The 48783-nt window shown below is 69.5% G+C and carries 46 protein-coding genes; 19 read left to right on the top strand and 27 right to left on the bottom strand.

The window, feature by feature from the left end:
• Positions 1-119: 119 nt before the first annotated feature.
• Both FXF65_RS43235 and FXF65_RS43230 read left to right on the top strand, forming a co-directional pair.
• Positions 120-1004, top strand: a complete 885-nt coding sequence (locus tag FXF65_RS43235; RefSeq protein WP_148356302.1) for a branched-chain amino acid ABC transporter permease — start codon at positions 120-122, stop codon at positions 1002-1004.
• The gene (locus FXF65_RS43230; protein WP_148356301.1) at positions 1004-2146 is read left to right on the top strand and encodes a branched-chain amino acid ABC transporter permease; all 1143 of its coding nucleotides are present in this window, start codon (positions 1004-1006) and stop codon (positions 2144-2146) included. The genes FXF65_RS43235 and FXF65_RS43230 overlap by 1 nt, the downstream gene beginning before the upstream one ends.
• 70 nt (positions 2147-2216) lie before the next feature.
• Here the strand turns inward: FXF65_RS43230 and FXF65_RS43225 are convergent, their stop codons facing one another.
• Together FXF65_RS43225 and FXF65_RS43220 are read right to left on the bottom strand one after the other, a co-directional pair.
• Complete coding sequence (locus FXF65_RS43225) at positions 2217-3158, bottom strand: PDR/VanB family oxidoreductase (protein ID WP_222869068.1); 942 nt, start codon at positions 3156-3158, stop codon at positions 2217-2219.
• A 1-nt stretch (position 3159) separates the two neighbouring features.
• On the bottom strand, positions 3160-3870 hold the full coding sequence (locus FXF65_RS43220) for an MSMEG_1061 family FMN-dependent PPOX-type flavoprotein (protein ID WP_222869067.1): 711 nt from the start codon (positions 3868-3870) through the stop codon (positions 3160-3162).
• A 192-nt stretch (positions 3871-4062) separates the two neighbouring features.
• On the opposite strand from FXF65_RS43220, the gene FXF65_RS43215 reads away from it, so the two are divergent.
• Positions 4063-4887 (top strand): IclR family transcriptional regulator, encoded by an 825-nt coding sequence (locus tag FXF65_RS43215; RefSeq protein ID WP_148356300.1) that lies wholly within the window; start codon positions 4063-4065, stop codon positions 4885-4887.
• Here the strand turns inward: FXF65_RS43215 and FXF65_RS43210 are convergent.
• A complete protein-coding gene (locus FXF65_RS43210) occupies positions 4853-5764 on the bottom strand; it encodes a LysR family transcriptional regulator (RefSeq protein WP_148356299.1) in 912 nt (303 codons plus the stop codon). The genes FXF65_RS43215 and FXF65_RS43210 overlap by 35 nt on opposite strands.
• Before the next feature lie 72 nt (positions 5765-5836).
• Here FXF65_RS43210 and FXF65_RS43205 point away from each other — a divergent pair, with 72 nt between their 5' ends.
• From FXF65_RS43205 to FXF65_RS43195, 3 genes are read left to right on the top strand one after another with little or no spacing between them, the layout of a single operon-like run.
• Positions 5837-7033 carry a thiolase family protein gene (locus tag FXF65_RS43205; RefSeq protein ID WP_148356298.1) on the top strand — a complete coding sequence of 399 codons (1197 nt, stop codon included), beginning with the start codon at positions 5837-5839 and terminating at the stop codon, positions 7031-7033.
• Positions 7030-7725 (top strand): 3-oxoacid CoA-transferase subunit A, encoded by a 696-nt coding sequence (locus FXF65_RS43200; RefSeq protein ID WP_148356297.1) that lies wholly within the window; start codon positions 7030-7032, stop codon positions 7723-7725. Before FXF65_RS43205 ends, FXF65_RS43200 begins: the two co-directional genes overlap by 4 nt.
• 2 nt (positions 7726-7727) lie before the next feature.
• Positions 7728-8360, top strand: coding sequence for a 3-oxoacid CoA-transferase subunit B (locus FXF65_RS43195; RefSeq protein ID WP_148356296.1), 633 nt, complete (start codon positions 7728-7730; stop codon positions 8358-8360).
• 90 nt (positions 8361-8450) lie between these two features.
• Here FXF65_RS43195 and FXF65_RS43190 read toward each other — a convergent pair whose 3' ends face one another.
• From FXF65_RS43190 to FXF65_RS43175, 4 genes are all read right to left on the bottom strand, one after another.
• Positions 8451-9743 carry a cryptochrome/photolyase family protein gene (locus FXF65_RS43190; RefSeq protein WP_148356295.1) on the bottom strand — a complete coding sequence of 431 codons (1293 nt, stop codon included), beginning with the start codon at positions 9741-9743 and terminating at the stop codon, positions 8451-8453.
• Positions 9744-9829: 86 nt separating this feature from the next.
• On the bottom strand, positions 9830-10222 hold the full coding sequence (locus tag FXF65_RS43185) for a DUF302 domain-containing protein (RefSeq protein WP_148356294.1): 393 nt from the start codon (positions 10220-10222) through the stop codon (positions 9830-9832).
• A gap of 45 nt (positions 10223-10267) precedes the next feature.
• Positions 10268-10534 carry a metal-sensitive transcriptional regulator gene (locus tag FXF65_RS43180; protein ID WP_148356307.1) on the bottom strand — a complete coding sequence of 89 codons (267 nt, stop codon included), beginning with the start codon at positions 10532-10534 and terminating at the stop codon, positions 10268-10270.
• A gap of 117 nt (positions 10535-10651) precedes the next feature.
• The gene (locus tag FXF65_RS43175; protein WP_148356293.1) at positions 10652-12814 is read right to left on the bottom strand and encodes an MMPL family transporter; all 2163 of its coding nucleotides are present in this window, start codon (positions 12812-12814) and stop codon (positions 10652-10654) included.
• Between the two features lie 276 nt (positions 12815-13090).
• Between FXF65_RS43175 and FXF65_RS43170 the strand changes: the two genes are divergently transcribed.
• The 4 genes from FXF65_RS43170 to hypF are packed head-to-tail and all read left to right on the top strand — an operon-like array spanning position 13091 to position 17191.
• The gene (locus tag FXF65_RS43170; protein WP_148356292.1) at positions 13091-13450 is read left to right on the top strand and encodes a helix-turn-helix transcriptional regulator; all 360 of its coding nucleotides are present in this window, start codon (positions 13091-13093) and stop codon (positions 13448-13450) included.
• Positions 13451-13484: 34 nt separating this feature from the next.
• A complete protein-coding gene (locus FXF65_RS43165) occupies positions 13485-14255 on the top strand; it encodes an SIS domain-containing protein (protein ID WP_148356291.1) in 771 nt (256 codons plus the stop codon).
• Positions 14252-14899 (top strand): D-sedoheptulose-7-phosphate isomerase, encoded by a 648-nt coding sequence (locus FXF65_RS43160; protein ID WP_148356290.1) that lies wholly within the window; start codon positions 14252-14254, stop codon positions 14897-14899. Before FXF65_RS43165 ends, FXF65_RS43160 begins: the two co-directional genes overlap by 4 nt.
• Before the next feature lie 6 nt (positions 14900-14905).
• Positions 14906-17191 carry a carbamoyltransferase HypF gene (gene hypF / locus FXF65_RS43155; protein WP_148356289.1) on the top strand — a complete coding sequence of 762 codons (2286 nt, stop codon included), beginning with the start codon at positions 14906-14908 and terminating at the stop codon, positions 17189-17191.
• A gap of 11 nt (positions 17192-17202) precedes the next feature.
• Here hypF and hypE read toward each other — a convergent pair whose 3' ends face one another.
• From hypE to FXF65_RS43080, 15 genes are all read right to left on the bottom strand, one after another.
• Positions 17203-18318 (bottom strand): hydrogenase expression/formation protein HypE, encoded by a 1116-nt coding sequence (gene hypE / locus FXF65_RS43150; RefSeq protein WP_148356288.1) that lies wholly within the window; start codon positions 18316-18318, stop codon positions 17203-17205.
• The gene (gene hypD / locus FXF65_RS43145) at positions 18315-19442 is read right to left on the bottom strand and encodes a hydrogenase formation protein HypD (RefSeq protein ID WP_148356287.1); all 1128 of its coding nucleotides are present in this window, start codon (positions 19440-19442) and stop codon (positions 18315-18317) included. Before hypD ends, hypE begins: the two co-directional genes overlap by 4 nt.
• Positions 19443-19504: 62 nt before the next feature.
• Positions 19505-19777: a HypC/HybG/HupF family hydrogenase formation chaperone gene (locus FXF65_RS43140; RefSeq protein WP_148356286.1), complete on the bottom strand. Its 273-nt coding sequence runs from the start codon at positions 19775-19777 to the stop codon at positions 19505-19507.
• A gap of 31 nt (positions 19778-19808) precedes the next feature.
• Entirely contained in the window at positions 19809-20006 is a 198-nt protein-coding gene (locus FXF65_RS43135) for a DUF6893 family small protein (RefSeq protein WP_148356285.1), read from the bottom strand.
• On the bottom strand, positions 20000-20209 hold the full coding sequence (locus tag FXF65_RS43130) for a hypothetical protein (protein WP_148356284.1): 210 nt from the start codon (positions 20207-20209) through the stop codon (positions 20000-20002). The genes FXF65_RS43135 and FXF65_RS43130 overlap by 7 nt, the downstream gene beginning before the upstream one ends.
• Positions 20202-20891 (bottom strand): DUF5947 family protein, encoded by a 690-nt coding sequence (locus FXF65_RS43125; protein ID WP_148356283.1) that lies wholly within the window; start codon positions 20889-20891, stop codon positions 20202-20204. The genes FXF65_RS43130 and FXF65_RS43125 overlap by 8 nt, the downstream gene beginning before the upstream one ends.
• Complete coding sequence (locus tag FXF65_RS43120) at positions 20888-21460, bottom strand: NifU family protein (protein ID WP_148356282.1); 573 nt, start codon at positions 21458-21460, stop codon at positions 20888-20890. Before FXF65_RS43120 ends, FXF65_RS43125 begins: the two co-directional genes overlap by 4 nt.
• Complete coding sequence (locus FXF65_RS43115) at positions 21453-23246, bottom strand: nickel-dependent hydrogenase large subunit (RefSeq protein ID WP_148356281.1); 1794 nt, start codon at positions 23244-23246, stop codon at positions 21453-21455. The genes FXF65_RS43120 and FXF65_RS43115 overlap by 8 nt, the downstream gene beginning before the upstream one ends.
• Positions 23247-23294: 48 nt before the next feature.
• Positions 23295-24332: an NADH-quinone oxidoreductase subunit B family protein gene (locus tag FXF65_RS43110; protein ID WP_148356280.1), complete on the bottom strand. Its 1038-nt coding sequence runs from the start codon at positions 24330-24332 to the stop codon at positions 23295-23297.
• On the bottom strand, positions 24329-24763 hold the full coding sequence (locus FXF65_RS43105; RefSeq protein WP_148356279.1) for a hydrogenase maturation nickel metallochaperone HypA/HybF: 435 nt from the start codon (positions 24761-24763) through the stop codon (positions 24329-24331). The genes FXF65_RS43110 and FXF65_RS43105 overlap by 4 nt, the downstream gene beginning before the upstream one ends.
• Positions 24756-25316, bottom strand: a complete 561-nt coding sequence (locus FXF65_RS43100) for a hydrogenase maturation protease (RefSeq protein WP_187412836.1) — start codon at positions 25314-25316, stop codon at positions 24756-24758. The genes FXF65_RS43105 and FXF65_RS43100 overlap by 8 nt, the downstream gene beginning before the upstream one ends.
• A complete protein-coding gene (locus tag FXF65_RS43095; RefSeq protein WP_148356305.1) occupies positions 25313-26659 on the bottom strand; it encodes a hypothetical protein in 1347 nt (448 codons plus the stop codon). The genes FXF65_RS43100 and FXF65_RS43095 overlap by 4 nt, the downstream gene beginning before the upstream one ends.
• 241 nt (positions 26660-26900) lie before the next feature.
• Positions 26901-28592 carry a family 20 glycosylhydrolase gene (locus FXF65_RS43090; RefSeq protein ID WP_222869066.1) on the bottom strand — a complete coding sequence of 564 codons (1692 nt, stop codon included), beginning with the start codon at positions 28590-28592 and terminating at the stop codon, positions 26901-26903.
• Between the two features lie 176 nt (positions 28593-28768).
• Positions 28769-29932: an MFS transporter gene (locus tag FXF65_RS43085; RefSeq protein WP_281289016.1), complete on the bottom strand. Its 1164-nt coding sequence runs from the start codon at positions 29930-29932 to the stop codon at positions 28769-28771.
• A 108-nt stretch (positions 29933-30040) separates the two neighbouring features.
• Complete coding sequence (locus tag FXF65_RS43080) at positions 30041-30850, bottom strand: SDR family NAD(P)-dependent oxidoreductase (RefSeq protein ID WP_148356276.1); 810 nt, start codon at positions 30848-30850, stop codon at positions 30041-30043.
• Between the two features lie 134 nt (positions 30851-30984).
• On the opposite strand from FXF65_RS43080, the gene FXF65_RS43075 reads away from it, so the two are divergent.
• The 4 genes from FXF65_RS43075 (at position 30985) to FXF65_RS43060 (ending at position 34790) form a co-directional block, all read left to right on the top strand.
• A complete protein-coding gene (locus FXF65_RS43075) occupies positions 30985-31644 on the top strand; it encodes a winged helix-turn-helix transcriptional regulator (protein WP_148356275.1) in 660 nt (219 codons plus the stop codon).
• Between the two features lie 808 nt (positions 31645-32452).
• On the top strand, positions 32453-33262 hold the full coding sequence (locus tag FXF65_RS43070; protein WP_148356274.1) for a hypothetical protein: 810 nt from the start codon (positions 32453-32455) through the stop codon (positions 33260-33262).
• Positions 33263-33396: 134 nt separating this feature from the next.
• Entirely contained in the window at positions 33397-33768 is a 372-nt protein-coding gene (locus FXF65_RS43065; RefSeq protein ID WP_148356273.1) for a hypothetical protein, read from the top strand.
• A 230-nt stretch (positions 33769-33998) separates the two neighbouring features.
• Positions 33999-34790 (top strand): helix-turn-helix domain-containing protein, encoded by a 792-nt coding sequence (locus FXF65_RS43060; RefSeq protein WP_148356272.1) that lies wholly within the window; start codon positions 33999-34001, stop codon positions 34788-34790.
• A 159-nt stretch (positions 34791-34949) separates the two neighbouring features.
• Here the strand turns inward: FXF65_RS43060 and FXF65_RS43055 are convergent, their stop codons facing one another.
• Genes FXF65_RS43055 through FXF65_RS43045 form a run of 3 tightly spaced genes read right to left on the bottom strand, consistent with a single transcriptional unit; the run spans position 34950 to position 39542 of the window.
• On the bottom strand, positions 34950-36488 hold the full coding sequence (locus tag FXF65_RS43055; protein WP_148356271.1) for an MFS transporter: 1539 nt from the start codon (positions 36486-36488) through the stop codon (positions 34950-34952).
• The gene (locus FXF65_RS43050; protein WP_148356270.1) at positions 36476-39151 is read right to left on the bottom strand and encodes an NACHT domain-containing protein; all 2676 of its coding nucleotides are present in this window, start codon (positions 39149-39151) and stop codon (positions 36476-36478) included. The genes FXF65_RS43055 and FXF65_RS43050 overlap by 13 nt, the downstream gene beginning before the upstream one ends.
• Positions 39152-39179: 28 nt before the next feature.
• A complete protein-coding gene (locus tag FXF65_RS43045; RefSeq protein WP_148356269.1) occupies positions 39180-39542 on the bottom strand; it encodes a hypothetical protein in 363 nt (120 codons plus the stop codon).
• Positions 39543-39796: 254 nt separating this feature from the next.
• Between FXF65_RS43045 and FXF65_RS43040 the strand changes: the two genes are divergently transcribed.
• On the top strand, positions 39797-40024 hold the full coding sequence (locus tag FXF65_RS43040) for a hypothetical protein (RefSeq protein WP_148356268.1): 228 nt from the start codon (positions 39797-39799) through the stop codon (positions 40022-40024).
• Here the strand turns inward: FXF65_RS43040 and FXF65_RS46385 are convergent.
• Entirely contained in the window at positions 39990-40631 is a 642-nt protein-coding gene (locus FXF65_RS46385) for a hypothetical protein (RefSeq protein WP_148356267.1), read from the bottom strand. The genes FXF65_RS43040 and FXF65_RS46385 overlap by 35 nt on opposite strands.
• A 665-nt stretch (positions 40632-41296) precedes the next feature.
• On the opposite strand from FXF65_RS46385, the gene FXF65_RS43030 reads away from it, so the two are divergent.
• The 4 genes from FXF65_RS43030 to FXF65_RS43015 are packed head-to-tail and all read left to right on the top strand — an operon-like array spanning position 41297 to position 47842.
• Positions 41297-42742 (top strand): DUF3375 domain-containing protein, encoded by a 1446-nt coding sequence (locus FXF65_RS43030; protein WP_148356266.1) that lies wholly within the window; start codon positions 41297-41299, stop codon positions 42740-42742.
• Positions 42739-43326: a DUF4194 domain-containing protein gene (locus FXF65_RS43025; protein WP_222869064.1), complete on the top strand. Its 588-nt coding sequence runs from the start codon at positions 42739-42741 to the stop codon at positions 43324-43326. The genes FXF65_RS43030 and FXF65_RS43025 overlap by 4 nt, the downstream gene beginning before the upstream one ends.
• Positions 43323-46697: an ATP-binding protein gene (locus FXF65_RS43020; RefSeq protein ID WP_148356265.1), complete on the top strand. Its 3375-nt coding sequence runs from the start codon at positions 43323-43325 to the stop codon at positions 46695-46697. The genes FXF65_RS43025 and FXF65_RS43020 overlap by 4 nt, the downstream gene beginning before the upstream one ends.
• Positions 46694-47842, top strand: a complete 1149-nt coding sequence (locus tag FXF65_RS43015; RefSeq protein WP_148356264.1) for a Wadjet anti-phage system protein JetD domain-containing protein — start codon at positions 46694-46696, stop codon at positions 47840-47842. The genes FXF65_RS43020 and FXF65_RS43015 overlap by 4 nt, the downstream gene beginning before the upstream one ends.
• Before the next feature lie 101 nt (positions 47843-47943).
• Here the strand turns inward: FXF65_RS43015 and FXF65_RS43010 are convergent, their stop codons facing one another.
• Positions 47944-48675: a cation efflux transmembrane domain-containing protein gene (locus tag FXF65_RS43010; protein WP_246199510.1), complete on the bottom strand. Its 732-nt coding sequence runs from the start codon at positions 48673-48675 to the stop codon at positions 47944-47946.
• Positions 48676-48783 lie beyond the last annotated feature (108 nt).

Raw genomic sequence — 48783 nt, 5'->3', positions numbered from 1 at the left:
GGGGGCGGCAGTGTCATTGCGGCCCTCACGGGGCCACCGCACCCAGGCCGTCACCCCGGCTCTCACCGGCATCCAACCACGAGCACTCTTCCAGTGCCCGCACCAAGGAGGGTCCAGTAGTGACCGCACTCGTCCAGCACGTGCTCGACGCCCTGAGCGTCGGCTCCACCTACGCCCTGCTCGCCCTCGGCCTGACGCTGGTGTTCAGCGTCATGAACCTGATCAACTTCGCCTACGGGCTGCTGCTGGTGTGGGGCGGGTACGGGGCCTGCGTCCTGGTCGACGCCGGGCTGCCGTTCGTCCTGGTGGTGCCGCTGTGCATCCTGTTCGTCACCGCGCTGTCGATGGCGATGGGACGGGTCGCCTTCCGGCCCTTCATCGGCGCGCCGCAGATCACCCTGCTGATCACCTCGTTCGGCGTCCTGCTGATCATGCAGTACATCGCGATCCTGATCTTCGGTGAGAAGCCCCGGGTGCTGAACACCCCGGACTTCCTGACCGGCGTCATCGCGGCGGGCGGGCTGCGCGTCCCGGTGCTCCAGGTCGTCACCATCGCGGGCGGGGCGATCGTCGTCGCCGCGTTCTACGGGCTGCTCCACCGCACCCCGTTCGGCGCGCACCTGCGCGCCGCCGCGGAGTCGCCGGAGACCGCCCGGCTGATGGGGATCCGTCCGGACCGCGTGCTGATGATCGCCTTCGCGATCAGCGGCGCGATCGCCGGGGTGGTCGGGCTGCTCTGGTTCGCCAAGGTCGGCGCGGTGACCCCGCGGTCCGACCTGGAGCCCACCCTGAAGGCGTTCATCGCGATCGTCCTCGGCGGGCTCGGACGCACCTCGGGCGCCATGCTCGGCGGGCTCGCGCTCGGCGGGATCGAGGTCGCCATGAACGTCGTCCTCCCGTCCGGCGCGATCACCTACGCGCAGGCGATCGTCTTCGCGGTCGTCATCGCCCTACTCGTGCTGCGGCCCGGCGGGCTCAGCGGCGCCCGAACGGAGGCCGCCTGATGGTCAGGCTCGCACTGCGCAAGGACAGCCCGCCCGACCTGCGCGGACGCCTCGGCGCGACGGCCGGGGCGCTGCTGGCGGCGGGCGTGGTGACGCTGCTCGGCGCCCTGCTGTTCATGGCCCCGACGATGGCGGAGATCGTCCTGCTCTTCGGCATCAACGCCATCCTGGTGATCGGGTTCCAGGTGTTCGTCGGCAATACCGGCATCGTCTCGTTCGGCCACGTCGCCTTCATGGCCGTCGGCGCGTACGCGGGCGGGATCGCGGCGATGCCGGTGATCGACAAGGAGGTCACCCTGCCGGACCTGCCGGGTCCGCTGGCGGGCTTCGAGGTGGGGTTCCTCCCCGCGCTGCTGATCGGCGGCGCCGTCGCCGCGCTCCTCGCGCTGCTCACCGGGCCCGCGCTGATGCGCCTGTCGGGGGCGGCGGCGTCCATCGCCACCCTGGGCCTGCTGATCATCGTCAGCAACGTGCTCGCCCAGGCGACGCCGCTGACGCGCGGCCCGCAGTCGCTGTTCGGCGTCCCGGAGAACACGACGTTCGCCGGGGTCTACGCGAGCCTCGCCGTGGTGGTCGTGCTGAGCGCGTGGTTCAAGTGGTCGGCGGCGGGGCTGCGGGCCCGCGCCGTCCGGGACCAGCCCGCCGCGGCGGAGGCGGCCGGGGTGTCGGTGCTGCGCTCGCGGCTCTGGGCGTTCGTCCTGTCGGCGTTCATCACCGGCGTCGCCGGGGCGCTGTACGCCCAGCTGCTCACCGCCTTCTCTCCCGGCTCGTTCTACATCCCGCAGCTCGTCCTGGTGATCGCCATGGCGATCGTCGGAGGCATCGGGGGCATCAGCGGGGCGCTGCTCGGCACGGCCGTGATCACCGTCATCAACGAGGTGCTGCGCAAGGTCGAGAGCGGTGTGTCGATCGGCGGCCTCGACATCCACGCGCCGAGCGGGATCTCGTTCGCCGCGCTGGGCGTCGCCTTGATCCTGATGCTGCGGTGGCGGCCGAGCGGACTGCTCGGGGCCTCGGAGGTGCAGTTCGAGGGCCGGACGCCCGCGCCTCCGGAGGCCGCACCGGCGGAGACCGGGGCGGCGGAGAGCGGGGCAGCGGCTCCGCCGGTCAGGTCGCCCGCCGAGGTCGCCGCCGAGGAGTGAGGCCGGAGAACGTCGGAGGGGGAGGCGCCCTGGCGCCTCCCCCTCTTTCGCGGCTCTAGACATCCAGGACCTAGATATCCAGGACGATCTCCGGGGTGGCGGCGCGGGAGACGCAGGCGTGCATGCGGTCCGCCGTGTCGGCGTTCAGCAGGGAGTCCCGGTGCTGGGGGACGCCGTCCAGCACCGTGACGGCGCACGAGCCGCACACTCCCTTCAGGCAGCCGCCCGCCACGCGCACGCCCTCGCGGCGGAGCGCGGTGAGGAGGCTGACCCCGGCGTCCACCGGCACCCGCAGCCCCGACCGCGCGCACACGGCCTCGAACGGCTCGCTCGGGCCGAAGTCCCTCGGAACAGGAAGGAAGCGCTCGACATGGAAGGCTCCCGCCGGCCACCCGGCGACGGCCTCCTCCGCGGCCTCGACGAAGCCGGGGGAGCCGCAGCAGTAGACGCCGGTGCCGTCCTCGAACGGGCCGACGTACTCGCGGACGTCCAGTCGCCCTTCGGTGCTCGTGGCTTGTAGCGTCACCGCTTCGCCCAGCTCGGCCAGCTCGTCGCGGAACGCGGCCTCCTCCAGGGTCCGGACGCTGTAGGCCAGCTTCCACGGGATCCCGGCGTCCCGCGCCCGCTTGACCATCGGCAGGATCGGCGTGATCCCCACACCGGCGGCCAGGAAGACGTAGCGCTCCGCCGGTCGCAGCACGAAGTGGTTGCGCGGCTCCCACACGCGCACCTGCTTGCCGACGCGCAGGTACGAGTGCATGTAGGCGGACGCGCCCCGGGACAGGCGCTCCTTGAGCACCGCGATCCGGTAGCTGGACCTGTCGGCGGGACTCCCGCACAGGGAGTACTGCCGGAGATGGCGCGTGATCAGCTGGACGTCGATGTGGGCGCCCGGCTCCCATTCCGGAAGCGGGTCCCCGGCCGGGTCCGCGAGCTGGAGGGACACGATGTCGCGGGCCGGGCGGTCGATGCCCGTCACGGTCAGCAGGCGGCCGCCTTCACGGATCATCATCTCAGTAGAGCTCCTGGTAGCCGTCGTCGAAGAGGCGATCGAGCCGTTCGGCGTCGAGCCCCTCCGTGGCCGCCGCGTCCGCCCAGAAGGTGCCGGGGGACGGGATCTCGCGCGCCAGGTCGCGCATGTCGTCCTCCCAGAGCCGCGATCTCAGCAGCGACCGGCCGCAGTGCAGATAGGCTTCGTCGACCTCGACGAGGGTGGCCAGCTCGGGACGCACGTCGTCCTGCTCCAGCATCGTCCGCAGGTCCTCGTCGTCGGTGATGTACGCGCGCCCGTTCACGCGGAGGGTCTCCACCGCCCCCGGAACGAAGAAGAGGAGCCCGATGTGCGGGTTCTCGGCGATGTTGGAGAAGGAGTCGCCCAGCTTGTTCCCGAGCCGGTCGGGGATGACGAGGGTCCGCTCGTCGAGCGCGCGGACAAAACCGGGATAGTCGCCGCGGGGAGTGCAGTCGGCCGCGCCGGAAGCGTCCGCGGTGGCCATGCAGCAGAACGGCGAGTGGGCGATGAAGGCCAGGCAATTCCGATCGAGGTGATCGATGATTTTCAGCCGGGTCTCCGGGTCGGGCTCGCCCAGCAGGCCGCGCATCTCCGCGGCCCCGAGCCGCCGGTGGGCCGTCCGCCACGGGGTCGCGACCGCACCGTCGGCGGCGGTTCCCCGGCGCCCCTCGGATGCGAGCCGGATCTGTTCACGATTCGACTGCACGCTCATATCGTGAGCATACTCTGCGCTACCTGGCCAGAGAAGGTCCGCCCGTCCCGGCGTGCGCTCGGCTCCGGTGCTCGCCGCGAGCCTCCGCTGCGGGGGACTTGTCGCTGACAGGACGCCGTTCGGCGCGGGTGGCCGCCGAGCGCGTCGCGCGCGGAATGCGGCCGTCCGCCGCGGTGGGCTACCATCGTGCCTGTGGCTCGCACATCGAACGAAAATTCGCCTGGTGATGCCGGAGGCGGCAAGAAGGACGGCATCCAGTCCGTCTCGCGCGCTCTCGCCATCCTGGAGCTGTTCAACGAGAGGCGTCCCGAGCTCACCACGAGCGAGATCGCCTCGTTGACCGAACTGAACCGCGCAACCGCGTACCGCTTCTGCCAGACGCTACTGAATCTCGGCTATCTGGAGGAGACCCAGTCGCGGACGTTTCGTCCCGGCCTGAAGGCGATCTCGCTGGCGCGCGCGGCACTGAGCAGCCGGGAACTGTCGGAAATGGCGCGCCCCTATCTCCAGCGGCTGCGCGAGAGCACCGGCGAGACGGTCAACATGGCGCTGCTGAGCGGCGCGGAGGTCGTCTACGTCGCGCGCCTGCTCAACGACGACCTCCTGGCGCTGCGGCTGTTCGTCGGAAGCCGGCTGCCCGTCCACGCCACCTCGCTGGGACGCGCGATCCTCGCGTTCCTGCCCCGCGAGGAGGTCGAGCAGATCCTCGGCGGGGGCGAGTTGGAGGCCGTCACCCAGTACACGATCACCGACCTCGGCAAGCTCACCCAGGAGCTCGACCGCGTCCGCAGCCGCGGCTACTCCCTGAACGACGAGGAGATGGTCCTCGGCATCCGCGGGGTCGGCGCGCCCGTCTTCGACGCGTCCGACCGTCCCATCGCCGCGATCAACGTCTCCATCGCCCGCCCCCTGGACAAGACGGAACTGCGCGACGTGATCGCCCCCCAGGTCGTCGAGACCGCCCGCGCCATCAGCACCCTCGTCACCGAGCTGGCGATCGACTCCGACCACCGCTGACGATCCGCTGGACGACCGAGACGGCCCGGAGCAGGTGGGATTCGTCGCGGTCGGTCCTGTGCGCGATCGCCAGGTCGACCGTGACGGCGGGCCGCGCCAGCGGACGGAAGACGACGCCGTCGAGGGCCAGGGCGGTCACAGGTTCCGGGACGACGGCGACGCCGAGGCCACCGGCGACGAGCGTGACGAGGGTGGACGTCTCGCCGACCTCGTGCCGGATCCGCGGCTCCACGGCGGCGTCGCGGAAGAGCCCGAGGACCACGTCGTACATCACCGACCGGCGGTCCGCCGAGTGCACGATGAGGTCGGCGTCCGCCAGGTCGCCGATCCCGATCCGGCGCCGGGCGGCGAGCGGGTGGTCGGCGGGCGCCGCGACGACGAGCCGGTCGCGGCGCAGCGGCAGGACGGTGAGGGACGCGTCGGTGATCGGGGGCCGGAGCAGCGCCAGGTCGATCCCGCCCGTACGCAGCGCGGCGACCTGGTCGGGCACCAGCATCTCGCCGCGAAATGAGAAGTCGACGCCGGACAGCTCTGTCGACAGGCCCCGCGAGAGGGCGGGCAGCAGGCTGTAGGTCGCGGTGCCGACGCAGCCGATCGTGAGGTGGCCGACGGCCCCGGCCGCGACCCGGCGGGCCTCGTGCGCCGCGTCGTCGACCTCGCCGAGGATCTTCCGGGCCCGCGCGAGGTAGCCGCGGCCCGCGTCGGTGAGGGTGACGCGGCGGGTGCTGCGGTGGAGCAGTTCCACGCCGAGGTCGGCCTCCAGCCTTCGGATCGCCTGCGACAGCGGCGGCTGGGCCATGTTGAGGCGCTCGGCCGCGCGTCCGAAATGGAGCTCCTCGGCGACCGTGACGAAGTACCGGAGGTGACGCAGATCCATATCGTGAACGTCTCAATTGCAGCGAATATTGATACTTCACTGTATCAAGGCAGGTCACCTAACCTCGATCGCATGAGCACCTATCTGTACTCGGCCGTCCGGACGCCATTCGGACGGTTCAACGGCGCCCTCGCGGACGTCCGGCCGGACGACCTCGCGGCGGGTGTGATCACCGCGCTGCTGGAGCGGGCGCCCCGGCTGGACCGGGCCGCGATCGACGAGGTCGTCTGGGGCAACGCGAACGGCGCGGGCGAGGAGAACCGCAACGTCGGCAGGATGGCCGCGCTGCTCGCGGGGCTGCCGACCGGCGTCCCCGGCTCGACCGTCAACCGCCTGTGCGGGTCCAGCCTCGACGCGGCGATGATCGCGTCCCGGACGATCGACACGGGCGACGCCGACGTGGTGATCGCCGGCGGGGTCGAGTCGATGACCCGCGCGCCGTGGGTGCTCCCGAAGCCGCGCAAGGCGTTCCCCGCCGCCGACGTCACCGCGGTCTCGACGACGCTCGGATGGCGGCTGGTGAACCCGCGCATGCCGAAGGAGTGGACCGTCTCCCTGGGCGAGGCCAACGAACTCCTCCAGGAGAAGTACGGCGTCACCCGGGAGCGACAGGACGCGTTCGCGCTGCGCTCGCACCGCCTCGCCGCGGCCGCCTGGGACGACGGCTTCTACGACGACCTCGTCGTCCCGACCGGGGGGTTGAAGCGCGACGAGGGCGTCCGCGCCGACACGTCGCTGGAGAAGCTCGCCGCGCTCAAACCGAGTTTCCGCGCCGACGGCACCATTACCGCCGGCAACGCCTCGCCGCTGAGCGACGGCGCGTCCGCCCTGCTGCTCGGCTCGGCCGAGGCCGCCGACCGGCTCGGCCTCGAACCCCTCGCCCGCGTCGCCGGACGGGGCGCGTTCGCGCTCGACCCGCAGGACTTCGGGTACGCCCCGGTCGAGGCGGCGAACCGCGCCCTCGCCCGCGCCGGGATCGGCTGGGACCAGGTCGGCGCGGTGGAGCTCAACGAGGCGTTCGCCGTGCAGTCCCTCGCCTGCGTCGACGCCTGGGGCGTCGACCCGGAGATCGTCAACACCCGGGGCGGCGCGATCGCGATCGGCCACCCGCTCGGGGCCAGCGGCGCCCGCGTCCTCGGCACGCTCGCGAAGGTGCTCCGCGAGCGCGGCGAGCGCTGGGGCGTCGCCGCCATCTGCATCGGCGTCGGGCAGGGCCTGGCGACCGTCCTGGAGAACACGGACCTGGAGAGCACGGAGGCACGCGCGTGAGCCGCACCGAGATCCTGGAGACCATCGACGAGGCCGTCCAGGGGGTCGAGGACGGCAGCACCGTCCTGGTCGGCGGCTTCGGCTTCGCCGGCATGCCGTTCGACCTCGTCGACGGGCTGATCCGGCAGGGCGCGACGGACCTCACCATCGTGTCCAACAACGCCGGCAACGGCGACGTCGGCCTCGCCGCGCTGCTCAAGGCCGGACGGGTCCGCAAGGTGGTCTGCTCGTTCCCCCGGCAGAGCGACTCCTACGTCTTCGACGAGCTGTACCGGGCCGGGCGGATCGAGCTGGAGATCGTCCCGCAGGGCAACCTCGCCGAGCGGATGCGGGCCGCCGGCGCGGGCATCGGCGCCTTCTACTGCCCGACCGCCGTCGGCACCCCGCTCGCCGAGGGCAGGGAGACCCGGACCATCGACGGGCGCGTCCACATCCTGGAGTACCCGATCAGGGGCGACGTGGCGCTGATCAGCGCCCACCGCGCCGACACGATGGGCAACCTCGTCTACCGCAAGACCGCCCGGAACTTCGGCCCCGTCATGGCGACCGCCGCCGCGACCACGATCGTCCAGGTGGGCGAGGTCGTCCCCGCGGGCGCCCTCGACCCGGAGGCGGTCGTCACGCCCGGCATCTACGTCGACCGCGTGGTGCGTGTCGAAGAACGCCGCTACACCGTCCAAGGAGCGCGCTGACCATGTCCCTGACCCCGGACCAGCTCGCCGCGGTCGTCGCCCGCGACATCCCGGCGGGCTCCTACGTCAACCTCGGCATCGGCCGCCCGACCAAGGTCGCCGACCACCTCCCGGACGACTCCGGCATCGTCCTGCACACCGAGAACGGCATGCTCAACATGGGCCCCGCCGCGACCGGCGACCAGATCGACCCGGACCTCACCAACGCCGGCAAGGTCCCGGTGACCGAGCTCCCGGGCACCTCCTACTTCCACCACGCGGACTCCTTCGCGATGATGCGCGGCGGCCACCTCGACGTCTGCGTCCTGGGAGCCTTCCAGGTGTCGGCGACCGGCGACCTGGCGAACTGGAGCACCGGCGCCCCCGACGCGATCCCCGCCGTCGGCGGCGCGATGGACCTGGCCATAGGAGCCAAACAGGTCTTCGTGATGATGACCCTCTTCGACAAGCAGGGCCAGTCGAAACTCGTCCCCGAATGCACCTACCCCCTGACCGGCGTAGCGTGCGTGAGCCGCATCTACACCGACGTGGCGGTAATAGACGTAGGCCCAGACGGCGCCACCCTCCGGGAGTCGTTCGGAATCACCCCCGACGAACTCCGCGCCCGCCTGCCCGTCCCGCTCACGATCTCCTGACGCCTGGGCCTGCGCCGGGCCGGGCAGCTGAGGAGAGGAACATGGCTGCGTTTTCGGTTCCGTTCACGCTGGGCGTGCGCCGGGTTCCCGTCATTCGAGGTCGATGATGGGCGGTGGATAGTCGAGTGTTCGTCTGCGGGCGGCGGGCAGCGTCCAGGGCCGGTGAACGCGCCGGCCGTCGATGTCGGCGAGTTCGGGCACGTACCTGCGGACGTAGTCGCCGCCGGGGTCGAACCGGGACGCCTGCCGCAGCGGGTTCATGGTCTGGCCCGGCCGGGTGCTGTTGCCGGTCCCGGCCACCCACTGCCAGTTCCCCGCGTTGTCGGCGACGTCACCGTCCGTGAGCCAGTCGTTGAAGTGGCGCAGGCCGTGCCGCCAGTCGATACCGAGGTCGCGGGTCAGGAACGACGCGGTGATGAGCCGCGCGCGGTTGTGCATGAAACCCTCCCGGTGGAGCTGCCGCATCCCGGCGTCGACGATCGGGACGCCGGTCATGCCGTCGCACCACGCGGCGAGCGCGTCCTCGTCCCGGTTCCAGCGCTGTCCGCGCGGCCGGTAGTCGTCCCGCGCGAGCCCGGGGAACGCGGCGGCGACCTGGTGGTGGAAGTCGCGCCAGGCGAGCTGTCGCCGGACCGCGTCCGGGCTCGCCTCCGCCAGCTCCCGCGGCGACACGCAGCCGAACTTCAGGTACGGGCCGAGCCGGGACGTGCGATCGGCGGCGAGGTCGTCGCGGACGCGCTCGTAGTCCGCCGCGTCCGCGCGCAGCCACGCCGCCATGCGTTCGCGTCCCGCCCGCTCACCCCCGGGCGCGACGTCCGGGGAAGGCGCTCCCGACGTCAGGTCGGCCCGCCGGGGCAGCGGCCCCGGCCTGACACCCGGCGGGAGGCGGACGTCCCGGGGCGGGTCCGCGACCGGGCGCCATCGCGCCGCCTCCCAGGCACGCCAGTACGGGGTGAACACCCGGTAGTGGTCGCCACCGGCGGGAACGAGGTCCCCGGGCGGGACCACCGTGACGCCGGGGCACGCCGAGACGTCCAGGTCGAGGCCGCGCAGCCGGGCGAGACGCCGGGTCGCGTACGCCGACCGCTCGTCGCCGAGGAACAGCGCGCTCGCGTGCGTCTCCTTCGCCAGCCGGCCTGCCTCGGCGACCGGGTCGCCGCGCCGCACCACCAGGTCGCCGCCCAGCTCACGAAGCGACGCGCGGAGGTCGGCGAGGCTGTCGAGGAGGAAGCAGACCCGGTTCGGAGCCGCGAAGCGGCCGCCCAGGATCGTGTCGTCGAAGACGAACAGCGGAACGACGTGGTCCGCCTCGGACGCGGCGGCCAGCGCGGGGTTGTCGTGTACCCGCAGGTCGCGGGTGAACAGCAGCACCGAAGTACTCATCACCAGAGGTTTCGGAGCGACCTCCCTGATCGGTTGCCGCACCACTCGGGCCGTCGTCGCCGGGTACTTCTCGCAGGCTCTTCCGGTCAGGCGGTGAGCGAGCGCAGGGCGGCCTGGATGCGCGTCTCCGCGTCCTCGGCGACGCTCCGCAGTTCGTCCCGTTCCGGGACGGCGACCATGACCTGCGGGTTGAGGGCCTGGACCAGAGTCCACCCGTCGTCGGCGGCCCGGACGACGACGTTGCACGGCAGCAGCAGGCCGATCTCGCGCTGGACGTCGAGGGCGGTGTGGGCGAGGCGGGGATTGCAGGTGCCGAGGATGACGTACTCCTCCATCTCGGCGCCGATCTTCTCCTTGAGGGTCGCCTTGACGTCGATCTCGGTCAGCGTGCCGAACCCCTGGGCCTGGAACGCCTCCTTCACTCGGGGCACGGCCTCCTCGTAGGGCAGGTCCAGGCTGATGGTGAAGGCGTATTCCATGGTGTCGTCCCCTCCGTCGAGCTGTGCGGTGGCCGCCGCCTCCGGTCAGGCGAGCGCCAGGAACAGCTTTTCCAGTTCTTCCTCGGTCATCGGGGGCGCCGCACCGTCGGCGGTGGACATGCACTGCCGCATGCCACTGGCGACGATCTTGAACCCGGCGCGGTCCAGGGCGCGGGAGACCGCGGCGAGCTGGGTCACCACGTCCTTGCAGTCCCGTCCGGCCTCGATCATCGCGATGACCCCGGCCAGCTGGCCCTGGGCCCGGCGCAGGCGGTTGAGCACCGCGCCCATCGACTCCTCGTCCACGCTCATGCCCATGGTCGTGCCTCCGTTCGCTGCGGACTCGCTCCCCATATTACCCCCCGGGGTATAACTGCGGGACGGCCGGGATCGGGGGATCAGGGGCGCCCGGCCGCCCCCTGGCCCGGATCAGTCGTGGGAGAACCGGACTCGCGGCAGCGCGCGCCGCAGCCACCTGGGCGACCACCAGGCCGCACGGCCGGTCAGCCGCAGCAGGACCGGCAGCAGGACCAGGCGGACCAGCGCGGCGTCGAGCAGGACCGCCACGCCGAGGACGACGCCCATCTCCTTCGGCGGCAGCGGCCCGGAGAGGGCGAAGGTGAAGAAGACGGCGACCATGACGGCGGCGGCGGCGAAGACGACCCGGCCGGAGTGCGCCAGCGCGCCGACCATGGCCTCGCGCGGGTCGCCGCCGCGTTCGAAGTGCTCCTTGGCGGAGGCCAGCAGGAACACGGTGTAGTCCATCGCGATGGCGAAGATCATGGCGAAGAAGAACACCGGGGCCCAGCCGTCCAGGAAGCCCTGCGAGGTGAAGCCGAGCAGCCCCGCGCCGTGGCCGTCCTGGAAGATCAGCCGGGCGGCGCCGAACGCGGCGCCGGTGGACAGCAGACTGGCCAGCGTCCCGAGGGCCGCGATCAACGGCGCCTGGAGGGCGAGCAGCAGCAGCACGAACCCCAGGGCGAGGACGACGCCGATCACCAGCGGGGTCTTCTGGGTGAGCAGGTCCTGCAGATCGAGGTTCTCCACCGCGGCGCCGCCGACCAGCGAGCCGTGCGGCAGGTCGGCGCGCAGGGCGTCCACCGTCGACGCCAGGGCGGGGTCGGACGGGTCCGCGGCGGGGACGGCCTGGATCAGGGACCAGCCGGAGCCGTCCGCGGCGGGCTGCGCGGGCATCACCCCGGCGACGCCGGGTGTGCCCCCGACCTGGTCGGCGACGGTCGCGGCCTGACCGGTCGGGGTGAGGATCTGCAGGGTTCCGGGGGCGCCGGGGCCGAAGCCGTGCTGGACGGCGGTGTACCCCGCGCGGGCGGACGCGTCCCCGGGCAGCACGTTGATCGACGGCATCGCGGTGCGCAGCCCGAGCACCGGGGCGGCCAGCGCGAGCAGGACGATCAGGGCCGCGCCGCCGAACAGGACCGGGCGGCGCCACAGGCGCCGTCCCCAGGCGGCGAACCGCGGCGACCGGTGCTCGCCCGCGCGCACCCACGGCAGCGCCAGCGAGTCGACGCGGTGACCGATCCTGCCCAGCACGGCGGGGAGCAGCGTGAGCGTCGCGGCCAGCACGAACGCCACGGCGAGCATGATCCCGCCGGCCATGGAACGGAACGCAGGCGAGGGCACCAGCAGCACGGCCGACAGGCTGACCAGCACGGTCGCGCCGGACAGCAGCACGGCCTTCCCCGCGGTGTCCATCGTCTCGGCGACGGCGTCCACGCTCGTCCGCGCGCGGCCCATCCGGGCGCCGCGGAAGCGCATCACCAGGAACAGCGCGTAGTCGATGCCGAGCGCGAGGGCGAACATCATCGCGAAGTTCATCGCCCAGATCGAGATCGGCATCAGGTGGGTGAGCAGGACCAGGGAACCGGCCGAGGCGGCCAGCCCGGCCATGGTCAGCAGCAGCGGCAGCCCGGCGGCGACCAGGGACCCGAAGGCCAGCACCAGGATCGCGAGGGTCACCGGCCAGGACACGACCTCCGATTTGATCATCGCGTCGTGGTTGGCGGTGTTGAAGTCGCTCCACAGCACCGAGGCGCCGGTGGCGTTCACGCGCACCCCGTCCCCGGACAGCGCGGACAGCGGCCCCTTGAGGTCGTCGGCGGCGCGGACCATGGTGTTCGGGTCGGCCTTGGCGCCCGCGAGGACGATCGCGGTGCGCCCGTCCGCGCTGATCGTGGCGCCCGGCCGGGGCGGGACGACGGCGGCGATCCGGGCATCCCGCTGGACGATCCCGGTGGCGCGGTCGACGACCCGCCGCACGGCCGGGTCGCTGACGGGACGGTCGGCGGAGACCACCACCTGCAGCGCCGACGACGCGTTGCCGCCGAAATGCCGCTGGGCGAGTTCGCGGACGGCCACCGACTCCGACCCGTTCGCCTGCCACCCGGCGCCGGACAGCGCGGAGTTGACCTGCGGGGCGAACGCGCCGAGCACGGCCACGACCGCCACCCATGCCAGCAGGACCAGCCGGACGTGGGTGGCCGCCCAGACACCGAGGCGCCCGAGCGGCCCGGGACGGACGGGCGCCGCGCTCACAGCCGCCGAGCCGGCGGCGTCTCCTGACTCGGCTCGCATGCGTTCTCCTCCTGGACGCGCACAAATACCCCTGGGGGTATCTATCGCCGCCCACCGTACCAGAGATACCCCCAGGGGTATCAACCGCGGATGGCGCGGGCCTTAAAAAGATCTTGAGGTCCTGGTGTTGCTTGGAGATCGGCCCGGTTAGCCGTGTCGCTGAGCGACATATATCCAGGGACCGGTGTGCTCGACGGCGTCGGCTGATCCACGTTCGTGAGTCGTGACCATCATGTTCGGGCGGGGCGACCGGGCCGCCGCCGGGGAGGAGTGGCCGTGTGCGGCGGTGAGATCCGCAGCAGGCTCCGGCCGTTCCTCCTGGTCCTCATCCATGAGCGGCCGGGGCACGGCTACGACCTGATCGACCGGCTGGCGGGGATGGGCCTGGCGGACGTCGAGCCCGGCCACGCGTACCGGGTCCTGCGCGGCCTCGAACGCGAGCTGCTCCTGACGTCCAGGTGGATGCCCTCGGACGCGGGACCGGCCCGGCGGCTGTACGAGCTCACTCCCGCGGGTTCGGCGTATCTGAAGAACCGGATGGAGGAGCTGGCCGAGTTCGGAGGCGTGCTCGACACCTTCCTGTCGTTGTGGACGAGGACCTCCCGTACGAAGGCCGTCGCGTTCGGTCGGCCCTGAGATCGTCCCTGAGATCGGCCCTGAGGAGCTGGACATGGCACGAGAAACGGCGGAGGAGGCCGTGCGGGCCGCCTTCCGGCGGCGCGCCGACCCGGGGCGGGCCCTCGGCGCGGACGCGGACCTCATCGCCGCGGCCTGCCGCGACATGGCGGCGCGCTTCCGCCGCGACGGCAAGATCATCACGTTCGGCGAGGGCGGCGCGGCGACGGACGCCCAGCATGTCGCGGTGGAGTTCCTGCACCCGGTCGTCGTCGGGAAGCCGGCCCTGCCCGCGCTCGCGTTGACCGCCGCGACGGCCGACCGGTTGCGGTTGCTCGCCTCTCCCGAGGACATCGCCCTGGGTTTCTCGCCCGACGGCCGGTGCGCGAACGTCCTGGAGGCCCTGCGGGCCGCCCGTGAGGTCGGGGCGCTGACGGTCGCCCTGGTCGGCGGGGACGGCGGCGACATCGCCGGTGACAAGGCCGTCGACCATGCCCTGATCGCCCGGTCCGACGATCCGTGCGTGGTGAAGGAACTGCACGTCACCGCCTACCACATCCTGTGGGAACTGGTTCATGTCTTCATCGAGCGGCAGGGGTCGCCGGAGCGGTTCGCGGCGGAATGCCATGAGGACGTCTGCGTCACCTGTTCCGACACGGCGGTCCCGGTTCGCGTGCGTGAGGTCATGGACGGCGGCCTCGCGATCGTCGAGACGGAGAACGGCCCGGAGGAGATCAGTCTGGCGCTGGTCGACGCCGGGCCGGGGGACACCGTCCTGGTCCACGCCAAGGAGGCCATCGCCGTGCTGGGGGAGCCGACGGGATGAACCCGGAATCGTTGTATCCGTTCCTGTCCCCGGAACAGGGCGACGGCTCCGGCGTGCTCGCGGACGTGCGCGCGTCCACGGAGGAGAAGGCAGCCGAGATCGTCGCGCTGCGGGAGTCCCTCGCCGACCTGCACGGTGAGCGGCTCGTCGAGTGCGCGCGGCGGATGGCCGCGTGCTTCGAGGACGGCGGCCGGCTGTTCGCCTTCGGCAACGGCGGCAGCGGCACGGACGCGCGGCAGATCGAGGAGCTGCACGTCGGCCCGCCTCCGCAGGGCAGGCCGCTGCCCGCGGTCTCCCTTCCCCACGACGTCGCCACGGTGACCGCCCTGTCCAACGACGTGAGCTTCGACGTGGCCTTCGCGCGCCAGCTCGCCGCGCTCGCGGGCGCCGGGGACATCGCCATGGGCCTGTCGACGAGCGGCGGTTCGGAGAACCTGCTGCGCGCCTTCGCGGAGGCGAACCGCAGGCGGATGCTCACGGTCGGCTTCGCGGGCTACGACGGCGGAAGAATGGCGCAGGCCGGAACGGTCGACTATCTCTTCGTCGTGCCCTCCTCGTCCGTGCACCGGATCCAGGAGGCGCAGACGACGCTCTACCACGTGCTCTGGGAACTCACCCAGTGGGTGCTGCGCGGACGGTCGTGAGACGCGATGGCCACGGTCGCGCGGCTCCGTCTCCGTATCGAGGGAATCGTGCAGGGCGTCGGGTTCCGTCCTTTCGTCTCCGGATTGGCGTCTGAATACGGCGTCTCGGGCTTCGTCGGGAATGACGCGGAGGGCGTCTTCGCGGAGATCGAAGGCGACCGCGCGAAGCTGGACGGTTTTCTCGCCGATCTCGAACGGCGGGCCCCGGCGCTGGCGATGGTCGAGCGGGTGCGGGCCGAACCGACGGCGCCGGTGGCGGAGCGCGGCTTCCGGATCGTGCCGAGCCCGCCCGCCGCGGCGCGTTCCGCGCTGGTCTCTCCCGACATGGCGACATGCGGGGAATGCGTCGCGGAGACCGTCGCCCCGGCGGGCCGCCGGTCGGGTTATCCGTTCACGAACTGCACCGATTGCGGGCCGCGTTTCACCATCGTCGCGGACGTCCCGTATGACCGGCACAACACGACCATGGCCGCGTTCGGAATGTGCGAGGCGTGCGCGCGGGAGTACGCCGACGCCGCCGACCGGAGATTCCACGCGCAACCGGTGTGCTGCCCTGAATGCGGTCCGTCGCTTCGGCTCACCGGGCCGGACGGCGTCCCGGCCGACGGGGAGCCCCTGGCAATGGCGTCCGAATGGCTCCGGCAGGGCCGCATTCTCGCGATCAAGGGGCTCGGCGGTTACCACCTCGCGGCCCTCGCCGACGACGAGCGGGCCGTCCGGGCACTGCGCCGCCGTAAGCACCGGGAGGACAGGCCGTTCGCGCTGATGGCCCCCGATCTGGCGTGGGCGCGGAGACTGGTCCGGCTGGACCCGGTCGGCGAACGGGTGCTGGCGGGAGCGCGCCGTCCGATCCTGCTGGCGCCGCGCCTTCCGGACGCCCCGGTCGCGGACGCGGTGGCGCCGCTGAACCGGGAACTCGGGGTGATGCTGCCCTACACGCCCCTGCACCACCTGCTCGCCCGCCGTCTCGGCCGCCCGTTCGTCCTGACGAGCGGCAACGTGTCCGACGAGCCGATCGTCTGCCGCGACGACGACGCGCTGGAACGGCTCGCGGGCATCGCGGACGGGTTCCTGACGCACGACCGGCCCATTCAGGTGCGCACCGACGACTCGGTGGTCCGCGTTTTCCGCGGAAGAGAACTGCTCGTCCGGCGCTCACGCGGATATGTGCCCGCCCCGTTGACCACTGCCCAGCCGTTCCCTCGCCCGGTCCTGGCGTGTGGAGCCGAGTTGAAGAACACCTTCTGCGTGGCCAAGGGAAACCGGGCGTTCGTGTCCCATCACATCGGAGATCTGAAGAACTACGAGACGCTCCGCTCGTTCATCGAGGGCATCGCCCACTTCCGCCGCCTTTTCGACGTGACGCCCAGGATCGTCGCTCATGACCTGCACCCGGAGTATCTGTCGACGAAATACGCGCTGGACCTGACGGGCGTGGACGTTACGGCCGTTCAGCATCACCATGCCCACATCGCGTCCTGCCTCGCCGACAACAATGCGAGCGGCCCGGTCATCGGCGTCGCCTTCGACGGGCTCGGTTTCGGGGACGACGCCACCCTGTGGGGCGGCGAGCTGCTGATCGCGGACCTGGTGGGATTCCGGCGGGCGGGCCATCTGGAGCCGGTGCCGATGCCGGGCGGCGCGGCGGCCGTCCGCGAACCGTGGCGGATGGCGGCGGCGCATCTCCTCGCGGCCTACGGCGACGCCGTTCCCGAACTGGATCTGGCGCGACGGAACCGTGCGCGGTGGGACGCGGTCGCCGCGCTGGCCCGGAAGGGCGTCAACGCTCCGCTCACCTCCAGCGCCGGACGCCTCTTCGACGCGGTCTCGGCGATTCTCGGCGTCCGGGACGTGGCGCGATACGAAGGCCAGGCCGCCATCGAACTGGAGCAGCGGGTCGCGCCGGAGGAACGCGGCGCGTATCCGGTGACGGTGAGAGACGAGAACCCGCTGGTCATCCAGGGTCGCGACCTCGTGCGAGGCGTCGTCGACGATCTGCTCTCCGGCGTCGCCGTGGGCCGGATCGCCGCCCGGTTCCACAACGGGCTGGCGCGGGCCGTCGTCGTGTCGGCGGGCGTTCTGCGGGAACGCACCGGCCTCGGCGCGGTCGCTCTCTCCGGAGGCGTGTTCCAGAACCTGACGTTGTTGGAGCGGGTCGTCGAGGGCTTGGAGGAGGACGGTTTCCAGGTCCTCGTCCACTCCCGGGTGCCGTCCAACGACGGCGGGATATCCCTCGGTCAGGCGGTCGTCGCGGCGGCCCGCGACCGCGCCGGGCTCCTCGAACCGGCCTGAGGTGGTGGTCGTCAGCAGATCCGCGGCAGTGGATCGCCCACCAGCATGTCCACGACGCGCGTGCCGCCGAAGGACGTCTTCAGCAGGACCGCGCCGGGCGGCTCCGCCGCGACGTGCCCGACGATCGCGGCGCCCTCTCCCAGCGGGTGCCCGCGCAGCGCCGCGAGCGCCGCGTCCGCGTGCTCGCCGTCCACGACGGCGACGAACCGTCCCTCGCAGGCCACGTACAGCGGGTCGATGCCGAGCAGCTCGCAGGCCCCGGTGACCACGGGCGCCACCGGTACCGCCGCCTCGTCCAGGACGACGCCGAGCCGGACCGCCTGGGCGATCTCGTTGAGGACCGTCGCCACCCCGCCGCGTGTCGCGTCGCGCAGCACCCGCACCCCGCCGGGGACGGCGTCCAGGAGCGCCGCGACGGGCTCGCGGAGCGGCGCCGTGTCCGAGGCGAGGTCGGCCTCGATGTCGAGTTCGCCGCGGGCCAGCATGATCGTGACGCCGTGCTCCCCGATCGGCCCGGAGACCAGCACGGCGTCGCCGGCCCGGACGGCGGCGGCGCCCAGCGCCACGTCCCGCTCCAGGACGCCGATGCCGGCGGTGTTGACGTAGCAGCCGTCGGCCTTGCCGCGCTGGACGACCTTGGTGTCGCCGGTGACGATGGAGACTCCCGCCGCCGACGCGGCGGCGGCCATCGACGCCGCGATCCGCCGCAGGTCCGCGACCGGGAACCCCTCCTCCAGGACGAACCCGGCGGACAGGTACATCGGCCGGGCCCCGCACACGGCCAGGTCGTTGACCGTCCCGTTCACCGCCAGGTCGCCGATGTCCCCGCCCGGGAAGAACAGGGGCGACACCACGAAGGTGTCGGTCGTGAAGACCGTCCGGGTCCCGTCCAGGGTGAGGGTGGCGCCGTCGGTCATGGCCTCCAGGTGCGGGTTGCGGAAGGCGTCCACGAAGACGGCCTCGACGAGGGTCTGCGTGGCCTTGCCGCCCGCCCCGTGCGCCAGGGTGACGCGCTCCTCCCTGACCCTGGGCTTGCGGAGACGCGCCCGCTCGATGCGTTCCAGGACGCGCTGTTCGGCGGACTGCTCGGCGGACCGTCCCGCGGTGGTCTCGGCGCCGGTGGTCATGCGCGCGTCGCCTCCTTGACTCGGTCGCGGGTGAAGCGCCCGAAGTTGTAGTAGGCCGCGCAGGCCCCTTCCGAGGACACCATGCAGGTGCCGATCGGCGTCTCCGGCGTGCAGGCGGTGCCGAAGACCTTGCATTCCCAGGGTTTGATGACGCCCTTGAGGACCTCGCCGCACTGGCACGCCTTCGGGTCGGCCACCCGGACGCCCGGAACGTCGAAGACGCGCTCGGCGTCATGGACGGCGTAGGCGTCCCGGACCCGCAGCGCCGACTGGGAGATGAACCCGAGCCCGCGCCATTCGAAGTACGGCCGCAGCTCCATGACCTCCCCGATGACCTCCAGCGCCTTGGGGTTCCCGTCCCAGGGCACGACGCGGGTGTACTGGTTCTCCACCTCGGCGCGGCCGTCGGCGAGCTGCCGCAGCAGCATGTGGACCGACTGCAGGATGTCCAGCGGCTCGAAGCCCGCGCAGACCAGCGGCTTGCCGTACCGGCCGGGGATGAACCCGTACGGGCGGCAGCCGATGACGGTCGACACGTGCCCGGGGCCGAGGAAGCCGTCGAGCCGCAGGTCCGGCGAGTCCAGGATCGCCTTGATGGCGGGGAGGATCGTCACGTGGTTGCAGAAGACGGAGAAGTTCTCGACGCCCTCGGCCGCCGCCCGCAGGACGGTCATCGCCGTGGACGGCGCGGTCGTCTCGAACCCGATCGCCATGAAGACGACCCTGCGGTCCGGGTTCAGCCGGGCGATCTTCAGCGCGTCCAGCGGCGAGTACACCATGCGGATGTCCGCGCCCTCGGCCTTGGCGTCGAAGAACGAGCCGCCGCCGCCGGGCACGCGCATCATGTCGCCGAACGAGGTCATGATGACGTCCGGGTGGCGGGCGATGGCGATGGCGTCGTCCACCCGGCCCATCGGGATCACGCACACCGGGCAGCCGGGCCCGTGCACGAGCTCGACGCTCTCCGGCAGGTGGTCCTCCAGGCCGTGCTTGTAGATGGTGTGCGTGTGGCCGCCGCAGACCTCCATGAACTTGTACCGCCGGCCGGGCTCGCACAGCGCGGTGATCTGCGCGGCCAGCGCGCGGGCCTGGTCCGCGTCGCGGTATTCGTCGACGAACCGCATGCGGTCAGCCGCCTCTCGGTCGATGTCGGGTGTGCCGCCCGGCCCCCGGCGGGGCCGGGCGCTCAGGTGATGTCGGAGTCCGCGAGCGCCTCCAGCTCGTCGGCGTAGGCGCGGCCGAGCCCCCGCAGCAGGTCGAGCGTCGCCGCGGCCTCCGCCTCGTCGATCTTCGACATGGCGAAGCCGACGTGCACGAGCACCCAGTCGCCGGGCTTCGCGCCGTCCGGCGCGAGCAGGCCGATGTTGACGGCGCGGCGGACGCCGACGACCTCGACCGTCGCGATGTCGTCGCGGTCGGGTGAGAGTTCGACGACCTCACCGGGAATCCCGAGGCACATCCGCCATGCCGTCCTTTCCGCTCACACTCGCTCACATCCGCTTGAGCCTGATGTAGCGGCGCATCGCCGGGAGTTCCCTCCCGACGAGCACCGCCATTCCGGCGGCGGCCGCGCAGGCCGCGCCGATCCACACCTTCCGCATGCCGCTCTTCTTCTCGGGACGACCGGTCAGCCGTGTCAGCCGTGTCAGCCGGGTCAGCCGGTTCTGTCGGGCGGGCCGGGTCAGCACGGCGGCAGGTTCGGCATGACGGGCAGGATCGGGTCCCGCTCCTTGGGCCTGATGCCGGTGGAGCGCCGCGAGTCGGCGGTGCCGTCCTCGTGGTGCCCGTTCTCATGCGCGTAGGCGCCCTTCCTGTTGCCCTGCCGCACGCCCTTGACGTGCGACGGCGCGTCAGGGGCGACGTCCGGTTCACCGACGCGGATCTCAGCCATGACTGTTCTCCTCTCGTGGCCCGTTCGGGTGTGGCCCGTTCGGGCGGATCGGGTTTCCGGGACGGCCCCTCCGGCCGTCCAACCGGGTGAAGAACTCCTCGACGGCCCCCCAGACGCGGTCTCCCCCGGACAGTCCCGTCCACGCTTCCCTGATGACGGCGACGAGCCGGTAGCAGTCGTCGATGGGGACGAGCCACTGCTCGTCCGCCCCGCCGACCGTGCTGACCAGCAGGGCCTCCACCGCGGGCCGCATCGAGGCGAGGCCCGGTTCGCGGGCGGCGGCGGCCGTCCAGGCGGCCGGGTCGACCGTCCAGGCCGTGGCGCCCACCGGGCTCGGGTAGCGGGCGGTGACGGCTCCGTCCGGCCCGACCGTGAAGAACGCGAGCCGCACCGGGACGCCGAGGTCGGCGGCCGAGACGCCGCTCAGCCGAAGCCTGCGGTCCGGCACGAGCCGGTAGTGGCCGAACCCCGCGCCGTCCTTCTCGAAGAGCAGGGCGCAGGCGCGGCAGGCGCACTCCAGTTCACCGGTGCTCTCGTCGAGGACGTGGGCGTGGCCGTCCGCGACGGGCACGTCGCACAGGCCGCACCTGTCGTCGTCCCGCGCCCGGGTGGACGATCTCAGGATCGCCCGGCCGAGCGCGCCGGAGGCCGCGGGCGCCGCGCCCGGGTCGAGCGACGTCATGGGGCGCCGTCCACGGTGGTCCGCGTTCGCAGCAGCGCCTCGACGGGCACGAACGCCGCCGGCGCGGCGGGGGCGGCGAGGACGACGCCGGTCAACTCGGGCGCGGCGGCCAGCACGGCCTCCCGCACGACGTCCTCGACGGGTTCGCCGCCGCCGCATCCGCACCCGCCCGCCGTCACCCGGACCTCAGCGGTCCGCTCCCGGACCTCGACCAGTTCGGCGTCCGCGCCATTGCGGCGCAGCCCCGGCCGGAGCGCGTCCAGGGCGCGGGCGACGCGCCCTTCGACCGGCTCGGGATGGACGCCGTGCAGGACGAGCAGATGCCCGACGAGCTCGTCGCCGAGGAGCGCCTCGACGAGGCGGGCGTCGCCCGAGGCGCCGTCCATCACCCGCGCCAGCGCCTCCCCGTACACCTCGGTGAGCAGGGTCACCGCGTCGAGCGCCGTCTCGGCGGTCGCGCCGGGCGTCCGCTCCAGCGTGCCGAGCGCCTCGTCGAGGCGGCCGAGCCGTCCGGCGACCGCGTCGCCGTCGAGGCGGCGCACGGCCGGTGCGGGCGAAGGGTCAGGCATGGGTCGATCCGAACATCGGGGAATGCAGTTTCTGGATCGTCCGTCCGCCGCCGACGTACATGTGCACGCCGCAGGGCAGGCACGGGTCGAAGCTGCGGACGGCGCGCATGATGTCGACGCCCCGGAAGTCGTCCGGGCCGTTCTCCTCGAAGATCGGCATGTCCTGGACGGCGTCCTCGTAGGGGCCGGGCGTCCCGTAGCTGTCGCGCGGGCTCCCGTTCCACGGCGTCGGCGGGTACGGGTGGTAGTTGGCGATCTTCCCGTCCCGGATCACGAGGTGGTGCGACAGCACGCCGCGCACCGCCTCGTGGAACCCGCACCCGATCGCCTCGTCCGGCACCTCGAAGTCCTCGAACACCTTGGTGTCGCCCGCGTGGACGAGGCCGAGCGCCTGTTCGACGAAGTGCAGCGCCATCGCCGCCGCGTAGGCGACGAAGTAGGCGCGGGCCCGGTTCCGTTCGAGGGCGTTCGACCACTGCGGGATGCGCCATTCGAGCGTCGTCTCCGGCAGGTCACGGCCCTTCGGCAGCGAGATCCGCACGCTGGACCCGGTCGACTTCACGTACGGGGTGTCGACCATGTTCGCCAGTGCGGTGGTGTAGAGCCGCGCGAACGGGCCGCCGCCGGTGTCCAGCGCGAGGTGGTCGTTCGTCCCGGGAGGCTGCCAGCGGGGGCTCATCACCCAGCTGTACTTGTCGTCGAAGTCGCGCTTCTGCGGCACCGGCAGGGTGGTCTGGTTCCACGGGTGGCGCATGTCCACCGGGTTGCCGAGCGGGTCGTGGGTGACGAACGGCTCCTCGTTCACCCAGTCGTCGTAGAAGGAACTGCCCAGCAGGATGCGGATGCCGAGGTTGATGTCGACGAGGTCGGTGGTGAGGAGCCGTCCGTCCACGACGACGCCGGGGGTGACGAACATCGCCTTGCCCCACTGGTTCATCGTCTCGTACTTGTAGTCGACCACGGACGGGTCCTGGAAGGCTCCCCAGCAGCCGAGCATGACGCGGCGGCGCCCGACCTCCTCGTATCCGGGCAGCGCCTCGTAGAAGAAGTCGAAGACGTCGTCGTTCATCGCGACGGCCTTCTTCACGAAGTCGATGACGTCCATCAGACGGGAGAGGTAGTCGGTGAAGACCGTCGGGGTCGGCATGGTGCCGACGCCGCCCGGATACACCGTCGACGGGTGGACGTGCCTGCCCTCCATCAGGCAGAACATCTCCCGCGTGGTGCGGCTGACCTGGAGGGCCTCCTTGTAGACCGACCCCTCGAACGGGTTGAACGCCTCCATGATGTCCGCGATGGTCCGGAAGCCGTGCACCGCCGCGCCCGGCGCCTCGGTGTCCCTGGCCCGCCGCAGCACGGACGGGTTCGTGTCCTTGACCATCGCCTCGCAGTAGTCGACGAAGACCAGGTTGTCCTGGAAGATCGTGTGGTCGAACATGTACTCGGCGGCCTCGCCGAGATTGATGATCCACTCGGCGAGCGGCGGGTTCTTGATGCCGTAGGCCATGTTCTGCGCGTACACCGAGCACGTGGTGTGGTTGTCGCCGCAGATCCCGCAGATGCGGCTGGTGATGAACCCCGCGTCCCGCGGGTCCTTGCCCTTCATGAACACCGAGTAGCCGCGGAACAGCGACGACGTGCTGTGGCACTCGGCCACCCGCCGGTTCGAGAAGTCGATCTTCGTGTAGATGCCCAGGTTGCCGATGATGCGCGTGATGGGGTCCCACGACATCTCGACGAGTTGCCCTGGCTCGCCGCCGGCGGGCGCCTTTTCGGTCGTTGTCATCGGTGCGGTCCTCTCCTGCGATCCGTGCTGCGGCTCCTGCGATCCGTGCTACGGCCGCCAGCGCGGGTCGTAGCCGCTGGTCAGTACCTCACGGTTGTGATGCCACTTCGGCTCGACGTTGGCGGTGGCGTTGGTGATCCCGCGCATCCGGCGGATGAAGGCCCCGTACGGCCTGATGAGCGTCGACGAGAGGTTCCCGCCGGGCGGCGCGTCCATGAACGGCATGAACTTGTCCGGGAAGCCCGGCATGGTGCAGGCGATGCAGATTCCGCCCACGTTCGGGCAGCCGCCGACGCCGCCCATCCAGCCGCGCTTCGGCACGTCGCAGTTCACCACCGGACCCCAGCAGCCGACCTTCACCTGGCACTTCGGCGAGTTGTAGTCCTTCGCGAAGTCGGCCTGCTCGTAGTAGGCGGCGCGGTCGCAGCCCTCGTGGACGGTCTTGCCGAACAGCCACTGCGGGCGCAGCTTGTCGTCCAGCGGCGGCGGGGGAGCCTCGCCCGCCGCGTGCTGGAGGACCCAGACCAGCGTCTCCATGAAGTTCTCGGGCTGGACGGGGCACCCGGGCACGTTGACGATCGGCAGCCCGCCCGCCGACCTGAAGTCCCACCCGAGGTAGTCGGCGAGGCCCATGCACCCGGTCGGGTTGCCCGCCATCGCGTGGATCCCGCCGTAGGCGGCGCAGGTGCCCGCGGCGACGACCGCCCACGCCTTCGGCGCCAGCCGGTCGAGCCACCAGTTCAGCGTCAGCGGCTCGCCGGTGTCCGGATGGTTCCCGAACGACGACCAGAAGCCGTCCCCGTTGATCTTCTCGTTGGGCACCGAGCCCTCCAGGACGAAGATGAACGGCTCCAGCTCGCCGCTCGCCGCCGCCCGGAACGGTGCGAGGAACTCCTCCCCGCCCAGCGTGGGCGAGAGCACCTTGTTGTACAGGTGCACCTTCGGCAGGCCGGGGATCAGGCCGCCCACCACGTCCTCGATCGACGGCTGGCCGGCGGCCGTCACCGAGACGGTGTCGCCGTCGCAGCTCATCCCCTCGGAGATCCACAAGATGTGGACCTCGTCGAAACCCTCCGCGTGAGTCATGGCCGGTTCCTCCTTCTGTCCGGGGTGTGCTCGACGCTCCGGTCGGCGGCGTCGGCGGCGTCGTCGGCGTCGTCGGTGGCGCTCTCGGCGGCCGGTGCGTCCACGGTGATCGACTCCAGGACCACGTCCTCGCGGCCCGCGCTCGCCACGTCCACGGCGCCGCAGGCCGGGCACGCCGCCAGGGCCACGGCGCTGTTCACCGGCGTCTCCGCGCGGCAGCGGCGGCAGCGGACGCGGAGCGGCTCCAGCACGAGGTCGACGCCCGCGCCCTCGGCGACGGTGCCCATCGCGGCCATCCGCACGCCCTGCTCGATCACCGCCGGGTCGACCGGATGCCCGCCGACGCGGACCCGCATGCCGCGCACCGTCCGGTCGCCCGCCCGCCGCACGGCCGCCTCGACGATGGCCTCGCACATTCCCAGCTCATGCATTCGCCCGCTCCGGATCCGTAGTCGCGTCCTTGTCGCGTGCGGCCCCGTCCGCGGCCTCGCCGCACGCCAGCTCCGTCACCAGGCGGACGGCCTCGTCCACGGCCGCGCGCACGGGCGGCGACAGCTCCATGCGCTCGTCGACGACGGCGGGACGGCAGCCCACCACGAAGACGCGGGGCAGGTCGCCGCCGAGCCGGAGGAGGAGCCGGAGCACGGCCACGGGGTGCATGCCGTGGCCGTCGACCGCCGGCGGGCCGAGCGGATCGTCGGGACCCGCGCCGTCGACCGACGCCGCGTCCACCTCGATGACGGCGAGGGTGCCGGGCGGTCCTTCGACAGGGACCGCGTCCACCATGATCAGGACGTCGTGCCGGCCGTCCAGCAGCTCGTACGCCAGATGGACGCCGCGGACGCCGTAGTCGGCGACCTCCACGTCCGCGGGGAGGGCGGAGCCGTCCATCCGCCGGACGACCTCCACGCCGAACCCGTCGTCCCCGAGGAACACGTTCCCGATGCCCGCCACGAGGACCCGTCCGCCCACCGGTCGGTTCATGGCCGGTCCGCCTCGGCGGAGAGCGGCTCTACCTCGGCGGGGGAGAAGTAGCGGAAGCGCCCGTACCACCGGTTGAGGTCGGCGGCGGGATCGTCCTCCACCGTGACCGCGAGGTGCGTGGCGTCGTCCACGTCGGTGAGCACCGCCTCGACCTGCGCGGTCCTGCCGTCCAGGAACCGGTCCTGGGGATCGACGCCGCGCCGCCGGGGCCGCAGCCGCACCCGGCTGCCCCGGCCGACGGGCACGCCCGCGACCACGACGACGCCGTCTCCGGGCGGCTCCGGGGCGGCGTCCGGCATGGGCCGCAGCGACCGGACCGCCCCGTGCAGGCGCGCGAAGACCTCCGGCGGCATCGACTCGGTCCGGTCCAGGATCTCGGCGGCGCGCGGATCGGTGGCGCGCGCCTCCCGCTTCTCCGCGTCCGTCAGTGTCAGCGTCCGCAACGAGAGGATCTCGTCGATCTCGGTCGCGTCGTGCAGGTCACCGGGGCTCTCCGGGGCTACCCGGGGGTGGTCGTAGAGCAGGATCGGCGAGGACAGCACCACGTGCTCGTCACCCGGCGGCCCCGCCAGCACGGGGAACGTGTGGACGTTCGCGCACTCCTCGACCGCCGCCCCGGCCCATCCCGGCGGATCCAGCGCGGACACGAACGCGCCCCCGTCCGCGCCCAGCAGCACATGGCAGGCGATCAGCGACTCCGCCAGCGCCTCGTCCCGGGCGGCTCCCGGCGGCGTCACCGCGCCCGCGTTCGCCACGTGGACGCGCAGCCGGTAGACGTCGCGCGGACCGTCGTCCGCGTCGACCCGCGCGGCCGACACCGTCACCGTGGCGGGCACCGGGTGCCGCCGCCGCCGGACACGGCCGAGCGGGCGGCCGTCCTCGTCCGCCACCTGCTCGGTGTCCAGGCCGCCCGGGGCCTGGAAGCCGAATTCGTGGGGCTCGTCCAGGACGTCCCGCAAGGAGAACCGCAGATCGAACTCCTGTGGCTGGGCCTCATCGAATCCAAGCTCCAGCCGCGCGCCCGAAGACAACGAATCGACCAGCCGGTAGGAGCCGTCGGCCAGCCGTTCCTCCACACTCTTAAGCTGAAGCTGAAGAAACCGAACCTGGCAGATGACCGTTTCGTCGGGGGACGCCTTCAGGAGGCATTCGGTCTGCTGCCACGGCGCCTCGACCGACCCGGCCACACTCGTGTCGGCAAGCCCCTGCGCCTCCGCCCACCCCGGCGGGACGATCACCCCGAACTGCCAGCGCACGCGGTTCTTGCCCGACGACCGGCGGTACGGATAAAGGAGATAGCCCTCATAAAGAATCGCGTCGGCGACCTTGCGCGCATATTCCATTCCGCTGGCAGCCGTGACCGGCGGATGCTCCACCCCGATCACACCCCCCAGCCGGTTACGCCACCCATGCAATGGCGCAGGGAAAGCACGTCTCCGGTATAGCAACCAAATCCGGCCCCAGTAAGTGAGGACGACCAGTAGGTGAGGCCTTCACCTACTGGTCGTCTACGGGCGCCCCGCGGCTCGCGGCGGCTCTGGTCGGGTCAGCTTCGTCCAGGCGGGGCGGTCGGTTCTTCGGGGGTTAGCAGGGGCCGTTGTCGGTCCACACATCCTGGGAGTTGTTGCCGGGCGTGTCGCCGTGGGTCCACCATCTGGCGGTCCAGGTGTGGTCGTTGTAGGACACCTTCTGGCCACCGGTATAGGTCGCCGAGGATTCCCACGCGGATTCGGTGCACTTTCCTGGACTTGGGTTGTCGGTCTTCCACGGCACTTGGCTCGATCGGTAGAAGTCGACGCCCATTACCTGCCAGCGCGGTCCCTGGGCGGCCAGCCGTTGCCGGAAGGCATTCCAGTTGTGGGTGGACTGCGGCGACCAGCCGAGTTCGGCGATGGCCGGCAGCCGGGGGAACGCCATGAATTCAATGTCGTCGATGTTCAGTAGGGTCTCCGACCACAGCGGCGCCTCGACGCCGAACACCTGCGACTCGGTCACGCCGGACAGGTACGCTCCCGGGTTCCATTCGTAAGCGGTCTGGACCTCGATGAAGCCCGCCCAACTCAGCCCGAGACGCGTGCTGGAGTTGTATTTCATGTCGAGGTAGGACTTGTTGGCGGGGGACATGAGGATCTTGTTGCCTCGCTTCGCCGCCGCCTGAACGCCCCCGTGCGATGTCTCCGTCCCCCAGTACTGCGGGACGGCCGAGGTGGGCGGGGTGGCGTTGACGATGTCGTGCCAGCCCACCGCGATCTTTCCCTGCTGCTGGACGAGCGGCAGCACCTTGTTGAGGAACGTGACGTAGTCCTGCTGGGGCGTGGCACTGGCCTCGTCGCCGCCGATGTGGAGGTACGGGCCGGGGGTGAGCGCCGCGACCTCGCGGACGACGTCGGCGACGAACTTGTAGGTGACGTCCTTGCTGATGCACAGCGAGCTGTAGCCGACCTCGATGTCGGTGCGGCGCGGCGGCGCGGTGTTGTTGCAGTTGAGCTCCGCGTACGAGGCGAGCGCCGCGTTGGTGTGGCCGGGCATGTCGATCTCGGGGACGACGGTGATGCCGCGGCTCTGCGCGTACGCGACGATGTCCCGGTACTGGTCCTGGGTGTAGTAGCCGCCCGGGGTGCCGCCGACTTCGAGTTCGCCGCCGTACGTCGCCAGCCGGGGCCAACTGTTGATCTGTATCCGCCAGCCCTGGTCGTCGGTCAGATGCAGATGCAGGTAGTTGACCTTGTACAGGGAGATCTCGTCCACGTACCGCTTGACCTCGTCGACGGTGAAGAAATGGCGGGCGACGTCGAGGTGGGCGCCGCGATAGGCGAACCGTGGATAGTCGACGATCCGTCCGCCGGGGATCACCCACGGACCCGGTTGCGTGCCGGTGCTCTCGACCGCCGCCGGGAGAAGCTGCCGCAGCGTCTGCACGCCTGCGAACAGACCGGCGGGCTTGTTCGCCCGGATCACCACGGCGGACGTCGTGACGTCCAGTTGATAGCCCTGGTCACCCACGGTCGGGTCGGCGCCGGTGAGCAGCAGCGATATGCCGTCGGTGGGCGTAGCGGACGCGGTCTTGACCGGCAGCGGATAGCCGGTCGAGCGACGCAGGAGAGCGGCGAGATAGTCGCCCACCCCGGCCGAACCAGCCTGGGTGTAGATCGCGGTGTCGCTGGTGATCGTGTGGTCGGCGCCCGTGGCCGGCTCGGCCTTGACCGGCGCCGGAACCACGTCCTGCATGCTCGCGACCTGGACGGCGGCGGCCGCCGGACGCACGCTCGCGTGCACCGCCGGCCCCGCACCGCCCACTGACAGCACCAGCGAGGAGAGGACGACCAAGAACTGCTTGGAGCGCGATCGCGCGCGCGGAAGGCGGGTGGAGTACATCGGGAGCGGGCCCTTTCAGCGGCGGGGGGGGGAATTGAAAGGTTTGTTTCCAGTGAGACCCGCTTCCCGCCCCCCTGTCAAGAGGTGTCCGCTCCCTGCGGGACCGGCGTGCTGGTTTCATGCGGTGAGCGGGCGTCCGCCGGCGGTTTCAGGAGGCCGGTCCCCCAGGCGACCGGGATCGTGACCACGGCGAAGATCAGGCCGGTGATCACAGTGGCGGGCGCGCCGTGCCCGTCGATCGCGACACCACCGCAGAACGCCCCGAAGGCGATTCCGATGTTGGCCGCGGAGACCGGCAACGACTGCGCGAGCTGCCCACCGGGGCCCGCCAGGGCGATCACCCGGACCTGCAGTGAGGGCACCATGCTGTAGAAGCAGAGACCCAAGGCGAGCAGCGCGACCGCGACGAGCCACGCGACCGATCCGACGAGGTACAGCACCAGCAGGCAGGCCGCGATGCCGACGGACCCGATGGTCAGGGTGCGTCCGGCGTTCCGGTCGGCGAACCTGCCGCCACCGAACGAGCCCGCAGCCGTGGCCGCGCCGTAGGCCAGGAGGAACACGCTCAGCATCGCGCCGGTGACGCCGGTTACGTCCTGCAAGAAGGGCACGAGGTAGGTCAGCGTCGCGAAGATCGCCGAGAACACGATGAAGTTGAGGAACAGCAAGGCGAGCACCTTGGGGGCGAATGCGTACCTGGCCTGGTGGGCGACGCCGGCTTCGGCGGGTGGCACGGTCGGGATAAGCGCCGCCGTGCCGATCAGCACCACCACGGCGCCCGCCACGATCGCCATGAACGATCCGCGCCAGCCGAGAGTCTGGCCGACCAGCGTGCCCAGCGGCACGCCGAGCGCCCCCGCCATCGCGACACCGGAGATGACGATCCCGATCGCCTTGCCGATGCGCTCCACCGGGACGACCGCCACGGCCGCCATGAACGCACCAGCGATGAACAGCCCCTGCAACGCGCCGATGAGGAAGCGCAACACGAGGAACAGAATGTAGAAATGGGTCAGCGCCGCGACCAAATTGCACACGATGAACAAGGCGACCGCGCCGCAGAGGACGGCCTTCTTCTCCATTCTGATCGTCAGCGCGGTCAGAATCGGACCGCCGATGGCCAGGCCCAACGCGTACACGGTCACCAGGGTGCCGGTCTCGGGAATCGTCACGTGGAAGTCGGCGGCGATGCGGTCCAGCACGCCGACCACGAGCAGCTCGCCGCTGCCTAGTACGAACATTCCCAAGAACAACGTGGCGAGAGCCAGATTGGACCTGGCCGGGCTCAATGTCGTCTGTCGGCTATTCATGTCCCCTCCGCGATGTACCAGGCCCGTAGCTCGGCGGACTCAGTCGACGAGCGCGCCACCGGACAGGTTGACGGTCGTCCCGGTCACGACGCGGGCCCGGTCTGAAGCCAGGAACGCCGCCGTCTCCGCGATCTCGGACAGTTCGGGCAGCCGCTTCAGCAGCGTCCCTTGCGCCAGTCCGCTCTCCAGGAATTCCTGCACCGACTGCCCGGACGCTTCCGCAGTCGCCTCGAAAAGCTCCTTCGTGTAGGAACCCGCCGCCGGCGCATCGGCGACGGCGTGCGGACGTATGCCGATGACCCGAATGCCGTCAGGCGCCAATTCCGCGGCCAGGACCCGGGCGAACGCCTCCTTGCCGGCCGCGCTCACCGCGTGCCCCAGGATGCCGCCGACAGCCAGTTTGGAGCCCGGCTCCGACAAGGTCAGGATGACGCCGGGACGTCCGCGGCCCATGTGCGGCGCCACCGCCTTGCTGGTGTTGAACAGCGCCCGCAGAAAGCCGTCGATCGGCCGCATGAACTCGTCCAGCGTTAGATCCGCCAGCGGTGTCCCTTGGTCGTGCATGACGCTGACGGCGTTGAGGGCGATGTCGATGCCGCCGGCCGCCGCCGCGACCGCGTCGGCGTGCTTCGCGACCGCCTGCTGGTCGAGGACGTCGACTCGCGCGGTCTCGACGGCCCCGCCTTCCGTGGCGATGTCACGCGCCACGGCGTCGAGTTTCGCCTGAGTCCGTCCGGCGATGAAGACCCGGGCGCCTTCCCGGGCGAAGACCCGGGCGACGGCGCCGCCGATGGCTCCTCCGCCTCCGTAGATCACGGCGTTCTTGTCCTTGAGTAGCAACCCGCTCACGTGTTCTCTCCCGTCCGTCACGGCCGCCGCCCGGTCTGGCGCCGCCGCTCGTGGTGAAGAGTAACCACAGTCGATTGTTAAAAACAACTACATCTGGCAGTAGTTTAGGATCGAGCGAGAAGAGGAGTGTGACCATGCCGACCAGCCGCAGCTATCGGGACTCCTGCGGGGTCGCCCGGGCCCTCGACGTCGTCGGGGAGCGGTGGGCCCTGCTGATCGTCCGCGAGCTGCTCCTGACGCCCCAACGATTCTCGGAGCTGCGGCACGCGCTGCCCCACGTCAGCTCGAACGTGCTCGCCGACCGACTACGGGAACTCGAGAACAACGGAGTGATTCACCGCGGACCGGCGGAAACGGAAGGTTCGACGGCCTACCAGCTCACCGAATGGGGCCGGAACCTGGAACCGATCGTCCGGGGCCTGGGCGAATGGGGAGTCGACGCGCCCCAGCCCCCCGAGCCGTCCGCGCTCAGCGCCAGCTCCGTGCTGATCTTCCTAGAGGACGCCGCCCGACCCGATCCCAAGGCACCGCCTACGGTCTGCCGCCTGGACCTCGGAGGCCGGGTCTGGACAGTACGTCTGGCGGACGGGCGCCTACGCGTGCAAGCCGGAGAGACGGCGACAGCGGACGCCTCGCTACGCGCGGACCCCAAGACGCTCAGCACCCTGCTGAACGACCCGTCCACCCTCGAAACCGCGCGCGCCAACGGCAGCATCGCCGTAGTAGGAGACCTATCAGCCATCCGCCGCCTACTCCACACGATCCCCCGCAACGACCACCCCACCACCCCGTAACGAGCGGCCCCGCCCCGCCGAACTCGGCCTCCGCCTTTTCCCCGAAAAGCAGAAGTGCGGGCCGAGGTATGCCTCGATGCCCGCACTGTGTGAGAGGAAGGTATGTGTCCGAGGGGCGACACGCCCAGTAAACCCACACCACATCACCGCCACCGGTACGGTGTGCGCAAGGTAAATAGCGGCTGCGCCTGCAGACGGCGACCCGTGGGGGCGTCTCGGTGGACGCGGCCAGACCGATTCGGGGCGATTTGCGCCTCCGGGCGCCTTTCGCTGGGCGCCCATGCTCTGTGTACCCCTATGGGATTCCATGCAGACCGGCGCATGCCCCAATTGCCCCCGGTGCCCGGCTCACCATCCCAGGCAGGTTCGTACCCCCTGAAGGAGCGGGGACGTGCCGGTGGAGCGATCACAACCATTTACACATGCCCCGCCGTCCCATCAGTGATCCATACCGGATCATCGTCGGTATGTAGCCCGGCGCCTGGCTGCAGCGGCGTGTTCTCCAGCCTAACTGATCTGGGAGATCAGTCGAAACATGCCCCTTTAAAGCCCTGATCAGCTTACGTGATGTCTCCAGCATCCCCTTCGGTGAGACTCCGTGTCATGAGGGGAATGCTGCAGCATCGTGAGCGTTTGCAAGGTTGATGGCAGGCCGATGTGGTCGACTAGAGGGATGGTTGACTTCTCCGTGCCATTGAATGATGGGCAGCTTGAGGTTCTACGGTGGATTTGCCAGGGATGTCCGGAAGGTGCAATAGAGGGGCATTCCTATAAGCGAATCGCTGTCGCTTTGCAAGATCGGAGACTGGTGAAGATCTCCAAGCAGGAGGGCGCCTGGCGCGCCGAGGCCACGGACGCTGGACGCCACTACATCAAACACGGTGACTATCCACACGGCTTCTGGACAAGCCGGAAGTTCCCGCTGTCAGGCTCCCAAGAATCTCGATCAGAAATCCCTGCGCAACATGCTCCCAAGAAAACTGACGGAGCGGGGGTTTCTGCGACTTCTGAGAACGCTCGGCGAGTCGAGTCAGCAAAGCGGATTTCGGTCACCGAAAATGTAATCGCTGCTGGCGGTGAGCTCCGCGTCAACGGCCAGGAGGAGAAGACCAATTATGATCAGCGAGTTGCCGCTGCTATCCGGCATGGCAAGGTTCCAGAGGGGAAGCTGCTCGTCATCGAGCGCGGCAGGACTTGGGGGGAACGGATCATCCGCCTGCAGGATCCTCCGGAGTGGATGACCGCAGTCCTGGCACCGATCTCCGTACCCGGGCACCTGTGTAAACCACACAAGATCGTGGCAGCGCTCAAGGGCGACACAGATCTGCTCCGCGTGACCACGCAGGTAAGGAGTCGAGCGTGCCGCCTCCTTCAGGCACTCATCACTGAGGCCGAGCGCCGTGGCCATACGGTTCGGCTCGCCAGCCATGCCAGCCGCTCTCCGCGATGCGACTCTTCTGGCGAAGGACTGCTCACGGTGAGGATCTCCGGACATGATTTCGGAGTACATCTCACCCAGCAGTACCACAAGGTCGAGCATGTGCCTACGGCCACGGAGTTACGTCGTGCCGAACGTGAGTCCTGGTACCGGATCCCGACAAGCCAAGCGATCGCCTGACCATCTCCCTCGCCAACGGGCGTCAGTACCGCCACTCCAACTGGTCGGACAGCACCAAGGTCCAGCTGGAAGAACTGCTTCCACAGATCCTTCAGGAACTGGAACTACGTGCCGGTTTCGCTGAGCAGCAGCGTTTGGAGGAAGAACACAAGGAGGCCGAACGGCAGCGACAGTGGGAGGTCGCAATGGAACGAGCCGAAGCTGCCTTCCGTGAGGACTGTCGCGCCAAGATTCTGCACAAGCAACTCTCTTGCTGGCAGACCGCAGAGGCACTGGACGCCTACCTGACTGCGATGCGGGCCAAGATCGAAACGTTGCCGGAAGAGGCTGAAAGGGAGGCTGCGTGGGCATGGCTGGACTGGGCTCAGGACTACCGCCGGAGGATGGACCCCCTGTCGGTACCGCCTGCCATGCCCGCGATCCCAAAGCTGGCACACAGCGACCTCGAACGCTTCCTCGATGGCTGGAGCCCGTACGGCTCACACGTAGGACGAGGGTGGCGCTGAGCTGGCCGTGCGTCACGACAGATTCCGCGATTGCCAGGGCGCAAGGCAGCCGCCGACCGGGCAATCCGGCGGAGGCTGCATTCGAGAAATCGGATCAGGTAGGCGCAATAACGCCAAACTGCGACAGACTGCCAGGATAAATCCCGCTCGTAGTGCGCCGTCTCCACATTACGCGGTGGAAGTTATCCACTTACTCACATGCCGTCCTGTGATGTGGTGAACTGCTCCCCGTGACTCGCCAGAGGCTGACGGATCGCCAGGTCGACACCCTACGCTGGATTGCGGACGGCTGTCCCGAGCGTTTGTGGGCGGATGAGACGCACAAACACACCGCTCGTGCGCTGGAGAGCCGTGGTCTTGTCGAAGTCAGGCGCAAGCGCAAGATCTGGACAGCCACTATCACCGAGGCCGGCAAGTACTACATCGAGCACGGTTCGTATAAGCCGAATCCCGTATTCCAAGCCGAACGTTCTGAGGACGAACGGCCCCCTAGCCGGAGAAGGCACACAGACGCCCCTGCTGCTGACCTGGTACCGGATGCTACCGCGGGTGCCATGAGACGCGTCGCCAGCCGCGGCAACCCCACCGTGGTCAGGCAAACGAAACGGGAGATCAGGGAGACATACATGCGCTACAAGGTCGTGGTGACGCGGGTCCAAGTGGCCGAACGCTTTGTGCGAGCCGTCAATGAGGAGGACGCCGCGGCCAAGGTACAGGAAGAGTTCGATCGTCCCTATGGCTACTTCGGCTCGTGGAAGACGACCACCTCGGAGGTCGACGTGATCGAAGCCGAGCAGACCACCGTGATCGGGCCGACACACCTATCGAAGGAAGGGCCGCTGCTGCTCAGCATCAAGGATGCGGCGAAGGCACTCGGCATCAGCTACTCAACCCTGTACCAGATGATGAACCAGGGGGACATCGAGTGGATTTCCATAGGGTCGCGCAAGTTTATTTCCCGCGAGCATCTGATGGAATTCATCAAGATGAATACACATAAGGGGTACTATCGGGCGCGTTGAAAAAGGTAATTGGATTGGTGAAGCTCTCCGATTCGGGTTCGGACTGCCTCGAGCAGTGGGCTGCACGCAGGACCACCCACCATCAAGCTCCTGCCCACCCCGGAGCAGACCTTGATCACAAGCTAAACGACATTGGCCAACTACATCGGGATTTGTTGCTCATGATCCCCCGTTGGCGCCCAGCGCGGGGGCTGGCCATGGGTCCGCCTGCTTGAAGGCGGGCAGGAACAGCGCGGCCGGGATCGCCACCACGATCAGCGCTGCCGCCACCAGGTGGGCGGTCGCCATCCCGGCCGTGTAGGCGGTGGACGCGGTTTCCCGCAGGGCTTGGCCGGAGCCGCCACCCATCTCGGCGGAGGCCCTGATTGCGGCGGTCAGTTCGCTCGCCGCCTGTCCGCTCGTCGCACCGGTCATGTCCGCGCGAAAATGCAAGGCGGTTATGCTACCGAGGACCGCTGTCCCGAACGTGCCTCCGAGATAGCGGCCGGTGTCCGCGATGGCGGACACGGCCCCGGCCTTTTCCTGCGGCTGCGTGTTGATCATTGCCAGCGGTACAAGCGGCAGGATTGTGCCCATACCGAGCCCCACCAGCAGCAATGCCGCGAGTACGATGCCGAAACCGGAGTCCGGTGTCGCCGCCGACATCACCACCAGGCCTGCTGCGACGAGCACCAGGCCTGACAACACCACTGCCCGCAGGCCCCAGTGGTCGGCCAGCTTGCCTGCGGCCAGGAACGCGACGACCGTCGTGGCCACGACTGGCAGGACCCCCACCCCCGCCTCGAGAGGCCGGTAATCGAGGACGAGTTGCAGGTACTGCGTCAGCACGAAGAGGCTTCCCAGTAGCGCGAAGTAGCACCAGAACAGCACGGTGACACCGGCGGCCAGGACCCGGTTCAGACCTTGCAGGTCGAGCATCGGCTCGCGAGCGCGCCGCTGCCAGGCGACGAAGGCCGCAAGGATCGTTGTGCCTGTAGCCGTGAGTCCCAGGACTCGCAGGGAGAGCCAGTCATTCCCGGGTAGGCCCACGATTGCCCACACCAGCGCGCTTGTCCCGGCGGTCGCCAGTGTGGCGCCGCGCCAGTCGAACGGGCGCGTGTCCTCCTTCCGTGCCCGCGTCTCCGGAACGAGTTTCCAGGCCAGCAGCGTGGGCGGGATGAGGAGGGCGACGTTGAGGAGGAACACGCTCGGCCAGGAGAACAGGTCCAGCAGTACACCCCCGAGCAGCGGGCCGAGCGGTGCTCCGAGGAGACCGGCCGCTCCCAGTACTCCAGAGGCGAGCGCTCTGTTCGAGACGTCGAAGACGGCGCTGATGGTCGATAGGCCGGTGGGGATCACGAATGCCGCACCGGCACCCATGACCCCGCGCCCGGCGATCAGCGTGGGTACGGAGTCGGCCCGCGCGGCACAGGCTGATCCGGCGATGAGGAGTGCTAGGCCGATATACAGTGAGGTCTTGCGGCCGATGCGGTCGGCGGTGGCACCGCCGAGGGCGAGCAGCCCCGCCAGGGCCAGTGTGTAGGCGTTCACGACCCAGGACAGCGCGGCGGTATCGGCACCCGGCATGCTCCCAATTACGGGAAGGGCGACGTTGACCAGGGTCGCGTCCAGCGTCGTGACCATCGCCAGCCAGCAGAACACCGCGAGCGTCCACCAGCGGGCCTGGGAGTGGTCAGACGTTCCCATCATCTGTCCCATACTTGGAAAGCGATCACCAACCGCGGGTTCGGCGCCGCCATCATTTCCTGGACGTGCACTAGGGCGATCCGGCCCTGGTCAGTCTTCACACAGAGCCTGTCGCCTTGGCCCAGGTCGGCATTATTGAACCGGCTCACGCGAGCGGCTCTGTTCCGCAGAAGGGCACGGCATTCCGCGGCCCCGGCCGGCTGGTCACGAGCGATCTTGACGAAGCCCGGCACTCTTGAGGCGTTGCTGATGTCATGGAAGTTCAGGATGATCTCGGCCGGGCCGCCCTTGCGGCGGTAGCCGATGAGGACCTCGGTCCCACCGTGGCCTGGCTCGCCTGTGTCCAGATCGATCTTGTCGAGATGGTTTTTGAAGACACTGGTCGACGGGCGCAGCACGCACCCGCTGCGGTTCTGGACAAGCGGTGATGCGACCGGGCGGCGCTCGTCGCACCTGGCGCCGCGGGCACCATGCAGCAGCCCGGCCACCGCGCCTGTCGCAGCGATCGCCGCCACGGTCATGCTGAGCAGCACGCTCGCCGTTCTCGTCCGACCTGTTCGGCGTAGGGTCGCGGCCCGTCCGGACGGTTCCACGCTGGCCGCGAGCCGGGATTCATGACGCTCGTGCCGGAACTGGTACACGCCCCCGACGCGCCGTAGCACCGGCCTGCCGTTGTCGTCGCGGAAGGCGCCGTCCAGGAACTTCATCAGATGCAGGGGCAGTCGGCGGAAGCATGCGAGCCAAATCCGGGTGACCAGGAAGTGCGCCCACGCCGCCTGCGTCGCCCGGTAGACAGCGATGGTGATGCCGATCGTGAAGGCCGCGGCGAAGGGCGGGGGCAGATCGGATGGGCGGACGAGGAGCTCAACGGCCAGCGCGGCGGGGAGCCCCGCTAGCAGGCCGCTGACGAGCATGTTCACCAGCACCGCGCGGCGGTCCTGCACCAGAACGCCGGACGGCAGCACGGCCCTGGTGGTGTCGGTCTGGGTATGCAGCCCCGGGATCACACCGATCCCGCTCGCGAACGGGGCGACAATGAGGCCTACCAGCGCGACCGGCCAGGCCGCGGAAAAGCCGAAGAGGGCCATGACCGCGAGAGCGAATGCGGACGCCCCGATGATCCCCACCCGCAGGCCGCCCGTAAGCCTGGGTAGCAGGGGGCCCGACTTGCGCCTGCGGCGCCACGCCATCACCACCGGTTCGGGTGGGCTCTTAGCGGCCTGCCAGGCAGCGGTGCCGATCGCGGCGGCGGCGACGAGCCCGAGCCCCAGCGCGACGCCGCCGAAGTCCCGGGCGGCCCAGAGCCCCGCGTCGATCCCGGCTACCGGTCCGAGTTCGAGACCGACCTCGATGGCGCGGCCCAGCCCGACGCCGACCATGACCCCCAGGCCGGTCAGCAATCCGCCAGCGGTGGCGAACGCGCCTCCTGTCACGGGCAGCGGGGTGATTCTGGTCAGCTGCCACCAAGCGATCTTGGTGGTCGCCAGGTGCCGCATGGCGAAGGCGAGAAAGCCCAGGTAGCGCCGTGCTCGGTCGGCGTCCTCGTCGAACGCGGCGGGGATGAGCTGGTCCAGCAGGCGCTCCTCGACGGCCGCACGGTCCCCGAGGCCGATCAGCTCGTCGGGATCGTGGGCGCGGTCGGCGTAGATGCTGGCCGCCAGCCAGACCATGAGCGGTGTCGACAGCGCCTCGGCCAGGGGACCCTCGGGGTGCTCCTTCATATTTGCGAACACGCGATCCCACTTGTCCGCCCAGCGCGGCGGCGTCATGTCGCGTAGGTGGCGCTCGGTCTCGTCGGAGCCGACGGGTAGGACCTCCAAGACGGGAGCGCCGAGCAGCACCGGGTGGTAGCGTCCGCCCTTCCCTTCCGTCCGAGTGAGCGCCTCCTCATACTCCCGGACCCGGCAGGTGACGATCACCGGACGGTCGGCCTCGTTGAGCTGCGACACCGTTCTGGCGGTGGACCCGCCCCAGCTCTCCAGGCCGTCGAGGACGGGCAGCACCCTTCCGGTGCGCACCAAGTCCCGGGCGAGGGCGCGGTCCCCCACGTAGAGCCCGTACTTGTCGACCAGTTGGCTGGCGATCCAGTCGTCCAACCGCTCCTCGCGCAACTCCCCGTCACCAAGCGACAGCAGGATCGCCACGGGCAGGCGTTCGGCCTCGTCCTGCTCCTCCTCCGGCCGCTTCGCCCGCCGTTCGCGCCGTTCCAGTAACGCGATCGCAAGATTCCTGGCCAGCTCCGTCTTGCCCGCGCCGCCCTCCCCGAGGATCGCCAGCCGCCGGTGCGGCAGGCGTGCGAACGCATCGATCAGGGGGGCCAGATCGTCGGAGACGAACTCCGAGTTCCAACGCTCGTGGTCCTCCTCAGGAATGATCCCGGGGACGGGATTCTCCACATCTCTGCGACGGGTCCTTGAGAGCCGCAGCGGTAGCGGCTTGATCCGCTTTTGCTGCTCGTCCCTGAGTTGCTCCTTGACCGCACCGGACAGTTCATCCGCGATCTCGTCGAGTTCCCTGGCGGTAAGGCGGCCCCGGCGACGCCGACGTCGGCCGGGTCCTCGGCCGATCGTCACGTTGAGGAAGGTGATGTTCCTGTTCTTGATGGACAGCCACCCGCTGCTTGCGATGCCGCCGTCGCCGGATGCCGAAGCGTCTCCGGTGTCACTGGTGTTCATGGTGCGACCAGCCCCGCGGTAGCTACGGTCAACCTTCCTTAACTCCGGTGTTGGCATCACCACCGTCCCCAGCTTCGGCTTCGCCGGTGTCCTCCACTTCGGCCCTGCGGACCGTTGCTGCGGAGCCCATCACGCCGGTGTTGGCGGTCCCACCCGTACCGACGCGCGCCGTCCCGGTCCGGGCCACCCGGATCGGCGCGTCGGACCGGGACCGCACCCGGGATCCTGGGAGCGCTGCCCAAACTGTCACCCCCAGAGAGCCGACCGCGATGACGGCGGACACCATGGGGGCGACCTGGGTGGCGTCGTCCCACTGCAGCACCGCGAACAATCCGGTCAGCGCGGTCACTGCCGCACCCGTCAACGCGAGAACCGTATGGCGCATCTTCATTGCGATCACCGTCCAGCGAACATGCCACACCTGGCACCCTGAATGATCAATTTCTGATAGCTATTCCTACCATCGACCGAGACGCCCCACCCCCTGAATCAAGCAGTTGATTTGGTCGCCTTGACGGCCAACTCGATGTTGCGCTGACGGACGCGAAACGGGAAGATGATCACGTTCGCAACGGAACACCCGCCCTCCGAGCGCGCTGCACCAATTTGCATTTTTGGGCAACCTTAATGAAGGACGTGCCAAGGGTGAACTATGCGGAACGACACCAGCCCACCGTCCTGCGTCGGAACGGTAAGACCAACTCCCTTGGGCTGTCAGCGATGAACATGGGCCAGTCCAAGGGGCAGATCCTCGACCGCGTGCTGATCTTCCTCACCAGCAGCATGAAGACCTACCTGGACACCCGCAGCCCACCGACGCAGGCGACCGCGCCAGGTTCTACGTCGCTGTTACACGCGCCCGCCATAGCGTGATTATCGTCATGGATAAATAACCCTTTTGCGGCTTAGCTTCCAGGTGGTCTAGATCGTCAGGGGGCTCCGATGCGGCACCGCTGGGTGTCACTACCGTTGGCGACCGACAACGACTGGGTACTCCGGGCGCCAGTACTTCCGCTCGGGAAGAGCCAGGAGCAGGTGCAAATCTGCTGGAGCGTGGTTTAGCGACCTGTGCGACTGTCGTGAGAATGCCACGGCGCAGTCGAAGGTGGTGGAGATTCCGTGCCAGCCGCCGGGAACGAGGGTGGTGGCCTGGTCCGGCCCCCAGGTTCCTTTGGTAGGGGAGGGGTTGGGTGGGGAGGTCGAGGACGGGCTGGATGATGCGCCAGGATTCTTCGGCGAGGTCGAAGCGGACGAAGCGGCGGGGGTCGCCGGTGATGGCGTCGGTGAGGATGCGCTGGTAGGCCGCTTCCATCGGGCCCAGGACCTTGGTGAAGTCCACGCTGAGCGGGACTTGCCGGGTGCTGCCGCGCCCGGGGACCTTGGCGAGCAGGTCGAATGTGACTCCCGCGTCGGGCTGAATGCGGAAGCGGATCAGATTGGGCTCTGGGGCGCCGTCGAACAAGCCCGGCGATGTGGACATCCAGCGGCGGGCGTGGCGGTGGGCGGTGGCCCACCGCCACGCCCGCGGATGATCCCCCGCCGGGGAAGGCGATCGGCAGCCAGTTCGGGCGTAGCGGGCGTTGGGGACGACTGGTCAAGCAAGCTGGCCGCACTGGACGTCTCGACCCCGTCGCCTCGTAGCGAGCCGCACGTACCAGGGAGTAGTGCCCACGCGGGGGCACCGCGAAGGACCGTTTGTCCGCAGAAGCGCCGACCAGTGCATGGGCGTGTGCACAGGCGAATGGCTGGCGATGGCCGCCCTTCCTGTTGTGTCATGCCTGGTGTCCTGCCGCTTGAGCAACTACTGACTTGTCGTGATCTCGGCGGACCGTGGAGGCCAGGCTGTCCGGGGTCTTTCTTCTCCTCGCCGGTCCCACCATGGCGTCCATGTCGCCTGGCTCCTTGCGGCCCATGCCTCTTATTACGGAGGCCGAGGTTCCCCCTTCAGTCAACTGCTTGTCGCTCGCAACGGCGGTTACCGGCAGTGGCCGCCCCAGCGACGACTCAGGGCTCTGGCATCGGCTTCACCGTCCAACTCGGCTGTGCAGCACGGGGACGGTGAAACGGGGCCGGGGCCGGTCACATGTCGAGTGGCCGGACGAGCGTGTAGGAGTTCGCGCCTACCATTGCGATGGGGAGGCGGCGATGGACTTCGAGGAGATCAGTGCGCTGCGGCGGCAGAGCGCAGCCTGGCGGTTGCTCCGGGCCGACCATGCCCCTTTGGTTCTGAGTTTCCTTGGTCGTGTCTTCGTTGATGACAATGTGCGTGCCATCTCGGCCACCGATCTGGCGGGCCGCTTGGACGATGAGTTGTACGCGCTCAACGAGCGGCTGGGCCCGGACTCCTTCCCGAAGGCCGCCAAGGCTTATCTGGACGACTGGGCCGACCCCAAGTCTGGCTATTTGCGTAAGTACTACCCGGAAGGGGCGGACGAGCCCCATTATGATGCGACGCCGGCGGTGGAGAAGGCGCTGTCCTGGATCAGGGCCCTGGCTGAGCGGTCGTTCGTGGGCACCGAGTCCCGGCTGAACACGATCTTCGAGTTGTTGCGGCAGATGGTGTTCGGGGCGGAGACCGACCCGCAGGCACGGCTTGCGGAGCTGAGACGGCGCCGCGGTGAGATCGACGAGGAGATCGCACGGGTCGCCGCCGGAGACTTCCAGCCGCTGGGGCCGACCGCTCAACGAGAGCGTTACCAGCAGTTCACCAGTACGGCGCGGGAATTGCTGGCCGACTTCCGCGAGGTCGAGGCCAATTTCCGTGCGCTCGACCGGCGGCTCAGGGAGAAGATCTCCACTTGGGACGGAGCGAAGGGCGCGCTGCTGGACGACATCCTCGGCAACCGCGAGAGCATCGCCGACTCCGATCAGGGCAGGAGCTTCCACGCCTTCTACGACTTTCTTCTGTCGAGCGCGCGCCAGGACGAACTGGCCGCGCTGCTGGAGCAGGTCCAGGGGCTTGCCGAGATCTCCGAGCCCGATCCGCGCATGCGCTACGTTCATCACGATTGGCTGGATGCCGGTGAGCGTACTCAGGCGACCGTCCGGCAGCTGTCGGAGCAGCTCCGCCGGTTCCTCGACGACCAGGTGTGGGCGGAGAACCGGCGGGTCGTCGAGATCGTCCGGGACATCGAGAAGCACTCCCTGGCGGTCCGGGCTGACGGTGCCGTACCAGTGACCACCGAACTGGACGGGACCGCTCCCCAGCTGGGTCTTCCGATGGAACGCCCGCTTTATTCGCCGCGTGTCAGGAGGCCGGTCAACAGTACAGCGATCGAAGTGGGTAGACAGGGGTTCGAGATCGATCCGCTCTTCGAGCAGTTCTACGTCGATCGGGCGAAGCTCGGGGCCACGGTCAGACAGGCTCTGCAGGGCACATCGCAGATCGGCTTGGCCGAACTGATCCGGCGGGAGCCGCTGACGCAGGGGCTGGCCGAGCTCGTCAGCTATCTGGCGTTGAGCGACGACACGTTCAGCCTGGTCTTCGACGAGTCACGGTCGGACCGGGTGACCTGGCGGGACGAGGAGGGCAACGAGCGCCAGGCGACCCTGCCGAGAGTGACGTTCTGCAGGGTGGGAGAGACGCGATGAGCGCTGAGCTCTCCCTCGCGGTCACCCAGGTGATGAAGGGCGTCGTCTACCGTGACACCCACGAGAAGGCGTGGCGGCACCTGGTCGATCTGCAGGCGCAGGTCAGGGACCACGTCGCGGTGCTCGGGCTGCTCCTGATCATCGACGAGGCCGAGGGTTATGCGTTCCTTCGGTCCCGTCCCGATGATGAGGGCGATTACGACGGCCTTCCGCGGCTCATACCGCGCCGCTCGCTCTCCTTCCATGTCAGCCTGCTGCTGGCACTTCTGCGCAAGCGGCTTGCGGAGTTCGACGCGCGCGGTGCGGAGACCCGGCTGATGCTGAGCCGGAGCCAGATCGTGGAGATGCTGGCGCTGTTCCTACCGGACGGCAGCAACGAGGCGCGTCTGGTCAACCAGGTCGACGCGCATATCAACAAGGTCGTCGAGCTCGGATTTCTGCGGCGGGTCACCGGCCAGGACGACCTCTTCGAAGTCCGGCGAATCCTCAAGGCATTTGTGGACGGCCAGTGGCTGGCGGGGCTCGAGGAAGGGCTCGCGTCGTACATGGGCGAGATGTCCGGTAACACGGAGGAGACACAGTGACCGACGCGCTGTTCAGTTCGGTCGAGCTTGACGGATCGCAGCCGGAGAATCCGGTGGGGCATCGGCTGAGCCGCCTGGAGGTCTACAACTGGGGCACCTTCCATGACAGGGTGTGGACGTTCGAGATCGGCGGCCGCAACGGTCTGCTCACCGGGGACATTGGTTCGGGAAAGTCCACGATCGTCGACGCCGTGACCACACTGCTCATGCCCGCACACCGCATCGCGTACAACAAGGCCGCCGGCGCGGACACCAGGGAGCGCAGCCTTCGGTCATATGTTCTGGGTTTCCACAAATCCCAGCGCAACGAGGAGACCGGGACCTCGCAACCGGTCGCGTTGCGCGGCTCGGACTCCTTCTCGGTGATCGTCGGGGTGTTCGCCAACGAGGGGTACGCGGCGACGGTCAGCCTCGCGCAGGTGTTCTGGATGAAGGACGCCAACCAGCCGGAGCGCTTTTATGCGATTGCTGACCGTGACCTGTCGGTGGCCGGTGATTTCGCCGACTTCGGTACCGACATCACCGCGCTGAAACGGCGGCTGCGCCGTTCCGGGGCCCGGACATTCGACACCTTCCCCGACTATGGGCGGGATTTTCGGCGGCGCCTGGGAATCGAGTCCGAGCAGGCGATGGATCTGCTCCATCAGACCGTGTCGATGAAGTCGGTCAGCGACCTGAACGAGTTCGTCCGTGATCACATGCTCGAACCGTTCGACGCGGCGTCCTGGACGACGAAATTGATCGCGCACTTCGACGACCTGACCCGAGCGCACGACGCGGTGAAACGAGCCGAGGAGCAGCTCCAAGCGCTGACGCCGCTGCTGGAGGAATGCGAGCGATACGACGCGCTGCGCGACGAGATCGACGGACTGAGCGGCCAGCAGAAAGCCTTGCGGTACTTTTTCGCGGACCGGAAGGCGACGTTGCTGCGGCAACGTATCGAAACGCTGGAGGGGGAACTCGCCGCCGGGCAGCGGGAAGAACAAACGCTCAAGTCGCGGATCGAAGGGCTGCGCCGCAGACATGACACCCTCGTCCAGGAACGCGAGGGCAAGGGCGGCGCCCGGATCAGCGAGCTGGAGAAACTGATCGCGGACGCGACCAGGGCACGGGACGACCGGGGCGTGAAAGCGCGCGTGTTCGGTGACCGGCTGGCCGAGGTCTCCTTGCCGCCGGTGGACACGGCGCAGCAGTTCGCGGCCCGGACGCGTGAGATCGCCGATCTGTCCCAGGCGACCGAGGCGAGGCTCACCGGCCTGCAGACGGACTTGGACGACCTCGGCGTCGAACGAAAGCGGTTGACCGAGCGCGCCGACGAGCTCGGCGAGGAGATCCGCAGCCTTCGCCACCGCAAGAACAATCTGCCCCGGCGCAGCCTTGACCTGCGGACCTGGCTGTGCCGGGAATTGGACGTGGGAGAAGCGGATCTTCCCTTCGCCGGGGAGCTGATCCGGGTCCGCCCGCAGGAGAGCCGCTGGGAGGGTGCGGCGGAACGGCTTCTCCGTCCGTTCGCGCTGTCGATGCTCGTGCCCGAGGACCTTTACACCGAGGTATCGGACTGGATCAACGAACACCACCTCGGCACGCGCCTGGTCTACTACCGGGTGCCCGCGACCCTTCCGGCGGGGACGCCCGAGGCCCGCGTGGCGGGGCCGGTGCTGGCCGCCAAGCTCGACATCAAAGACTGCGAGTTCTATCCGTGGCTGGAGCGGGAACTGGCCGTACGAGCCGGTCACCTGTGCGCCGAGAACATGACCGAACTCCGCCGGGCCGCACGGGCCGTGACAGCGGCCGGCCAGATCAAGGACGGCCGCGGCCGTCACGAGAAGGACGACCGGACCCGGATCGACGACCGCAGCCAATACGTCCTGGGCTGGACCAACGAGCAGAAGATCGACGCCCTCCTGCGGCAGGCCGCGGCCGTCCAGGAAGGACAGAACAACCTGGACGCACGGCACAAGACGCTGCAGAAGGGGCGCGGGATCTGCCTCGCCCACGTCAAGACACTTACGCAGCTCGCGGAGACCACCGACTTCACCGATCTCGATTGGCAGGGACAGGTCAATCTGATCGAGGATCTGGCACAGGAACTGAACCTGCTGCGGATGTCCTCACGGGAGCTGGAACGTCTCACCACGGAGATCGACGTGACCGGTCAGGAGCTGACGAACACCGAGAAACAGCAGAAGGACTGCTTCAAACGCATCGGCAGCTTGGAGGACCGGCTGGCGGCCGACCGGAAGAAGGCGGAGGAGACAGCCGGGATTATCGCCGAGCCGGACGCGGTGGACGCGACAACCTACTTCGCCGACCTCGCACGACAGTTTCCCGGCACCGACGACCCCGCCGAGTGCGACCGCGCCGAGACCAGCGCCGGCAGGATGCTCAGCGACAAGATCGGCCGCCGCCACAAGGCTCAGAACTCCCTCGCCGCCCGGATCGGCTCGCACATGGCCGATTTCCGTAAGGCCTACCCGAACGAGACCACCGAGTTCGACGACTCGGTCGACTCGGCACCCGGTTACCGCGAACTGCACGCCCGCCTCATCGGCGATGACCTCCCCCGGTTCCGCGAGCAGTTCAAGACATACCTGAACACCAACACCATCAACGACATCGCCGGTTTCAGCTCCAAACTGACCCAGCAGGCGGACCTGATCCGCAGGCGCGTCGACGTCATCAACGACTCGCTGCTGGCCGTCGAATACAACCCCGGCCGATACATCCGCCTGCTGGCCGAGCCGAGCCCCAACACCGAGGTACGCGATTTTCAGCGCCAGTTGCGCGACTGCACGGCCGGTGCCCTGTCATCCGACCATTCCGACCAGTACTCCGAGGAGAAATTCCTCCAGGTCAGTGCCCTGATCGAACGGTTCCGCGGCCGCGACGGCCTGACGAGCGAGGACCGGGTCTGGACCAGACGCGTCACCGACGTGCGCAACTGGTTCGTCTTCTCGGCGTCCGAACGGTGGCGCGAGGACGACTCCGAGCACGAGACCTACTCCGACAGCAGCGGGAAGTCTGGCGGGCAGAAGGAGAAACTGGCGTACACGATCCTGGCCGCGTCACTGGCCTACCAGTTCAAACTGGAATGGGGGGTGACCCGTTCGAAGACCTTCCGGTTCACGGTGATCGACGAGGCGTTCGGCCGCGGTTCCGACGAGTCCACCCGGTTCGCCCTCCGGCTCTTCCGCAACCTCGGCCTCCAGTTGATGATCGTCACCCCGCTGCAGAAGATCCACGTCATCGAGCCGTTCGTCTCCGCGGTCGGCTACGTCGACAACGTCAACGGTCAGTACTCACGGCTCCAGAACCTCACCATCGAGGAGTACAAGGCCCGCCGGCTCGCGCACGCGGTCCCAGGGCAATGACCTGGACCACGCCCCGCGACGTCCGGGCCCTGCTGCTCAAACGCTGGTCGTCCGGTACGTACCTGGCCAGGCTCGCGTCCGGCGAGCCCTGGTGCCCGCTGTCGGTGCCGATCCGCGGCCCGCGCTCGGGTGAGCTGGCCTCCCGGTTCGAGGAGATCCGCGGCTGGGTGGCCCAGTGGGAGGCCGAGCCCCGGCTGCGCCTGGAGTACAAACGGATGGGCGGCAGAACCCTCGGTGTCAACACGATCCCCGCCCGCGCCTGGATCGACGACGAGGAAACGCTCTGGGCCCTCCTCAAGACGGCCGACGACGTGCGGACCTTCTGCACTCTCCACGAAGCCGCTGGCATGCCCCGCATTGCCGCCTGGATGGCCGCCAACCCGATGAAGGTCCTCGGACTCGCCGGAGACTGGCCGTCGATCACGGCAACGGTGCGCTGGGTCGAGGAGCGGGCCCGACCCGGGATGTACCTGCGGCAGATAGACGTTCCTGGCGTGGACACCAAGTTCATCGAACGTCATCGGGGTGTCCTCGCCGCGCTGCTCGACGCGCAACTCGACCCGGAGCGGATCCGCGACGACCTGCCGCGCTCGGACTTCGAGGGCCGCTACGGCTTCCGCAAGAAGCCCGGGCTCGTCCGCTTCCGGTTCCTGGACGGGAGGAGCCTCGCCGACTTCACCGAGATGACCGTCCGGGTCGCGGAGTTCACTCAGCGTCCCGCCGGAACAGGCACCGTCTACGTCGTCGAGAACGAAGTCAGCTACCTGGCGTTCCCCGAGGTGACCGGAGCCATCGCGATCTTCGGCGGCGGCTACTCCGTGGGCCTGCTCGAATCGCTCCCCTGGCTGGCCGAGACCGAACTGATCTACTGGGGCGACATCGACACCCACGGATTCGCCATTCTCGACCGGCTTCGCAGCCGCTTCCCACACGCCGCCTCAATGCTCATGGACCGCGGAACGCTGCTGGCCCACCGGGCGCACTGGACCCGTGAACCGAGCCAGGCCACCCAGCCCCTCACTCACCTCGCCCCGGCCGAGGTCCAGCTCTGGCAGGAGTTGTGCGCCCAGACCCACGGCCGCTCCATACGCCTGGAACAAGAACGCATCCGCTTCTCCGTCGTCCAGAACCAGATCGCGCGCTGAAACTCGCGGTGGCTACGACGTTCGTGAATGGTCCGGGTGACGTCCGGGCGCCCAGGAGTGCAGAAGCCGCAGCCCGATCAGCGCCAGCGCCGGTATGGGGATCATCGGCTATCTCCGCGGCAGGCGCAGCCGGGCCTGCATGTCCGGCAGTCGTTGCCTTCCACCGGAGTTCGGGTACCGGCGGAGGCGGGCAGGGTGCAGCAGGCGTCGCCGCACCATGCCTCGCGTCCTTCTTTGACCGCCACGGCGGCGATGACCAGGGCGGCGATCGGGTCGGCCCAGCTCCAGCCGAAGAGGCTGTTGACGGCCAGGCCCACCAGCAGGACGGCCGACAGGTAGGTGCACAGCAGCGTCTGCTTGGATTCGGCCACCGCGCTCGCCGATCCCGGTTCGCGGCCGGCTCGCCGCTGCGCGTACGACAGGCCCGGCATGATCGCCAGGCTCGGCCAGCACCAGCCCGGCCGTAGAGTGCTCGCCTCCTCGCTGCCCAGCAGGGCCGGCACCGAGTCGCCGGTGACGTAGACGGCGAGGGCGAAGAACGCCACCGCGATGATCTGCAGCGCGCGCCGTTCGCGCCGTTCGACGACATCGGGATCGTGGGCGGAGAACTGCCAGGTGACCGCGGCGGCGGAGGCGACCCCGATCACCGAGTCCAGCCCGAACGCCACCAGCGCCCCCGAGAAGGCGACCGTCCTGGCGCTGATCGCGACTACCGGACCGCGGCCGCCACCGGCCACCACGAGCGCACCGCCCGGCTGCTCGGCCTGGCCGACCAGGTCTGGGACACCGTTGGTCGGCCGCAGGCTGGCGTCCCCGCCTAGGGCGTGTTTCAAAAGGGGTGCTGGTGCGGTCGGTTGCCGGTGTGTCGCTGACCGATAAGCAGCGAGGTCTCCGGTAGATGGTTCTTCGACCAAGAAGACCAGTGTCCCGGAGACCTCGTG

The organism is Actinomadura syzygii, from assembly GCF_008085905.1.
GTDB classification, from domain to species: domain Bacteria; phylum Actinomycetota; class Actinomycetes; order Streptosporangiales; family Streptosporangiaceae; genus Spirillospora; species Spirillospora syzygii.
The sequence above is the reverse complement of the archived record's forward strand: the minus strand, read 5'-3'. Positions and strand labels throughout refer to the sequence as shown.

Excerpts from the sequence above, each read along its gene's own strand:
- FXF65_RS43115 (WP_148356281.1), bottom strand. The coding sequence starts at position 23,246 with ATGACAACGACCGAAAAGGCGCCCGCCGGCGGCGAGCCAGGGCAACTC.
- FXF65_RS43030 (WP_148356266.1), top strand. The coding sequence starts at position 41,297 with ATGGACTTCGAGGAGATCAGTGCGCTGCGGCGGCAGAGCGCAGCCTGG.
- FXF65_RS43185 (WP_148356294.1), bottom strand. The coding sequence starts at position 10,222 with ATGGAATACGCCTTCACCATCAGCCTGGACCTGCCCTACGAGGAGGCC.
- FXF65_RS43195 (WP_148356296.1), top strand. The coding sequence starts at position 7,728 with ATGTCCCTGACCCCGGACCAGCTCGCCGCGGTCGTCGCCCGCGACATC.
- FXF65_RS43050 (WP_148356270.1), bottom strand. The coding sequence starts at position 39,151 with ATGAACACCAGTGACACCGGAGACGCTTCGGCATCCGGCGACGGCGGC.
- FXF65_RS43025 (WP_222869064.1), top strand. The coding sequence starts at position 42,739 with ATGAGCGCTGAGCTCTCCCTCGCGGTCACCCAGGTGATGAAGGGCGTC.
- FXF65_RS43100 (WP_187412836.1), bottom strand. The coding sequence starts at position 25,316 with ATGAACCGACCGGTGGGCGGACGGGTCCTCGTGGCGGGCATCGGGAAC.
- FXF65_RS43120 (WP_148356282.1), bottom strand. The coding sequence starts at position 21,460 with ATGCCTGACCCTTCGCCCGCACCGGCCGTGCGCCGCCTCGACGGCGAC.
- FXF65_RS43140 (WP_148356286.1), bottom strand. The coding sequence starts at position 19,777 with ATGTGCCTCGGGATTCCCGGTGAGGTCGTCGAACTCTCACCCGACCGC.
- FXF65_RS43230 (WP_148356301.1), top strand. The coding sequence starts at position 1,004 with ATGGTCAGGCTCGCACTGCGCAAGGACAGCCCGCCCGACCTGCGCGGA.
- FXF65_RS43180 (WP_148356307.1), bottom strand. The coding sequence starts at position 10,534 with ATGAGCGTGGACGAGGAGTCGATGGGCGCGGTGCTCAACCGCCTGCGC.
- hypF (WP_148356289.1), top strand. The coding sequence starts at position 14,906 with ATGGCCACGGTCGCGCGGCTCCGTCTCCGTATCGAGGGAATCGTGCAG.
- FXF65_RS43105 (WP_148356279.1), bottom strand. The coding sequence starts at position 24,763 with ATGCATGAGCTGGGAATGTGCGAGGCCATCGTCGAGGCGGCCGTGCGG.
- FXF65_RS43210 (WP_148356299.1), bottom strand. The coding sequence starts at position 5,764 with ATGGATCTGCGTCACCTCCGGTACTTCGTCACGGTCGCCGAGGAGCTC.
- hypE (WP_148356288.1), bottom strand. The coding sequence starts at position 18,318 with ATGACCACCGGCGCCGAGACCACCGCGGGACGGTCCGCCGAGCAGTCC.
- hypD (WP_148356287.1), bottom strand. The coding sequence starts at position 19,442 with ATGCGGTTCGTCGACGAATACCGCGACGCGGACCAGGCCCGCGCGCTG.
- FXF65_RS43125 (WP_148356283.1), bottom strand. The coding sequence starts at position 20,891 with ATGACGTCGCTCGACCCGGGCGCGGCGCCCGCGGCCTCCGGCGCGCTC.
- FXF65_RS46385 (WP_148356267.1), bottom strand. The coding sequence starts at position 40,631 with ATGTCCACATCGCCGGGCTTGTTCGACGGCGCCCCAGAGCCCAATCTG.
- FXF65_RS43085 (WP_281289016.1), bottom strand. The coding sequence starts at position 29,932 with ATGTTCGTACTAGGCAGCGGCGAGCTGCTCGTGGTCGGCGTGCTGGAC.
- FXF65_RS43015 (WP_148356264.1), top strand. The coding sequence starts at position 46,694 with ATGACCTGGACCACGCCCCGCGACGTCCGGGCCCTGCTGCTCAAACGC.
- FXF65_RS43055 (WP_148356271.1), bottom strand. The coding sequence starts at position 36,488 with ATGGGACAGATGATGGGAACGTCTGACCACTCCCAGGCCCGCTGGTGG.
- FXF65_RS43225 (WP_222869068.1), bottom strand. The coding sequence starts at position 3,158 with ATGATGATCCGTGAAGGCGGCCGCCTGCTGACCGTGACGGGCATCGAC.
- FXF65_RS43165 (WP_148356291.1), top strand. The coding sequence starts at position 13,485 with ATGGCACGAGAAACGGCGGAGGAGGCCGTGCGGGCCGCCTTCCGGCGG.
- FXF65_RS43175 (WP_148356293.1), bottom strand. The coding sequence starts at position 12,814 with ATGCGAGCCGAGTCAGGAGACGCCGCCGGCTCGGCGGCTGTGAGCGCG.
- FXF65_RS43220 (WP_222869067.1), bottom strand. The coding sequence starts at position 3,870 with ATGAGCGTGCAGTCGAATCGTGAACAGATCCGGCTCGCATCCGAGGGG.
- FXF65_RS43130 (WP_148356284.1), bottom strand. The coding sequence starts at position 20,209 with ATGGCTGAGATCCGCGTCGGTGAACCGGACGTCGCCCCTGACGCGCCG.
- FXF65_RS43045 (WP_148356269.1), bottom strand. The coding sequence starts at position 39,542 with ATGAAGATGCGCCATACGGTTCTCGCGTTGACGGGTGCGGCAGTGACC.
- FXF65_RS43190 (WP_148356295.1), bottom strand. The coding sequence starts at position 9,743 with ATGAGTACTTCGGTGCTGCTGTTCACCCGCGACCTGCGGGTACACGAC.
- FXF65_RS43205 (WP_148356298.1), top strand. The coding sequence starts at position 5,837 with ATGAGCACCTATCTGTACTCGGCCGTCCGGACGCCATTCGGACGGTTC.
- FXF65_RS43075 (WP_148356275.1), top strand. The coding sequence starts at position 30,985 with ATGCCGACCAGCCGCAGCTATCGGGACTCCTGCGGGGTCGCCCGGGCC.
- FXF65_RS43160 (WP_148356290.1), top strand. The coding sequence starts at position 14,252 with ATGAACCCGGAATCGTTGTATCCGTTCCTGTCCCCGGAACAGGGCGAC.
- FXF65_RS43110 (WP_148356280.1), bottom strand. The coding sequence starts at position 24,332 with ATGACTCACGCGGAGGGTTTCGACGAGGTCCACATCTTGTGGATCTCC.
- FXF65_RS43095 (WP_148356305.1), bottom strand. The coding sequence starts at position 26,659 with ATGGAATATGCGCGCAAGGTCGCCGACGCGATTCTTTATGAGGGCTAT.